This is a genomic window from Pseudomonas sp. KH_040, from assembly GCF_057839305.1.
In genome coordinates this window covers 6,397,148-6,452,482 of record NZ_CM174487.1, presented here as the reverse complement: position 1 = coordinate 6,452,482, position 55,335 = coordinate 6,397,148, and the positions used below count along the sequence as shown (strand labels likewise).

The 55,335-nt window shown below is 60.2% G+C and carries 57 protein-coding genes and 1 pseudogene (2 of these 58 only partly in view); 30 read left to right on the top strand and 28 right to left on the bottom strand.

The genetic code is table 11. The features are described 5' to 3' along the window. From AC3IUF_RS28910 to AC3IUF_RS28895, 4 genes are all read right to left on the bottom strand, one after another. On the bottom strand, positions 1-384 hold the 5' portion of the coding sequence (locus AC3IUF_RS28910) for a YifB family Mg chelatase-like AAA ATPase (RefSeq protein WP_477782282.1). The gene continues 1,110 nt to the left of window position 1, outside the view; 384 of the gene's 1,494 nt are visible here — the first part of the coding sequence; its start codon is at positions 382-384; its stop codon lies off the left edge, out of view. Positions 385-979: 595 nt separating this feature from the next. Then, a complete protein-coding gene (locus AC3IUF_RS28905; RefSeq protein ID WP_311196972.1) occupies positions 980-1,525 on the bottom strand; it encodes an N-acetyltransferase in 546 nt (181 codons plus the stop codon). A gap of 194 nt (positions 1,526-1,719) precedes the next feature. Further along, positions 1,720-2,238, bottom strand: a complete 519-nt coding sequence (locus AC3IUF_RS28900; protein WP_489279926.1) for a BRO-N domain-containing protein — start codon at positions 2,236-2,238, stop codon at positions 1,720-1,722. Between the two features lie 359 nt (positions 2,239-2,597). Next, positions 2,598-2,858 carry an accessory factor UbiK family protein gene (locus AC3IUF_RS28895; protein WP_008086041.1) on the bottom strand — a complete coding sequence of 87 codons (261 nt, stop codon included), beginning with the start codon at positions 2,856-2,858 and terminating at the stop codon, positions 2,598-2,600. Positions 2,859-3,271: 413 nt separating this feature from the next. Here AC3IUF_RS28895 and glnK point away from each other — a divergent pair, with 413 nt between their 5' ends. The 4 genes from glnK (at position 3,272) to sutA (ending at position 6,056) form a co-directional block, all read left to right on the top strand. Beyond that, the gene (gene glnK / locus AC3IUF_RS28890) at positions 3,272-3,610 is read left to right on the top strand and encodes a P-II family nitrogen regulator (RefSeq protein ID WP_002555808.1); all 339 of its coding nucleotides are present in this window, start codon (positions 3,272-3,274) and stop codon (positions 3,608-3,610) included. Between the two features lie 38 nt (positions 3,611-3,648). Continuing rightward, on the top strand, positions 3,649-4,986 hold the full coding sequence (locus tag AC3IUF_RS28885) for an ammonium transporter (RefSeq protein WP_007920417.1): 1,338 nt from the start codon (positions 3,649-3,651) through the stop codon (positions 4,984-4,986). Positions 4,987-5,201: 215 nt separating this feature from the next. Next, entirely contained in the window at positions 5,202-5,627 is a 426-nt protein-coding gene (locus tag AC3IUF_RS28880; RefSeq protein ID WP_007920418.1) for a secondary thiamine-phosphate synthase enzyme YjbQ, read from the top strand. 102 nt (positions 5,628-5,729) lie between these two features. Next, positions 5,730-6,056, top strand: coding sequence for a transcriptional regulator SutA (gene sutA / locus AC3IUF_RS28875; RefSeq protein WP_007920420.1), 327 nt, complete (start codon positions 5,730-5,732; stop codon positions 6,054-6,056). 183 nt (positions 6,057-6,239) lie between these two features. Here sutA and AC3IUF_RS28870 read toward each other — a convergent pair whose 3' ends face one another. Genes AC3IUF_RS28870 through lptM form a run of 6 tightly spaced genes read right to left on the bottom strand, consistent with a single transcriptional unit; the run spans position 6,240 to position 10,849 of the window. Continuing rightward, entirely contained in the window at positions 6,240-6,947 is a 708-nt protein-coding gene (locus tag AC3IUF_RS28870; RefSeq protein WP_489279924.1) for an HAD family hydrolase, read from the bottom strand. Then, positions 6,944-7,843, bottom strand: coding sequence for a tyrosine recombinase XerC (gene xerC / locus AC3IUF_RS28865; RefSeq protein WP_007950060.1), 900 nt, complete (start codon positions 7,841-7,843; stop codon positions 6,944-6,946). The genes AC3IUF_RS28870 and xerC overlap by 4 nt, the downstream gene beginning before the upstream one ends. Before the next feature lie 2 nt (positions 7,844-7,845). Continuing rightward, on the bottom strand, positions 7,846-8,571 hold the full coding sequence (locus AC3IUF_RS28860) for a DUF484 family protein (protein ID WP_007911092.1): 726 nt from the start codon (positions 8,569-8,571) through the stop codon (positions 7,846-7,848). Positions 8,572-8,584: 13 nt separating this feature from the next. Beyond that, positions 8,585-9,415, bottom strand: a complete 831-nt coding sequence (dapF, locus tag AC3IUF_RS28855) for a diaminopimelate epimerase (RefSeq protein WP_007911094.1) — start codon at positions 9,413-9,415, stop codon at positions 8,585-8,587. Between the two features lie 3 nt (positions 9,416-9,418). After that, complete coding sequence (gene lysA, locus AC3IUF_RS28850) at positions 9,419-10,666, bottom strand: diaminopimelate decarboxylase (protein ID WP_489279922.1); 1,248 nt, start codon at positions 10,664-10,666, stop codon at positions 9,419-9,421. A 9-nt stretch (positions 10,667-10,675) separates the two neighbouring features. Then, on the bottom strand, positions 10,676-10,849 hold the full coding sequence (lptM, locus tag AC3IUF_RS28845; RefSeq protein WP_007911098.1) for an LPS translocon maturation chaperone LptM: 174 nt from the start codon (positions 10,847-10,849) through the stop codon (positions 10,676-10,678). Between the two features lie 326 nt (positions 10,850-11,175). Here lptM and cyaY point away from each other — a divergent pair, with 326 nt between their 5' ends. From cyaY to rnk, 3 genes are all read left to right on the top strand, one after another. Beyond that, on the top strand, positions 11,176-11,508 hold the full coding sequence (gene cyaY / locus AC3IUF_RS28840) for an iron donor protein CyaY (RefSeq protein WP_007911100.1): 333 nt from the start codon (positions 11,176-11,178) through the stop codon (positions 11,506-11,508). 4 nt (positions 11,509-11,512) lie between these two features. After that, on the top strand, positions 11,513-11,737 hold the full coding sequence (locus AC3IUF_RS28835; RefSeq protein WP_081498736.1) for a DUF1289 domain-containing protein: 225 nt from the start codon (positions 11,513-11,515) through the stop codon (positions 11,735-11,737). 128 nt (positions 11,738-11,865) lie between these two features. Further along, positions 11,866-12,276, top strand: a complete 411-nt coding sequence (gene rnk, locus AC3IUF_RS28830) for a nucleoside diphosphate kinase regulator (RefSeq protein WP_007911103.1) — start codon at positions 11,866-11,868, stop codon at positions 12,274-12,276. Between the two features lie 6 nt (positions 12,277-12,282). On the opposite strand, the gene AC3IUF_RS28825 is transcribed toward rnk, so the two are convergent. From AC3IUF_RS28825 to AC3IUF_RS28815, 3 genes are all read right to left on the bottom strand, one after another. Further along, on the bottom strand, positions 12,283-15,126 hold the full coding sequence (locus AC3IUF_RS28825; RefSeq protein ID WP_007950059.1) for a class I adenylate cyclase: 2,844 nt from the start codon (positions 15,124-15,126) through the stop codon (positions 12,283-12,285). 183 nt (positions 15,127-15,309) lie between these two features. Further along, positions 15,310-15,555 carry a TIGR02647 family protein gene (locus AC3IUF_RS28820; protein ID WP_003229392.1) on the bottom strand — a complete coding sequence of 82 codons (246 nt, stop codon included), beginning with the start codon at positions 15,553-15,555 and terminating at the stop codon, positions 15,310-15,312. A 275-nt stretch (positions 15,556-15,830) separates the two neighbouring features. Beyond that, positions 15,831-16,115 (bottom strand): hypothetical protein, encoded by a 285-nt coding sequence (locus AC3IUF_RS28815; RefSeq protein WP_007911108.1) that lies wholly within the window; start codon positions 16,113-16,115, stop codon positions 15,831-15,833. A 123-nt stretch (positions 16,116-16,238) separates the two neighbouring features. Here AC3IUF_RS28815 and AC3IUF_RS28810 point away from each other — a divergent pair, with 123 nt between their 5' ends. Continuing rightward, the gene (locus AC3IUF_RS28810) at positions 16,239-16,898 is read left to right on the top strand and encodes a glutathione S-transferase family protein (RefSeq protein WP_123376124.1); all 660 of its coding nucleotides are present in this window, start codon (positions 16,239-16,241) and stop codon (positions 16,896-16,898) included. A gap of 120 nt (positions 16,899-17,018) precedes the next feature. On the opposite strand, the gene argH is transcribed toward AC3IUF_RS28810, so the two are convergent. Then, positions 17,019-18,413 (bottom strand): argininosuccinate lyase, encoded by a 1,395-nt coding sequence (gene argH, locus AC3IUF_RS28805; RefSeq protein ID WP_007911110.1) that lies wholly within the window; start codon positions 18,411-18,413, stop codon positions 17,019-17,021. Between the two features lie 336 nt (positions 18,414-18,749). On the opposite strand from argH, the pseudogene AC3IUF_RS28800 reads away from it, so the two are divergent. The 8 genes and pseudogenes from AC3IUF_RS28800 to AC3IUF_RS28765 all read left to right on the top strand — a co-directional run. Continuing rightward, positions 18,750-18,890 (top strand): annotated as a pseudogene (locus tag AC3IUF_RS28800) (sensor histidine kinase); the annotation flags it as partial. Then, entirely contained in the window at positions 18,887-19,633 is a 747-nt protein-coding gene (locus AC3IUF_RS28795; RefSeq protein ID WP_007911111.1) for a LytR/AlgR family response regulator transcription factor, read from the top strand. The pseudogene AC3IUF_RS28800 and the gene AC3IUF_RS28795, both read left to right, overlap by 4 nt. A 138-nt stretch (positions 19,634-19,771) precedes the next feature. Beyond that, a complete protein-coding gene (gene hemC, locus AC3IUF_RS28790) occupies positions 19,772-20,713 on the top strand; it encodes a hydroxymethylbilane synthase (protein ID WP_489279919.1) in 942 nt (313 codons plus the stop codon). Next, on the top strand, positions 20,710-21,471 hold the full coding sequence (locus AC3IUF_RS28785) for a uroporphyrinogen-III synthase (protein ID WP_489279917.1): 762 nt from the start codon (positions 20,710-20,712) through the stop codon (positions 21,469-21,471). The genes hemC and AC3IUF_RS28785 overlap by 4 nt, the downstream gene beginning before the upstream one ends. A 16-nt stretch (positions 21,472-21,487) precedes the next feature. Continuing rightward, positions 21,488-22,630 (top strand): uroporphyrinogen-III C-methyltransferase, encoded by a 1,143-nt coding sequence (locus tag AC3IUF_RS28780; RefSeq protein ID WP_007911114.1) that lies wholly within the window; start codon positions 21,488-21,490, stop codon positions 22,628-22,630. Continuing rightward, on the top strand, positions 22,627-23,865 hold the full coding sequence (locus tag AC3IUF_RS28775) for a heme biosynthesis protein HemY (protein WP_007950058.1): 1,239 nt from the start codon (positions 22,627-22,629) through the stop codon (positions 23,863-23,865). The genes AC3IUF_RS28780 and AC3IUF_RS28775 overlap by 4 nt, the downstream gene beginning before the upstream one ends. Positions 23,866-24,083: 218 nt before the next feature. Further along, on the top strand, positions 24,084-24,635 hold the full coding sequence (locus AC3IUF_RS28770; RefSeq protein ID WP_007911116.1) for a disulfide bond formation protein B: 552 nt from the start codon (positions 24,084-24,086) through the stop codon (positions 24,633-24,635). A 183-nt stretch (positions 24,636-24,818) separates the two neighbouring features. Then, on the top strand, positions 24,819-25,277 hold the full coding sequence (locus AC3IUF_RS28765; RefSeq protein WP_064116385.1) for an Rsd/AlgQ family anti-sigma factor: 459 nt from the start codon (positions 24,819-24,821) through the stop codon (positions 25,275-25,277). Between the two features lie 59 nt (positions 25,278-25,336). Here the strand turns inward: AC3IUF_RS28765 and AC3IUF_RS28760 are convergent, their stop codons facing one another. After that, entirely contained in the window at positions 25,337-26,002 is a 666-nt protein-coding gene (locus AC3IUF_RS28760; protein ID WP_007911119.1) for an FKBP-type peptidyl-prolyl cis-trans isomerase, read from the bottom strand. A 192-nt stretch (positions 26,003-26,194) separates the two neighbouring features. Between AC3IUF_RS28760 and AC3IUF_RS28755 the strand changes: the two genes are divergently transcribed. Continuing rightward, the gene (locus AC3IUF_RS28755; RefSeq protein ID WP_007911120.1) at positions 26,195-27,364 is read left to right on the top strand and encodes an AlgP family protein; all 1,170 of its coding nucleotides are present in this window, start codon (positions 26,195-26,197) and stop codon (positions 27,362-27,364) included. On the opposite strand, the gene AC3IUF_RS28750 is transcribed toward AC3IUF_RS28755, so the two are convergent. After that, positions 27,361-27,822 (bottom strand): TIGR02444 family protein, encoded by a 462-nt coding sequence (locus AC3IUF_RS28750; RefSeq protein WP_095112851.1) that lies wholly within the window; start codon positions 27,820-27,822, stop codon positions 27,361-27,363. The genes AC3IUF_RS28755 and AC3IUF_RS28750 overlap by 4 nt on opposite strands. 50 nt (positions 27,823-27,872) lie before the next feature. Between AC3IUF_RS28750 and AC3IUF_RS28745 the strand changes: the two genes are divergently transcribed. The 3 genes from AC3IUF_RS28745 (at position 27,873) to rhtB (ending at position 31,149) form a co-directional block, all read left to right on the top strand. Next, the gene (locus AC3IUF_RS28745; RefSeq protein WP_007911122.1) at positions 27,873-29,783 is read left to right on the top strand and encodes an ATP-binding cassette domain-containing protein; all 1,911 of its coding nucleotides are present in this window, start codon (positions 27,873-27,875) and stop codon (positions 29,781-29,783) included. Then, complete coding sequence (locus AC3IUF_RS28740; RefSeq protein ID WP_007911123.1) at positions 29,783-30,364, top strand: mechanosensitive ion channel family protein; 582 nt, start codon at positions 29,783-29,785, stop codon at positions 30,362-30,364. The genes AC3IUF_RS28745 and AC3IUF_RS28740 overlap by 1 nt, the downstream gene beginning before the upstream one ends. A 152-nt stretch (positions 30,365-30,516) precedes the next feature. Then, positions 30,517-31,149 carry a homoserine/homoserine lactone efflux protein gene (rhtB, locus tag AC3IUF_RS28735; protein ID WP_007911125.1) on the top strand — a complete coding sequence of 211 codons (633 nt, stop codon included), beginning with the start codon at positions 30,517-30,519 and terminating at the stop codon, positions 31,147-31,149. Between the two features lie 114 nt (positions 31,150-31,263). Here the strand turns inward: rhtB and AC3IUF_RS28730 are convergent, their stop codons facing one another. The 5 genes from AC3IUF_RS28730 to AC3IUF_RS28710 form a co-directional block, all read right to left on the bottom strand. Next, positions 31,264-32,007 (bottom strand): hypothetical protein, encoded by a 744-nt coding sequence (locus AC3IUF_RS28730; protein ID WP_007911127.1) that lies wholly within the window; start codon positions 32,005-32,007, stop codon positions 31,264-31,266. 3 nt (positions 32,008-32,010) lie between these two features. Then, on the bottom strand, positions 32,011-32,598 hold the full coding sequence (lpoB, locus tag AC3IUF_RS28725) for a penicillin-binding protein activator LpoB (protein WP_007911129.1): 588 nt from the start codon (positions 32,596-32,598) through the stop codon (positions 32,011-32,013). Between the two features lie 36 nt (positions 32,599-32,634). After that, on the bottom strand, positions 32,635-33,009 hold the full coding sequence (locus AC3IUF_RS28720; protein ID WP_007911131.1) for a YcfL family putative periplasmic lipoprotein: 375 nt from the start codon (positions 33,007-33,009) through the stop codon (positions 32,635-32,637). Positions 33,010-33,024: 15 nt separating this feature from the next. Further along, entirely contained in the window at positions 33,025-34,419 is a 1,395-nt protein-coding gene (locus AC3IUF_RS28715; protein WP_007911132.1) for a COG3014 family protein, read from the bottom strand. A gap of 207 nt (positions 34,420-34,626) precedes the next feature. Next, positions 34,627-36,027, bottom strand: a complete 1,401-nt coding sequence (locus tag AC3IUF_RS28710) for a COG3014 family protein (RefSeq protein WP_489279913.1) — start codon at positions 36,025-36,027, stop codon at positions 34,627-34,629. A gap of 128 nt (positions 36,028-36,155) precedes the next feature. Here AC3IUF_RS28710 and AC3IUF_RS28705 point away from each other — a divergent pair, with 128 nt between their 5' ends. The 3 genes from AC3IUF_RS28705 (at position 36,156) to AC3IUF_RS28695 (ending at position 39,621) form a co-directional block, all read left to right on the top strand. Then, a complete protein-coding gene (locus tag AC3IUF_RS28705; RefSeq protein ID WP_007911136.1) occupies positions 36,156-37,055 on the top strand; it encodes a LysR family transcriptional regulator in 900 nt (299 codons plus the stop codon). Positions 37,056-37,132: 77 nt separating this feature from the next. Next, a complete protein-coding gene (locus tag AC3IUF_RS28700; protein WP_414894581.1) occupies positions 37,133-39,031 on the top strand; it encodes an FTR1 family protein in 1,899 nt (632 codons plus the stop codon). 134 nt (positions 39,032-39,165) lie between these two features. Continuing rightward, positions 39,166-39,621 (top strand): YaiI/YqxD family protein, encoded by a 456-nt coding sequence (locus AC3IUF_RS28695; RefSeq protein WP_007911138.1) that lies wholly within the window; start codon positions 39,166-39,168, stop codon positions 39,619-39,621. 153 nt (positions 39,622-39,774) lie between these two features. Here AC3IUF_RS28695 and elbB read toward each other — a convergent pair whose 3' ends face one another. Both elbB and AC3IUF_RS28685 read right to left on the bottom strand, forming a co-directional pair. Continuing rightward, on the bottom strand, positions 39,775-40,443 hold the full coding sequence (gene elbB, locus AC3IUF_RS28690; protein WP_007911139.1) for an isoprenoid biosynthesis glyoxalase ElbB: 669 nt from the start codon (positions 40,441-40,443) through the stop codon (positions 39,775-39,777). Positions 40,444-40,723: 280 nt separating this feature from the next. Beyond that, positions 40,724-41,374, bottom strand: a complete 651-nt coding sequence (locus tag AC3IUF_RS28685; protein WP_095112847.1) for a DedA family protein — start codon at positions 41,372-41,374, stop codon at positions 40,724-40,726. A 207-nt stretch (positions 41,375-41,581) separates the two neighbouring features. Between AC3IUF_RS28685 and hemB the strand changes: the two genes are divergently transcribed. Together hemB and ppk1 are read left to right on the top strand one after the other, a co-directional pair. Further along, a complete protein-coding gene (gene hemB / locus AC3IUF_RS28680) occupies positions 41,582-42,595 on the top strand; it encodes a porphobilinogen synthase (RefSeq protein ID WP_007950076.1) in 1,014 nt (337 codons plus the stop codon). A gap of 18 nt (positions 42,596-42,613) precedes the next feature. Further along, complete coding sequence (gene ppk1 / locus AC3IUF_RS28675; protein ID WP_038359078.1) at positions 42,614-44,839, top strand: polyphosphate kinase 1; 2,226 nt, start codon at positions 42,614-42,616, stop codon at positions 44,837-44,839. Between the two features lie 257 nt (positions 44,840-45,096). Here ppk1 and ppx read toward each other — a convergent pair whose 3' ends face one another. The 5 genes from ppx to AC3IUF_RS28650 form a co-directional block, all read right to left on the bottom strand. Continuing rightward, positions 45,097-46,599 carry an exopolyphosphatase gene (gene ppx, locus AC3IUF_RS28670; protein ID WP_007911145.1) on the bottom strand — a complete coding sequence of 501 codons (1,503 nt, stop codon included), beginning with the start codon at positions 46,597-46,599 and terminating at the stop codon, positions 45,097-45,099. A gap of 220 nt (positions 46,600-46,819) precedes the next feature. After that, positions 46,820-47,557: an amino acid ABC transporter ATP-binding protein gene (locus AC3IUF_RS28665; RefSeq protein WP_007911148.1), complete on the bottom strand. Its 738-nt coding sequence runs from the start codon at positions 47,555-47,557 to the stop codon at positions 46,820-46,822. Further along, positions 47,544-48,194, bottom strand: a complete 651-nt coding sequence (locus tag AC3IUF_RS28660) for an amino acid ABC transporter permease (RefSeq protein WP_007911158.1) — start codon at positions 48,192-48,194, stop codon at positions 47,544-47,546. Before AC3IUF_RS28660 ends, AC3IUF_RS28665 begins: the two co-directional genes overlap by 14 nt. Next, positions 48,191-48,859, bottom strand: coding sequence for an amino acid ABC transporter permease (locus AC3IUF_RS28655; RefSeq protein WP_007911165.1), 669 nt, complete (start codon positions 48,857-48,859; stop codon positions 48,191-48,193). Before AC3IUF_RS28655 ends, AC3IUF_RS28660 begins: the two co-directional genes overlap by 4 nt. A gap of 21 nt (positions 48,860-48,880) precedes the next feature. Continuing rightward, a complete protein-coding gene (locus AC3IUF_RS28650) occupies positions 48,881-49,666 on the bottom strand; it encodes a transporter substrate-binding domain-containing protein (protein WP_007911166.1) in 786 nt (261 codons plus the stop codon). A 256-nt stretch (positions 49,667-49,922) separates the two neighbouring features. On the opposite strand from AC3IUF_RS28650, the gene AC3IUF_RS28645 reads away from it, so the two are divergent. The 5 genes from AC3IUF_RS28645 to ubiD form a co-directional block, all read left to right on the top strand. Next, complete coding sequence (locus AC3IUF_RS28645; RefSeq protein WP_489279910.1) at positions 49,923-50,630, top strand: FadR/GntR family transcriptional regulator; 708 nt, start codon at positions 49,923-49,925, stop codon at positions 50,628-50,630. A gap of 120 nt (positions 50,631-50,750) precedes the next feature. After that, positions 50,751-51,080: a thioredoxin TrxA gene (trxA, locus tag AC3IUF_RS28640; RefSeq protein ID WP_003206727.1), complete on the top strand. Its 330-nt coding sequence runs from the start codon at positions 50,751-50,753 to the stop codon at positions 51,078-51,080. A gap of 250 nt (positions 51,081-51,330) precedes the next feature. After that, complete coding sequence (gene rho / locus AC3IUF_RS28635; RefSeq protein ID WP_003229334.1) at positions 51,331-52,590, top strand: transcription termination factor Rho; 1,260 nt, start codon at positions 51,331-51,333, stop codon at positions 52,588-52,590. A gap of 138 nt (positions 52,591-52,728) precedes the next feature. Further along, the gene (locus AC3IUF_RS28630; RefSeq protein ID WP_447787431.1) at positions 52,729-54,690 is read left to right on the top strand and encodes an acyltransferase family protein; all 1,962 of its coding nucleotides are present in this window, start codon (positions 52,729-52,731) and stop codon (positions 54,688-54,690) included. A gap of 80 nt (positions 54,691-54,770) precedes the next feature. After that, positions 54,771-55,335 carry the 5' end (the start) of a 4-hydroxy-3-polyprenylbenzoate decarboxylase gene (gene ubiD, locus AC3IUF_RS28625; RefSeq protein WP_489279908.1) on the top strand. It continues 902 nt past the right edge of the window, so 565 of the gene's 1,467 nt are visible here — the first part of the coding sequence; its start codon is at positions 54,771-54,773; its stop codon lies beyond the right edge, outside the window.

Sequence of the window (55,335 nt, the reverse complement as noted above, 5' to 3'; positions counted from 1 at the left end):
CGCCAGTGCGGCCGGCAACACCCCACGCACCGCTCGTACCGCGCCGGACAACGCCAACTCACCCAGACATTCCACATCATCCAGCGTCAGACACGGCACCTGCACACTCGCCGACAGAATCCCCAAGGCAATCGCCAGGTCAAACCGCCCGCCATCCTTGGGCAGATCCGCCGGCGCCAGATTCAAGGTGATCCGCCGCGCCGGAAACTGCAGCCCGGAATTGATGATCGCGCTGCGCACCCGATCCTTGCTCTCCTTCACCGCCGCCTCGGGCAGCCCGACCATGGTCAGCGACGGCAGACCGTTGGCCAGATGGACTTCGACGGTGACAGCGGGGGCTTCCACGCCTATCTGGGCGCGACTGTGGACGATGGAGAGGGACATGGTCGTTCCTTGAGCTGAATCGGGGGGCCGCTTCCTGCGGGTTTTTGAAGGGTAGTTGAGCCGGGTTTCAGTGCTGAAATAGAGGTTTACAAGACCTATCAAGACCCGATGGGCTGTCAGTGCTTGCCTGAATTGGAGCGTTGACTCTCGCTCGGCATTGACGGATCCTCCCGCTCGAGGACTGCAACTGCGCATTCGTCGGGACTGGGCACCAGTAAAAGCTCCCCCGCATTTTTGGCAGCAGAGAAAGCTGGTTTCTCTGAAGTAGTGACGACGGGCCAGCTCGTCGGATTCTGAACCCAAGGCTGCAAAGCCAGGAGCTAAAGAATCGCTGCGACTACTCCTCCAAACACAAAAAGGCGTCCTATGGACGCCTTTTTATTTTTGACTCAGGATCTTCTACCGGCCAGCGGGCCGCTTGGCTCAAGCTCTGGCCCACATGTAACAGCAACTTCAATAAATCGCCGTTGGTTGGCTGACATATCCCCAGCCAACCGGAGTGCTTCGAGATGTAATTCAACAATCTGAAGAAGCTTCGCCTTTCGCTTTTTTGGGCTCATACGCACCTCGTGCGATTGGGTTGTTGATTTCGATGTTATTGACCGTCCACAGAAATGACAAGCCGGTTGGTCTGGTCGAATTCGAACCCCAGTTTCCGGTAGTAAAAAACAACATTCGGATCAGGATCCTGAATCTCGATTTCTTTGCATCCTAGCGCTCGCGCATAGTGATCTGCGACAAGCAGAGCAATCGGCGCGATCCTGCCGCGAAGCGGGTGCGCCCTATCCGGATGCCCTTCCAACAGAACAATCTTTAAGCAGATAGAGCTTGCGCGCGGGGTCGCATAGCACATGCCGCAAAGAATCTGTTTGTACCATATCGCCAAATCCAGACCTTTCGCATCTTTACTTTTCCAGTCTGCAACGTCATCCCAAGGGAAAATTGTTGGCCCCTCCCAGAGTAAGTATTGCTTTATCGCTGCTGGGGTAATTGGCTCAAACTTGACCGCTGCTGCATCAATATTTGGGATTCTCGGGGCAATGTCCTTGAGAAAGAATTTGTAGGCGATCTTTCGCGAGTTTGATCTGAATGTCTGGTCACGAAGATCCGTTGCTTTGCCTTTTCTTCTCATTGTTTTCATCTGTTTGGATCTGGTCGCAGAAGATAGCCAGCAGAGAGGGGGCAGCGAAATCAGACGTGGGGGACGCGTTTTGTAGGACGTTACTTCTGTGAGTGGAGGATTTCGGAGTAGGGGGGGGAGATAACGAAGACACAAAAAAGGTCATTTCAGTGGTATCGCTGAAATGACCTTTGGTGAGGTTGCAGCGCAAAAATTCAGATCAATTGCAGAGCCTTTTTCCACCATGAGTTCACAACCGTGCGGTTTACCAGCTCTCGCTCCGTCACCATGTGTGGCACATCTTGTAACCGAATCCACGGCTGGTTATTCCAGTGCAACAAACTCAACGTCATGTCCGGCCAACTGAGCAAGCTGAGGTGTGGACGTTCGCTTGTGGTGGGATGTTGGGCGTCGCGCAGGGTGGGGATGACCTGGTGGGTGAGCCATTCGCGCAGCGAGCGGTATTCGGGGCAGTAGTGGTAGACGAGGAGGGCGTAGATGCCGGATTCGCTGATCAGCAGAGCGTTTTCGATTTGGTTGTGGATGAGGGTTTTGCGGGTCTGGTATTGGTCGGGGTCGAGTTTTCGCAGCATGCGTTCGTTGAGGTAGATGTGCAGCAGGCGGCTCAGGTCTCGGGCGCAGAACCAGGGTTGGTTCTGGATGAGGAGGGCGTGGAGGGGGAGTTTGTGGCGGGTAAAGATGTGCGGGGTCAGATAAGTCTCTTCTTGATTCATTGAGCAGTTCCTCTTGCTTAAGGGGCTGCCCTCAATCGTCGCCAAACGATTGGGTGGCAGTTGTACGCGGGTTGGCGAACCGGAGCAAAAGGAACCCGGCAGACCCGAAGGTCTCCCACGCACAACCGCCATGAAACGATGTGGCGGTAAATGTAGCCGCCATCATGGTTGTCGTGCGCCTTAAGCTGTTCGGGTCGCCAAACCCGCTGCTGAACATTCAGCATCGGGTGAGCTTAGAAACCTGGGCTTTTCGGCGCAATCGGACGGCGGTCATTCAGGTTGTAGGACGTTGCCGGGATGGTTGAAGGGCTGGAGATCAAAAGATCGCAGCCTTCGGCAGCTCCTACAGGGGGCGCGGATTATTCCGCGGGCGGCGTCAGCTTCGCTTCCATCTCGGCAACCTTGGCTTCGAGGCTTTCGAGGCGTGCGCGAGTACGCGCCAACACAACCATCTGACTATCAAATTCTTCACGGCTGACCAGATCGAGTTTGCTGAAGGCACTCTGCAGCAGCATCTTGAACTGGCTTTCGATTTCGGCTTTCGGCAGCGGGGTGTCGCCGTTGAACAGGCGGGAGGCGGTGCCGCTCAGGGCGTCGAGGAAGTCTTTGGGCGCGAGCATGGTGGATGTCCTGGAAACAATGGCCGGCAGTGTATCACGCAGTGTCTATAGTCAATCTCGTGGTCAGGGATGCACGCTTTTCGCGCAGGCGGACGGATGGCGACGCACCGTTGTTGTGCGTATCCGGATGGCGTTTTGCACGGGATGCCTTGCGGCAGCGGCCAAGGGATTGAAATCAGGGGATTTTGGCGAGATGGCAAGGTTTCTGCTTAGTCACCTTCGACCCATGCACTGATGCAGTCGCTGTGACGAATGCAGTGCGGCAGACGGAGCGGGGAGTTTCGTCAGCAGCGGTTAGCTGGCGTCAGTCGGGCAGGTAAGGCCGACGATGCGTTACAAAGCCAGGCACTGCGCTTAGACTTGAGTCGGGTTTGTTTTCCTGGGGCAAGTCCACCAATTCGGGAGAGAGTTTCATGAAGCTAGTCACTGCCATCATCAAGCCGTTCAAGTTGGACGACGTGCGCGAGTCGCTGTCCGAAATCGGCGTGCAGGGCATTACCGTTACTGAAGTCAAAGGCTTCGGCCGGCAGAAGGGTCACACCGAGCTGTATCGCGGCGCGGAATATGTGGTCGATTTTCTGCCCAAGGTGAAAATCGACGTGGCCATCGACGACAAGGATCTGGATCGGGTGATCGAGGCGATCACCAAGGCGGCCAACACCGGCAAGATCGGTGACGGCAAGATCTTCGTGGTCAATCTGGAACAGGCGATTCGCATCCGTACCGGCGAAACCGATACCGACGCGATTTAAACGCCGCCACAAACCCCAACGCCCCAGGAGAAAACAATATGACTCTGCGTAAATTCGCAGGGCTAGGAGCCCTGTTGTCCATCGTAATGCCAAGCCTTGCAATGGCGGCAGACGAAGTGGCGGCCCCAGTCCTCAATTCCGGCGACACTGCCTGGATGCTCACCTCGACGGCACTCGTGCTGTTCATGACCATCCCCGGCCTGGCGCTGTTCTACGGCGGCATGGTTCGCTCGAAAAACATTCTTTCCGTGATGATGCAGTGCTTCGCCATTACCGGTCTGATCAGCATCCTGTGGGTCATTTATGGCTACAGCATTGCGTTCGACACCACCGGCATGGAGCAGGGCGTCGTCAACTTCAACTCGTTCTTCGGCGGCATGGGCAAGGCGTTCCTCGCCGGTGTCACGCCTTCGAGCCTGACCGGCCCAGCGGCTTTGTTCCCTGAGGCGGTGTTCATCACCTTCCAGATGACCTTCGCGATCATCACCCCGGCGCTGATCGTCGGTGCGTTCGCTGAGCGGATGAAGTTCTCCGCGATGCTGATCTTCATGGGCATCTGGTTCACCCTGGTTTACGCGCCGATCGCGCACATGGTCTGGTCCGGCAACGGCGGCCTGATGTGGGACTGGGGCGTGCTCGACTTCGCGGGCGGCACCGTGGTGCACATCAACGCCGGTGTCGCCGGTCTGATTGCCTGCCTGGTGCTGGGCAAGCGTAAAGGCTTCCCGACCACCCCGATGGCTCCGCACAACCTCGGTTACACCCTGATGGGCGCGGCGATGCTGTGGGTCGGCTGGTTCGGCTTCAACGCCGGTTCCGCTGCGGCGGCTAACGGCACCGCCGGCATGGCGATGCTGGTTACCCAGATCGCTACCGCTGCTGCGGCACTGGGCTGGATGTTTGCCGAGTGGGTCACCCACGGCAAGCCAAGCGCACTGGGTATCGCATCGGGTGTGGTGGCCGGTCTGGTCGCGATTACTCCGGCTGCCGGCACCGTGGGCCCGATGGGTGCACTGGTGATCGGTCTGGCCGCAGGCGTGGTGTGCTTCTTCTGCGCCACCACCCTGAAACGCAAACTCGGTTATGACGATTCCCTGGATGCGTTCGGCGTGCACGGTATCGGCGGTATCCTCGGCGCGATCCTCACCGGTGTGTTCGCAGCTCCGGCTCTGGGTGGCTTCGGCACCGTTACCGATATCGGTGCGCAAGTCTGGATTCAGGTCAAAGGCGTGGGCTTCACGGTGATCTACACCGCGATCGTCACCTTCATCATCCTCAAGGTACTCGACGCTGTGATGGGTCTGCGTGTGACCGAGGAAGAAGAGTCGGTTGGCCTCGATCTGGCACAACACAACGAACGCGGCTACAACCTGTAAGTACGCGCATTAAAAAATTTGCCCGGTTCGCCGGGCATTTTTTTGTCTGGAATTTGTCGCAGAGAGAGCAGCTGAAAGGATTTTTCGTACGGCTTTGGTCGTGTTTACGACGAGCGTTTTTCTGCGGCCAATGGCTTACATCATTGCAGGATTATTAGGGCCTTTGTTTTTTCCCAGAGCGCGCTAGAATGCGCCCCGAACGTGCGGAGAACTGTATGTGGCAACAGACTCTGATAACCCTGCGGGCACGGCCCCGGGGCTTTCATCTGGTAACGGACGAGTTACTCGCGGGGCTGCCTGAACTCAGGGAGTGTCGGGTCGGTCTGTTGCATTTGTGGCTGCAGCATACCTCGGCGTCGTTGACCATCAACGAGAACGCCGATCCGGCGGTACGTCGCGACTTCGAACGATTTTTCAATCGTCTGATCCCACAAGGAACAGACGGCTATGAGCATAACGACGAAGGCCTGGACGACCTCCCGGCGCACTTCAAGGCCAGCGTGCTTGGCTGCCAGATCAGTCTGCCGGTTTCGGCAGGCCGCCTGGCACTGGGGACCTGGCAAGGCGTTTATCTGGGCGAGCACCGTGATCATGGCGGTGCTCGAAAAGTCCTCGCCACCTTGCACGGTGAAGGGGCATAAACCGTTGGTCACCAATGGTTACTGATTTTTTAACGGCGACTTTCGACAGTTGCCAAAGCTGGTCTATAACTAATCTGCTTTTCGCAAGTCATGAGGTAGAACATGAGCGACGATGATCTGGAAAACGACGACCTCGAAGTAGGCGACGAAGACGAGGCCGAGGAAGGTCTGGAAGCAGCAGCGGAAGACGTTGCTGACGACGATGGTGGCGACGATACGCCGGCCCCTGCTGCCAAAGGCAAAGCCAAGGCTGCGGTGTCGGTAGACGAGTTGCCGAGCATTGAAGCCAAGAACAAGGAGCGCGACGCCCTGGCCAAGGCCATGGAAGAGTTCCTGTCGCGCGGCGGAAAAGTGCAGGAAGTGGAGGCCAATGTGGTCGCCGATCCGCCGAAGAAGCCAGACAACAAGTACGGTAGCCGCCCTATCTGAGGCGTGCCGCTGGCTTGCTGAAAAGGCCCGCCGTCGCTGCGGGCTTTTTCATGGGTGAAATTCCGGACGCGCCACGATCCCCCTGTAGGAGTGAGCCTGCTCGCGATAGCGGTGTGTCAGTCCACCTTGATGTATCTGACACACCGCTATCGCGAGCAGGCTCACTCCTACAAGGGAACTGTGTCAGTTCGAGAGGGCATTCCAGCGTGCGAGCACGGCTGGCAAATCGCTCAGGCTACGAATCTCGGCATCCGGCAAGCGATCCGCTTCCCAGACCTTGCCCGCCGGGTTGAACCATATCGCCCGCAACCCCGCCTGCTGTGCCCCGGCAATGTCATCGCCCGGATGATCACCGATGTGCACAGCGGTTTCGGCGGTGGCGCCACCGCGTTGCAGAGCCTCATGAAAAAGCCGCGCATCCGGTTTGGCGATGCCGATATCTTCCGCGCAAAGCGCAAACTTGAAGTAGTCCGCCAGACCCAATCGACGCACATCAGCATTGCCATTGGTGACCACGCCAAGCGCATAGTGATTGGCGAGAATCTCCAGCACCGGCTCGACTTCAGGAAAAACTTCGATCTGATGCCGTGCATGCAGAAACACTTCAAAGCCCTTGTCTGCCAGGTCGGTTGCTTCACCATGGGCGTAACCAGCGTCTTCCATCGCATGAAACAACACCCGCCGACGCAGAGCGCTGATCCGATGCTTGAGTCCCGGCTCGCCGGCCAACACCCGCTCACGAATCGCCCACAAATGCTCCACCGGCACCGCGCCCAGATTCGGCGCATGTTCGCTCAGCCATTCGCGCAATATCGCTTCGGCACTGACGATCACCGGGGCGGTGTCCCACAAGGTGTCGTCGAGGTCGAAGGTGATCAACTGGATGCTCATGAATCGTCGCCTTTCATGCGTTTGGCCCGTGGGTGGGCGCTGTCGTAGACCGCCGCCAGGTGCTGGAAGTCCAGGTGGGTGTAGATCTGCGTGGTCTTGATATCTGAGTGGCCGAGCAGTTCCTGCACGGCGCGCAGGTCCTGCGAGGATTCCAGCAAGTGGCTGGCGAAGGAGTGGCGCAGCATGTGCGGGTGCAGGTTCTGTCCCAGTTCTCGTTCGCCGGCCAGTTTGACCCGCACCTGAATCGCTCGTGGACCGAGGCGTCGGCCTTGCTGGCTGACGAATACGGCGTCGTCTGCGGGGTTGGTCATGGCCCGTAACGGTAACCATTGTTCCAGTGCTTCGCGGGCCTTTTTACCCACCGGCAGCAGTCGGGTCTTGCTGCCCTTGCCGAGCACTTGAACCATACCGTCAGCAAGATCCAGCTGATCAAGATTGAGCCCGGTCAGTTCGGAAAGGCGCAGGCCGGAGGAATAGAACAACTCCAGAATCGCCTGATCGCGCCGCGCAAGAAAATCATCCTCGACCGCACCTTCAAGCAGTTGCAGCGCACGGTCAGTGTCGAGGGTTTTCGGCAGGCGACGCTCACCTTTCGGCGGCGCCAGACCGGTCGCCGGATCGTGGTCGCAAAGGCCTTCGCGGTTGAGGTAGTGATAGAGCCCACGCACCGCCGACAGCAGCCGCGCGAGGCTGCGCGAGGATTGGCCTTGCGCATGCAGACGAGCGATCAGGCTGCGCAGGCGCTGAATATCCAGCGCCGCCCAACTGCCGATGTTTTGCTTCACGCACCAGCCAAGGACTTTATCGAGGTCGCGGCGGTAGGCCGACAGGGTGTGCGGCGACACCTGTCGCTCACTGCGCAGGTGTTCGCAGTAAGCGTCCAGTTGCCGTTCCATGTTCAGCGTACCGAGCGCAGGGAGCTGTTGACCCGTGGCAGCACGCGGCCCATGACTTCGGCGATGTAGCTGAGGAACAGCGTGCCCACCGAACTCTTGTAGTGCTGCGGATCACGGCTGGCGATCGCCAGAATGCCGTGAATGCCTTGATGGCTGACCGCGACGACAGCGGTGGAACCGATCTGCTTGCGCTGCTCTTCGCCGAAGAGGAAGTCCAGTTCATGCTCACGCAGGCTGCCGCTGACGCTTTTGCCTTCGGTGAGCAGGCCGCCGATGGCGACTTGCGCGTCAGCGTGAGTGACCCAGCGGCCAACCGGTGCCGGGTTATCGCCAAGCAAAATAAGGCTGACAAAAGGCACCTGGAAATCCTGGCGCAGACTGTCTTCGACGCTGATCACCACGTCTTCCAGGCTGCTGGCGTCCATCAGGGACAGGATCAAGCGACGAGTCTTGTCGAACAGGCGATCGTTGTCGCGGGCGACGTCCATCAAATGCGAGAGGCGGTGACGCATCTCGATGTTGCGGTCGCGCAGGATAGTCATCTGCCGCTCGACCAAGGACACGGTGTCACCGCGCTGGTGAGGAATGCGCAAGGCGGGCAGCAATTCCTGGTGCTCGACGAAGAAGTCCGGATGAGCCTCCAGGTATGCGGCAACCGCTGCCGCCTCCAGGCTCTCGGACGCTGATTCGTCGGACTGTCGGGCGGGTACCTGAGGCTTATCGGTCATGGTTTCTGCTCACTCAAAGACGTACTTGTCCTTCGTATACACGCACTGCCGGACCGGTCATCAGCACCGGTTGACCAGGGCCAGCCCATTCAATGGACAGACGCCCGCCAGGCAGGTCGATCAATAGCGGCGAATCCATCCACCCCTGGCTGATCGCAGCGACAGCCGCTGCACACGCACCGGTACCGCAGGCCTGGGTTTCCCCGGCGCCACGTTCCCACACGCGCAGTTGCGCGCGGTTGCGGTCGATGACCTGGAGAAAACCGACATTGACCCGCGCCGGGAAGCGCGGGTGGTGTTCGATTTTCGGCCCCAGTTCATGCACCGGTGCACTGTTGATGTCTTGCACGCGCAATACGGCGTGCGGGTTGCCCATCGACACGGCGGCCAGCTCGACCGTGGTGCCGTCGACTTCCAGCTGATAGCTGGTCGCCTGGGCGGGTGCTTCGAACGGAATGTCCGCCGGCACCAGACGCGGGGCGCCCATGTTCACACCGATCTGGCCGTCGTTACGCACGTCCAGTTCGATGATGCCGCCCTTGGTCTCGACGCGGATCTGCCGTTTGGCGGTCAGACGCTTGTCGAGCACGAAACGGGCGAAGCAGCGCGCACCGTTGCCGCACTGCTCAACTTCGGATCCGTCGGAGTTGAAGATCCGATAACGGAAATCCACGTCCGGGTTGCTCGGCGCCTCGACGATCAGCAATTGGTCGAAGCCAATGCCAGTGTGGCGGTCGCCCCATTGCTTGGCGTGCTTTGGCTGAATATGCGCGTGCTGGCTGACCAGGTCGAGAACCATGAAGTCATTGCCCAAGCCGTGCATTTTAGTAAAACGCAGCAGCATGGGTTACTCCGGCAGCAGGCTTTCGCCGGCAAACAGCTCAGCCACGGTTTCGCGGCGGCGCACTTCAAAAACCTGGTCACCGTCTACCAGCACCTCAGCGGCACGGCCGCGGGTGTTGTAGTTGGAACTCATCACGAAACCGTAGGCACCCGCCGAATGCACGGCCAGCAGATCGCCTTCGGCCAAGGCCAATTCGCGATCCTTGGCGAGGAAGTCGCCGGTTTCGCAGATCGGGCCGACGATGTCGTATTTGCGCGCAGCGGAGCCACGCGGTTTGACCGCGGTAACGTCCATCCACGCCTGATACAGCGCCGGGCGGATCAGGTCGTTCATCGCCGCGTCGACGATGGCAAAATCTTTGTGCTCGGTGTGCTTGAGGTACTCGACCTGAGTCAGCAGCACGCCAGCATTGGCAACGATGAAACGGCCTGGCTCGAACACCAGCGCCAGATCACGACCGTTCAGACGCTCGCGCATAGCTTTGATGTAGTCGGCAGCCAGCGGCGGCTCTTCATCGCGATAACGCACGCCCAAACCGCCGCCGAGATCGATGTGGCGCAGGTGAATGCCGCAATCGCCGAGGCGATCGACCAGATCCAGCAGGCGATCGAGGGCATCGAGGAACGGTGGCAGCGTGGTCAGTTGCGAACCGATGTGGCAGTCGACGCCGACCACTTCGAGGTTCGGCAGATGCGCGGCGCGCACGTACACGTCTTCGGCGTCGGCGATGGCGATGCCGAACTTGTTCTCTTTGAGACCGGTGGAAATGTACGGGTGGGTGCCGGCATCGACGTCCGGGTTCACCCGCAGCGACACCGGTGCGCGAACGCCCAGTTCGGCGGCAACCACTTGCAGGCGCTCGAGCTCATCGGTGGATTCGACGTTGAAGCAGTGCACGCCGACTTCCAGCGCGCGACGCATGTCGTCACGGGTCTTGCCGACACCGGAGAAGACGATCTTGTCAGCGCTGCCGCCAGCGGCGAGTACGCGTTCCAGCTCGCCACGGGAAACGATGTCGAAACCGGCGCCGAGACGGGCCAGGACATTCAGTACGCCGAGGTTGGAGTTGGCTTTGACCGCAAAGCAGACCAGATGCGGCATGCCGGCCAACGCATCGGCATAAGCCAGATACTGAGCCTCGATGTGCGCGCGCGAGTAGACGTAAGTGGGCGTGCCGAAGCGGTCGGCGATGGCGGACAGCGCCACACCTTCCGCGAACAGCTCCCCGCCACGGTAGTTAAAAGCGTCCATGGCGATCCCTTATTGGTAAACGTCGTGCTTGTGTGCTTTGGACGGCTGCTTCTGCGAAGACTGGGCTTGCTCGGCCGGGTCCTGATCGTCATCCGGCAGGTACAGCGGGCCTTTTTGACCACAGGCCGAAACGAGGCAGGCAACCGCGACGAGCGCAGCAAGGGAAGAGATCAGGCGCTTCATGGCGAAATCCTTGAAAATGCGTTAATTGCGCCGGAGTATACCGGCCACCCGGCAGCTTGCCTATGCGAGGGGGTTCCCGTCCGGCGGGGCTTGCCCAAAGCTGCCCGAACCGCCGCAATACCTTGTAGGAGTGAGCCTGCTCGCGATCGCGGTGTGTCAGCCAGCGATAATGTTGGATGTGCCGGCCATTCGCGAGCAGGCTCGCACCCACAGGGTTCGGTGTTGATGGGCCGGCAGGTGCTTGGTCGTTAATCTTTGCAATCGGCCGGAAGCGTCCGTATCTTTCGGCGCTTGAGCCTGATCAGACATTTTTTGAGGTTGCCGCAATGAGTTTGTCCGAAGCCCGTTTCCACGATCTGGTCGATGAAACCCAGGAAAAACTGGAAGACATCTTTGATGAAAGCGACCTGGATATCGACATGGAGAACTCGGCCGGTGTGCTTACCGTCAAGTTCGAAAACGGCTCGCAGCTGATCTTCAGCCGCCAGGAACCGCTGCGTCAGCTGTGGCTGGCGGCGGTGTCCGGTGGTTTCCACTTCGACTACGACGAAGAAAGCGAGCGCTGGATGTGCGACAAGAGCGAAGAGCAATTGGGCGAAATGCTCGAGCGCATCGTCAAGCAGCAGGCTGGCGCCGAATTCGACTTCGAAGGTCTGTGATTCCGTGACTGACACCGCTCCCGTTCGTCCACCGAAGCCGCTTTACAGCAACATCAGCCCGGCCGTGCCCTCGCCGTGCAGCGGTGTGTGCCGGCTGGATGAGCACAAGGTCTGCCTCGGCTGCTTCCGCCATGTCGAAGACATTCGCGAATGGCGCTCGGCGGACGACCAGCGGCGACGGGTAATTTGCGCGCAGGCGTCGCAGCGCAAACAGTGCGGCGGGGCGTGACTTGTATATTTTTTGAGCTGTGATAGTGTCCGAACACGCCTCAACCCATCGAGGCCTGGTGAAAACCCCGTCTTTTTTGGCGGGGTTTTGCTTTTTTTGTGTGCAGAAGAAAGGAGTCTGCCCGGATCATGACCGCACCTTCCATCACCCTTACCCGTCTGGACGTGCAACGTCTGGAGCGCCTGATCGACAGCCTGGATGACACGCTGCCGGGCGTGATTGCGCTGCAAACCGAGCTGGATCGCGCCGACACCGTGGTTGGCCACGATGAAGTGCCCGCCGATGTCGTGACGATGAATTCCCGCGTGCATTGCCGTGAAGAAGGCAGTGGCAAGGACTACCACCTGACGCTGGTCTATCCCAAGGATGCCAACGCCGATGAAGGCAAGATTTCCATTCTGGCACCCGTCGGCAGCGCACTGCTGGGCCTGAAAGTCGGTCAACACATCGACTGGCCGGCCCCGGGTGGCAAGACCCTCAAACTGACCTTGCTGGAAGTTGAATCGCAACCGGCCAACGGTGGCGCGTTCCCCGAGTAATCCGCCTCAGACCTGTTCGAGTGCCTCGTTCAGGGCGCGCTCCAGGTCAGCCTTGTAGCGCAAATACAGATTGCTTGAACTCTGCCCGTCACCGAGCAGGCCTGAAAGGTCGAGGTCGGTGATGTAGCAGCGATAGCGTTCGCTTTCGCGGCGCTGCTCGACGATCTCCCGGGCGACCACGCTGAACAGCTGGTCGCCATGTTCCAGCTCACTGAACTCCCGTTGATTGCAATACAGGGTGACCTGCACCTCGCCCGGTGCGGCTTTGCCGACGATCGCCTGCACGTCGTAAAACGGCTTGTTCACCGGCGTCTGCGGTGCCGGCCGCGATTCGACCCGTCGTGCGCGCCCCGGACCCGAAGGCAATAACTGGTAATACAAAGTTTCGAGGCGGCCGTCGGGACCGGCGTCCATCGGTAGCACGGCTTCGCGGCGGAACAGGATCGATTGCAGAAAGCGCTGCAATGGCACCAACAGACTTTGCTCATCGTGATAGGGCAAATGTTGCTGCCACAGCGCGTTGAACTCATCCAGCACGTACAACTCGGCCTGCTGCTCGGTGATCCGGTAGAACACTTGAATGCATTCCGGCTGACCCATCGGCAGGATCAATGCGAGGTCGTGATCTTCCAGTGCCATCGGATCCAGATGCAGCGGACTGTAGCGCGGCTGTTCTTCACCGAGGTAATCGAGCAGGGCGGGCAACGTGGCGAGGGCGACATGGTTGACCTGGCCCGGCACCAACTCCAGCACGTGATAGTGCTGCTGCACCTGAATCAGGTAGCGGTGGTTCAACTCGCTGAGCAGCAGGTTCTGCGCGGTGTCGACGATTTCTTCGACGCGACGGGCAATGAATTGCGCGCGGTTGTGGCAGAAACAACGCACCTTCAGCGACGGCTGTAGCGGCCCGCGCGGCAGATTGTTGAGGTAATCGCGCAGGCAATCGAGCAGGGCGTGCGGGCCGTCGAAGCGATTGACCAGCACTTCGTTCCAGCTGTTGAGCGTGACCTGATCCAGCGTCAGCACGAGGTTTTCGCGCACGCCGGCGTAACTCAGCGAGTCGGTGCGCTCGGTGGTCATCAGGATGTTGAGGTCGCGGTGATGCTTGAGTGGATCAATCCCGACGTTGACCAGCATAAGCACTTCGCTCGGCACCGCTGCACGCAGCAACGGCTCTTCCGCGACGGTGGGCAAGGGCAGGGCAATGCACTGTTGCAGGCTGCCGAGCAGGTTGAACAGTTCGAACTCGCTCAGGTCGCTGGTGCCGGGATGCAGGGCCAGGCGGGTGCTGCTATCGATCACACCGTTGCGGTGGCACCAGGTCAACAGCTCGAGTAACTCGCGGCTGCGCTTGATCGGCGCGAAGTGTTCCCACTCCAGTGCCGTAAGGCTGCCGTTATACAGGCCCCACTGGGTTTGCCCCGGTTCCTTTTTGTTGCGCGACTGCACCAGGGTCAGGGTGTCTTCGGCCAGATCCGGGGCGATGCCGGGATTGATGAATTCGACCTTGTCAGCCTTGCGTTCGAAGGCAGCATAGAGCCGGCGCCCGAGTACGTTGAGGTCACGCTTGTTGATCAGGCTGACGGTCTGCTCGGTGCGGGCGAACTGGGTGAGGAAGCGATAGCTGTAGTTCAGCTCGTTGACCAGCGCCCGGCGTTCGGCGCTGACCTGGCGGACTTTCCATTGGCTGCGGCTGTCGAGCAGGGTCAATTGCCGCTGATCCCAATGCCATTCACTGGCCAGTCTTTCCAGCAATGAACGCTGCCAGCTCTGGGTGCGGCTGTTGCCGGTGAGCTTGCGGTTGACCTTCAGGTACAGCGCGCGGCGCACCAGTTCCAGGCGTTCCGGTTCGTTGCGTGCGGTGAGGTATTCCTCGATGCGCCGGTACACGACCATGTACGGATCCAGTTCATCCAGATCCAGTTGGTTGGCGAACACGGCTTTTTTGAAGCGCAGGCTCAGGCACTGCACCTGCGGGTGTTCGCTGGCGTAGACCTCGGTCAGCAGCAGTTTGAGCACCGACTTGTAGGGCGACTCGATTCCCTTGAACAGCTGCCACAATCCGGCGCCGATGAACTCGCCCGGTGGAATGGTCGCCAGATGGCCGAGGTCCACGGTTTCGTCGGCACGGATGAAGCGTTTCGACAGCAGGGTGTGGGTATAAAGGTCGTAGGCGGTTTCTTCGTAAACCGGCACCAGCCACCAGATCGGCGTGCGCCCGGCCAGCCAGATTGCAGTGCGATAAAACTCGTCGAGCAGCAGATAGTGCTGGGTGGTGCCGCAGTTTTCCGAACTGAGCTGGGTGTCGCGTTCGCCTTTGACGAAGCGCACCGGGTCGATCAGAAAGAAATGCGCCTCAGCACCCTGGCTCGCGGCCCAAGCTTCCAGTAACTGACATTTCTTGCTCAGTTCGGCGAGTTCACCTTCGCTCAAGTCAGGCGCGTGGCAGACCCATACGTCCATGTCACTCTGATCGGCCTGCGCCAGCGTGCCGAGGCTGCCCATCAAGAACAGGCCATGAATCGGTCGCGGCGGATTGCTGCCGTGGCGCGGCTTGTAGGAGAACGAACGCGTCAGACGCTGTGCCTCGGTCAGCACGTTGGCGTCCGGCTCGTAGTTCGACAGGCCGGCTGGCGTACTGCCCGAGACATAACCCGGCAACAGCGGATGATTGACATGGAAGAACAGCGGCAACAGCGTCAGCACGCTCTGCTGGCGTGTCGACAAGCCTTCGAGGGCGCGGCCGAGGCGGCCTTCATTGAGTTTGAGAAAGCGCGCGCGTAGCTGGCTGAGGACCTTGCGGTCGATGCCTTCGTCCAGGTCGGGGCGGATTTCGTGGGTGCGCGTCATGTCAGCTCAAACCGGCTCGCAAGCTCGGACGAAGAGGGTCTCGGAATGGGAGGCAGTTTAGCCTTTGCGCAGCGGGACTTTTAAGCTGAATTTGTTTTTTGACGTCAGATTTCTATCGCGGATGACCGGGCAGGCCCGCGGAAATCCCGTGGCAGGAGTTCCCGTGGGCAAAGTCAGGGGGAATCAGGCGGTTTCTTGCTCTCTCAGAATGGTCAGCACGGTTTGCACATTCTGTGCGGCGTCGCGACCGAGGCTGGTCAGATACCCGCCATCGGGCTGATCGGTGAGTTCTTTTTCGAAGAGGCGTTTGGCGGCAGCAATGTGTTTCGGGGCAGCGGTCTGATGAATTTTCAGACCTTCCTGGGAACTGTCCAGGTTGAAGAGTGCGAGGACTTCCAGTTCGGCAACCAACTCAGGGGTAAGCGACATAAGGACTCCAGACTTTCTAGGAATTGGACGACAGCGTCCCTAAGGTGAACCCGCTTTTGCGGCATGTCCAGTGCTCAGATCAGGGATTTTGTCTTGAGGCGGATTCCAGTGTAGTCGGGGCCGGGGAGTTGGCTGGATGGATGGGTGACAAATTGTGTGGGAGCGAGCCTGCTCGCGAAAGCGGTGTGTCATTCAGCGCTGTTTTTGCTGATGTACCGCTTTCGCGAGCAAGTCGAATCGTCGCACCGTCGCTCCCACAGGGGAATGTGCTTGGCTTACTGCTTTTCGGGTGGCAGCTCAGGCAGTGCCCGCAGCGCTGCTTCGTACCATTCGGTATTGAACGCGCGGTCTTCATCAAGCATCGCGTCAATCTCATAGGCCAGCACATGCGCCATCAGATTGAGGATCTCTTCGCGCTCAACGCCCACCAGGGTCAGCTTGTTGAAGGTTGCTTTGGCCGCTGGCGGGTTGTCGCTTTCGATCTGGTTCTCGATGGCTTCGATCAAGGTAGCCTCGGTGAACTCTTCTTCGTCGTTGTCGATGTCTGTCGGCTCGCTCATGGCAGGCTCCTTATAGAAAGGCGCCAGTTTACCCGCATTCAGCGGGGTGATGCTGCTGGCGCGATTCGCCTGCACGATCTATAAACATGCCCTGCCCACCCCGCACGGCCTGGAGGCTATGTGATGCTCAAGCTCTACGGATTCTCAGTCAGCAACTACTACAACATGGTCAAACTGGCGCTGCTGGAAAAAGGCCTGCCGTTCGAAGAGGTCACGTTCTACCCGGCGCAAACCGCGGAATCTCTGGCCATCAGCCCACGCGGCAAAGTCCCGGTGCTCGGTGTGGACGCCGGCGTCATCAACGAAACCGCGATCATCCTCGAATACCTCGAACAGACCCAGAAGGGCACACCGCTGCTGCCAAGCGATCCGTTCGAACGCGCGCAGGTATTGGCGATTGCCAAGGAAATCGAGCTGTACATCGAGTTGCCGGGACGCGCTTGTTACGGTGAGGCGTTCTTCGGCATGACCCTGCCGGACGCGATCAAGGAAAAGACCAAGACTGAATTGCAGCTGGGTTTTGCGGCGCTGGATCGGCACGGCAAGTTCGCCCCGTATGTGGCGGGCGACAGTCTGAGCATTGCCGACTTGTACTTCCTCTACAGCGTGCCACTGGCCTGTGCAGTCGGGCAGAAACTGTTCGGGATCGATTTTCTGGCGCAGATGCCAAAGGCGAAAGCGCTGCTGGAGCGGCTTGAGCAGAATCCGCATGTGCAGAAGATTGCAGCGGATAAAGAAGCGGCGATGCCGGCGTTTTTGGCGATGATTGCTGCCAAAAAGTGAGTTTTGTGGCGTTTGTAAGTAGGTAATCGCTGGCAAGCCAGCTGACACAGGTCTTTGGGTCGAACGCAAAATTGTGTTCCAACAAAGAACCCTGTGGGAGCTGGCTTGCCAGCGATGCTTTTAGCGACTGGCGATCAGGGCCTGACCGCGCACCACAGCTGCCTTGACCTGCGCCGGCGCAGTGCCGCCGATATGGTCGCGGGCATTCACTGAGCCTTCCAGGGTCAGCACGGCAAACACGTCCTGCTCGATCTGGTCGCTGAACTGACGCAACTCTTCCAGGCTCATTTCGGCCAGATCCTTGCCAGTGTCAACGCCGTACTTCACGGCGTGGCCGACGATTTCGTGGCAATCACGGAACGGCAGGCCACGGCGTACCAGGTAGTCGGCGAGGTCGGTCGCGGTGGAGAAACCGCGCAGCGCCGCTTCACGCATGATCGCGTGCTTTGGTTTGATCGCCGGGATCATGTCGGCAAAGGCACGCAACGAGTCGCGCAGGGTATCGGCGGCGTCGAACAGCGGCTCTTTGTCTTCCTGATTGTCCTTGTTGTAGGCCAGCGGCTGGCCTTTCATCAAAGTCAGGAGGCCCATCAGTGCGCCGAAAACACGGCCGGTCTTGCCACGCACCAGCTCTGGCACGTCAGGGTTTTTCTTTTGCGGCATGATCGAGCTGCCGGTGCAGAAGCGATCCGGCAGATCGATGAACTGGAACTGCGCGCTGGTCCACAGCACCAGCTCTTCGGAGAAGCGCGACAAGTGCATCATCGCGATGCTCGCGGCCGAGCAGAATTCGATGGCGAAGTCGCGATCGGAAACGTTGTCCAGTGAGTTGCCGCCCACGGCGTCGAAACCGAGCAGTTGCGCGGTGTATTCGCGGTCGATCGGGTAGGTGGTGCCGGCCAGCGCGGCGCTGCCCAGTGGCATGCGGTTGGTGCGCTTGCGGCAGTCGACCAGACGCTCGTAATCGCGGCTGAGCATCTCGAACCAGGCCAGCATGTGGTGCCCGAACGTCACTGGCTGCGCGGTTTGCAGGTGGGTGAAGCCGGGCATGATGCTCGCCGCTTCACGCTCGGCTTGCTCCAGCAGGCCTTTTTGCAAACGGGTGATCTCGGCGAGGATCAGGTCGATTTCGTCACGCAGCCACAGGCGGATGTCGGTGGCGACCTGGTCGTTGCGGCTACGCCCGGTATGGAGCTTTTTACCGGTGACGCCGATGCGGTCGGTCAGGCGTGCTTCGATGTTCATGTGCACGTCTTCGAGGTCGATGCGCCAGTCGAACTGGCCGGCCTCGATTTCGCCCTGAATGGTCTTCAGGCCGTCGATGATGCTGTCGCGCTCGGCATCGGTCAGCACGCCGACTTTGGCCAGCATGGTGGCGTGGGCGATCGAGCCCATGATGTCGTGGCGATACAGGCGCTGGTCGAAAGTGACGGAGGCGGTGAAGCGGGCGACGAAGGCGTCGACGGGTTCACTGAAGCGGCCGCCCCAGGACTGATTGGTCTTGTCAGTGCTCATGAATTCGCTCGTATCGGCTTGAAGAAAAAAGGCGTGAAACGCTGGCGCGGATAATAACAGGGTTGCCCGGACTGTCGCTGACACCGGTCGATACGTTTTTTTCTCATTGTGTGCGCCATAGTCGGCGCTGCACCCGGGGGATTTGCGCAAGGATATTTTTCGATTGAGCAATATCGGCCCGACGAGCGTCTACAGTAGGACATAAGGGTCGGCGCGACTGCAGATCGCGCAAAGGTCTGGTCGCCGACTATAAGAAGAGGGGGGTGGGTGTAATTGTCCTTCGGCAATCCCCGTGAGAAACGCAGGAAACAGCGGGCTTTGAGCAGTACGACCCGGACACTGGCAAATATTGCTGGCCGACGTACGGCACTTTTTGGCGCTCGGGCTAGTCTTAGCGTGGATCGCGGTGACGGACGTCACTTCACCTGTCTACGCTATCCTTGTGCGAGACTCACGCAGGAATCCAGCGCAATATGAATGTCCTGATCGTTGATGACGAACCACTGGCTCGCGAGCGCCTCAGCCGAATGGTGAGCGAGCTCGAGGGTTATACAGTTCTGGAGCCCAGCGCCACGAATGGCGAGGAGGCGTTGGCACTGATCGACAGCCACAAACCGGATATCGTGTTACTTGATATCCGCATGCCGGGCCTCGATGGCCTGCAAGTCGCTGCCCGTCTGTGCGAACGAGAAACGCCGCCCGCCGTGGTGTTTTGCACCAGCCCCGATGAATTTGCCGTGGAAGCCCTGCAGGCCAGCGCCGTGGGCTATGTGGTGAAACCCGTGCGAACCGAACATCTGCATGACGCCCTGAAACGGGCGGAACGTCCCAACCGGGCGCAACTCTCGGCCCTGACCCGTCCCGCTGCCGAAAGCGGCACCGGTCCGCGCAGCCACATCAGCGCCCGCACTCGCAAAGGCATCGAACTGATCCCGCTGGATCAGGTGGTCTATTTCATTGCTGACCATAAATACGTGACCTTGCGCCATGAGGCTGGTGAGGTGCTGCTGGACGAGCCGCTCAAAGCCCTTGAAGACGAATTCGGCGAGCGCTTTGTGCGTATCCACCGCAACGCGCTGGTCGCCCGCGACCGCATCGAGCGTCTGCAACGCACACCGCTGGGGCATTTCCAGCTGTTCCTCAAAGGTCTCAATGGTGATGCGCTGATCGTCAGTCGTCGGCATGTGGCCGGTGTGCGCAAAATGATGCAGGGCTTGTAACCCGCTCATTCCGGGTGGCTCCAGCTCCTTGTTACCGGGCACTGCGGGCCAGGGAGGCCGCGCCGACTCTGATTCAAGTCAAAGTGGATTTGGCTGAGCTGTTATTATCCGCCGTATCTATTCAGTACGGATTGATCCATGTCCTCTCGCGAAATCCGCATCGCCACCCGTAAAAGTGCGCTGGCCCTCTGGCAGGCCGAATACGTCAAAGCCCGTCTGGAAGCGGCCCATCCGGGCCTGCTGGTGACGCTGGTGCCCATGGTCAGTCGCGGCGACAAGCTGCTCGATTCGCCGCTGTCGAAAATCGGCGGCAAGGGCCTGTTCGTCAAGGAACTGGAAACCGCGCTGCTGGAAAACCAAGCCGACATCGCCGTGCACTCGATGAAAGACGTGCCGATGGACTTCCCTGAAGGCCTCGGTCTGTTTTGCATTTGCGAGCGCGAAGATCCGCGCGATGCCTTCGTTTCCAATACCTACGCCAGTCTCGATGCGTTGCCTGCCGGCGCGATCGTCGGCACATCGAGTCTGCGTCGTCAGGCGCAATTGCTGACCCGTCGTCCGGACCTGCAGATCCGCTTCCTGCGCGGCAACGTCAACACGCGCCTGGCCAAGCTTGATGCCGGCGAGTACGACGCAATCATCCTCGCGGCCGCCGGCCTGATCCGCCTCGGCTTCGAAGACCGCATCACTTCGGCAATCAGCGTCGATGACAGCCTGCCAGCTGGTGGCCAAGGCGCAGTCGGCATCGAATGCCGCAGTGCCGACACTGAAATCCACGCCTTGCTCGCTCCGCTGCATCACGCCGATACCTCTTCGCGTGTGACCGCTGAACGTGCCCTCAACAAACATTTGAATGGCGGCTGCCAGGTGCCGATCGCCTGCTACGCCGTGCTCGAAGGTGAGCAGTTATGGCTGCGCGGTCTGGTCGGTGAACCGAGCGGTGGCAAGCTGCTCAGCGCCGAAGCTCGTGCGCCACGTGGCGATGCCGAAGCATTGGGCGTGAAGGTGGCCGAAGATCTGCTCAGCCAGGGCGCCGACGATATTCTCAAAGCGGTCTATGGCGAGGCAGGTCACGAGTGACGGACTGGCGCCTGCTGCTGACGCGTCCTGCAGAAGACTGTGCGGCGCTGGCCGAGACGTTGGCCGCGCAGGGGATTTTCAGCAGTTGCCTGCCGCTTTTGGAAATTGCCCCGCTGCCGGTCTCTGACAAAATACGTCGGGCGATTACACAGTTGCCAAGTTGCAGCGCAGTGATTGTCGTCAGCAAGCCGGCGGCGCGTATTGCGCTCGATCTGCTCGACGGCGCTTCTGCACTGACGATGCCCTGGTTCAGCGTCGGTGCGGCGACTGCGCAGATTCTGCTGGATCACGGTCTGGACGCGAACTTCCCGGCCACCGGCGATGACAGCGAAGCCTTGCTGCAATTGCCGCGTCTGCGTGAGGCGGTCAGCCAGCCCGGAGCGCAGGTGTTGATCTTGCGCGGCGAGGGCGGGCGCGAGTTGCTCGCCGAGCGCTTGCGTGAGCGAGGTGCTAGTGTCGAGTATCTGGAATTGTATCGGCGCGACCTGCCGGCCTATGCCCCGGATGAGCTGCCACGGCGGATCGCAGCGGAACGCTTGAACGGGCTGGTGGTCAGCAGTGGACAGGGTTTCGAGCACCTGCGCCAAATGGCCGGCGATGCCTGGCCGACCATCGCGCCGTTGCCGTTGTTTGTACCAAGCCCAAGGGTCGCCGAGCTGGCACGTGCCGCCGGGGCTCAAACAGTTGTGGATTGCCGCGGCGCGAGTGCCGCGGCTTTGCTGACGGCGTTACGGGAGCATCCCGAACCCGTTTTCTAATGCAAAGGATGGATACGTGAGCGAAACAGCCTTGCCAAAAGATGACGTCCAGCCTGTGATTGAACCCCAGGTTGAAACTCCACCGCCGGCCACAGAGCCGCGTCGAGGCAATGGACTGGCCATCGTCGCCTTGTTGCTCGGCGCTGCCGGTGTCGCGATCGGTGGCTGGGGTGTCTGGCAGGTCCGTCACCTGCAGACCAATACTCAGCAGCAATCCGGTGAAGTGCAGGCATTGAACGATCAGGCGCAGAGTCTGAAGCTCAATGAACAGCGTCTGACCGAGCGCCTCGCGCAGTTGCCGGGTGCCGACGAACTCGCCGAACGCCAACGTCTGGTGACGCAGCTTCAGGGCGATCAACAGCGCCTTAATCAACGTCTGGAAACAGTGCTGGGTGCCAGCCGCAAGGACTGGCGTCTGGCTGAGGCCGAGCACCTGCTGCGTCTGGCCAGCCTGCGTCTGTCGGCGTTGCAGGACATCAGCAGCGCTCAGGCGCTGGTGCAGGGCGCTGACGAAATCCTCCGTGAGCAAAACGATCCCGGTTCCTTCGCCGCCCGCGAGCAAGTGGCGAAAACCCTGGTGGCGCTGCGCAGCACCGCGCAGCCGGATCGCACCGGTTTGTTCCTGCGTCTCGGCGCGTTGCGCGATCAGGTCATTGACCTCACCGAGCTGGCGCCGGAGTACAAGGATCGCGGCGAATCACTGCTGGGCCTGACCGCCGACGGTGACGGCGCCAGTCGCTGGGCGCAGTGGTGGGATCAGGTCTCGCGCTACATCCGTATCGATTTCAACGCCGACAAAAATGTGCGCCCGCTGCTGGCCGGGCAGAGCCTGAGTCAGGTGCGTCTGGCCCTGAGCCTTGCACTTGAGCAGGCGCAGTGGGCAGCGCTCAACGGGCAGGCGCCGGTCTACACCCAGGCGCTGGCCGAAGCGCGTGATGTGCTCAAGGGCAATTTCAACCCGGACAATCCGCAAAGCAAAGTGATGCTCGAACAGGTCGGCGAGCTGAGCAAGGAACCGGTCACGGTCACGACGCCGGATCTGGCCGGCACGCTGAGTGCGGTGCAAGCCTATCTTGAGCGGCGCAACGTCAACGCCGAAGAGTCGGTAAAACCCTTTGCCAAACCTGCCGCCAACACTGCGCAGGAGACCACGCCATGAAACGCCTCTATGTGATCGTGTTTCTGGTGATCGCGGCGACGGCGGCGCTGGGCTTTGCAGTGGCACAGCATTCTGGCTACGTGCTGATTGCCTATAAGAGCTTCCGTTACGAAGCGAGTCTATGGGCGACACTGGCGGTGATCGCGGTTTTGTGGCTGCTGATCTGGGGCATCAAGGCCTTGGTCGAGTTGGTCATGACCTCAACTGGCGTGGTCAATCCCTGGTCACGGCGCAACCGCAGTCGTCGCGTGCAGGTAGCGATCGAGCACGGCCAACTGGATCTGGCTGAAGGTCGCTGGGCCAGCGCGCAGCGTCATCTCTATCGAGCGGCTGAAGCCGAGCGCCAGCCGCTGCTGTACTACCTCGGCGCAGCCCGCGCGGCCAATGAGCAAGGCAATTACGAAGAGTGCGATCGTTTGCTGGAGCGCGCGCTGGAGCGTCAGCCTCAAGCGGAATTGGCAATCGCTCTGAGCCATGCGCAGTTGCAGACCGACCGTGGCGATACCGACGGTGCCTTGGTGACCCTGCAAGCGATGCATGATCGCCATCCGCACAATGCGCAGACGCTGCGCCAGTTGCAGCGCTTGTACCAACAGCGCGGCGAATGGTCGGCGGTGATTCGTTTGCTGCCGGAGTTGCGCAAGGACAAAGTCCTGCCACCCGCCGAACTGGCTGAACTGGAGCGCCGCGCCTGGGGTGAAAACCTTTCGCTGGCAGCGCAGCGCGAAGAGGACGGGAGCGTTGGCTTGCAGTCGCTCACGCGGGCCTGGGAGCAACTCACCTCGGCTCAGCGTCAGGAGCCGCCCCTGGTGCTGGCGTACGCCGAACAGCTGCGTCAGTTGGGCGCTCAGGTCGAAGCGGAAGAAGTGCTGCGTACCGCCCTCAAGCGCAAGTACGACAGCCATCTGGCGCGTCTCTACGGTCTGGTGCGCGGCAGCGATCCGGCCCGTCAGTTACAAACCGCCGAAGGCTGGCTGAAAGATCATCCGAACGATCCGAGCTTGTTGTTGACCCTCGGCCGACTGTGTCTGCAAACCAGTCTGTGGGGCAAGGCGCGGGATTATCTGGAAAGCAGCCTGCGTGTGCAGCGCAATCCGGAGGCCTGTGCGGAACTGGCGCGCTTGCTCGCACAGTTGGGCGATACCGAGCGCAGCAATCAGTTGTTTCAGGAAGGCCTTGGCCTGCTGGATGAACGCCTGCTGGCTGCACCTCTGCCGGTTCTGGCTCACGTCTGAAGTGGTGAGGGAGGATGCTCCCTCGCTTACCTTTTGTGGCTGAAATTTCAACTTCAGTGAGTGCTCGAGGCGAATTCCTACAGCGGGCTACACCGATTCCTATCGAACCTGTCGGGTTTTCCCTACACCTCTGGTGAACTGTCGGCAGGGCCTTGCCTTGAAAGGCTGACACGCTTTCCTCTACCGTAACCGTCTGTCTCTACTGTTACGGAAAAGCCATGTCGTTGGCCTGCTCACGCTCCTTGTTCTTCATGGCTTTCACTGCGGGGGCCTTTGCTCTGGGAGCTTCCTATTATCTTGAATACGCTGTCGGTCTGACGCCGTGCAGCCTGTGCCTGGTGCAGCGCCTGTTCCTTACGCTACTGTGCGTGTCCAGTGGTGTGGCAGCGGTGCACGGCCCCAAGCGTGTGGGGTTGTGGTTTTACTGGCTGTTGACCCTGGGCGCGAGCCTGGGAGGCACCACGGCGGCCTGGCGGCAGGTATTGATACAGAGCGATCCGATGCTGCAACTCCTCAATTGCACGCCTGCCCCCGATACATTGTTCAGTGGCCTGCCCTGGATCTGCGCCTTGCAAAGAATGTTCAGCGGCGGCGCCGATTGTGCGGAAATTTCCTGGACGCTGTTTGACCTGAGCATCCCGGAGTGGAGCCTGCTGTTCTTTGTCGCGGTGTCGATTCTGGCGGTGTATCAATTGTTGCGGCTGGTCTGGAGTGCTCTGCAACGCCCGCTCAGCGGCGAAGCGTCGCACTCGGTGCTGCTGCGGGATTAAACACTTGTATGAACTTTATCTCCTGCGTACCTTGAAGCCATAGGCGTGCGGGCATAATCTGGCCCGCACGTGTCATTGGATTTATGTTGCTCGATGACGCTCTGCCCGGCCGTCCCCCAAGCCAAAATCAAAAGAGGGGCGCGGGTGTAGAGCAGCATGACCCACAAGGGAAGAGAGATCGCCATGCTCGAAAGTTGTCAGAATGCTCAGGAACGTTGGGGTGGAGTTCATCTGCTGATCGACCGCTGGTTGCAGGAGCGTGAAGATCTGATCGGTGCCTACGACAAACTCGGTGCGCAGCCTGAGTCGCTGTCCGAGAGCCGCAAGCCCTTGCAGGAATTTTGCGGTGTGCTGGTTGATTATGTCTCGGCAGGGCACTTCGAAATCTACGAACAGCTGACTGGCGAAGCCAAGGCGTTCAATGACAAGCGCGGTCTGGAGTTGGCCGAGACGATCTATCCGCGCATCGACGTCATCACCGAGAAGCTGCTCGCGTTCAACGATCTGTGCGATGAAGGCAAGTGCGTAGCCGAGAAGTTCAAGGAACTCGGTGGCTTGCTGCACGAGCGCTTCGAACTCGAAGACTGCCTGATTGAAGTGCTGCACACAGCACACAAGGAAGAAGATCCGGTCCAGGCCTGATACTTTTCTTTGATCCAAAAAAACGGTGCGCCCCAAGCGCACCGTTTTTTATTGCCTGCTCAACTCGTCGCGCCACGCAATTCCACTTCGAACACCAGCGGCGTGAACGGTGCGATCAGGTCGCCGGCACCGTCGGCGCCATAGGCCTGATCCGATGGAATCACCAGTCGCCATTTCGCACCCACCGGCATGTTCTGCAACGCGGTTCGCCAACCGGCAATCACGCTGTCGAGATTGAACCATTGCGGCTGCGTGTTCTGATCGAACACGGTGCCGTCGGGGAGTCGCCCGACATACAGCACCTGCACTTTTCCATCAGGACCGGCCTTGGTTCCCGTGCCAGGTGTCAGCTCGGTGAGCAGGATGCCATCGGCCAGTTCCTTCACGCCCGGTTTGGCTTTTTCAGCGGTGAGAAAACGCTGCTCGTTTTCCATCGCCGCATCGCTCGAAGGCTGTACAGAGTGTTCGGCATTTTGCGCTTCATGATCGGCCAGAATCTGCTCGATACGTGCTTCGCTCAGCGCCAGCGGCTTGCCTTGATAGGCTTGCTGCAAACCATCGACCAGTGCCTGAATCTGCAGTTGCGGGACTTCCTGGCGCAGCCGTTCACCGAGGCTGGCACCGAGGCTGTAGGCCAGATCGTGAGCATCGTTCGCGGTGGCTTTTTCGTCCGCGTGAGCGGCCGAAAAAATCATCCAGAGGGATAAAAAAAAGTAGCGCGACATGGGCACTCTCCGTCCTGAGATGCGGTGGATTATGCCAGCGCGAACGTCTGCAACGGTGAACTGCTTTTGACTTCGCGCAGAACATTTTCGATTCGGTGCAACGCAACGCAATCGATACTGTCAAGATGCCCTAGCGGCGGTAACTGCAGAGGTCTAGTATGAGCCGCACTCACGTCAGCCAGGAGGTAAACCATGTCGGCCACCAAGAAGCCTGTAAACACTCCGTTGCACTTACTCCAACAACTCTCGGGCAGCCTGCTCGAGCATCTGGAAAACGCTTGCTCCCAAGCCTTGGCTGATGCTGAAAAACTGCTCGCCAAACTGGAAAAGCAACGCGGCAAGGCGCAAGAAAAACTGCACAAATCCCGCACCAAATTGCAGGACGCAGCCACTGCCGGTAAAGCCAAGGCGCAGAACAAAGCCAAGGCCGCAGTGAAAGAACTGGAAGACCTGCTCGATGCCTTGAAGGATCGTCAGTCCGACACTCGCAGCTACATTCTGCAACTCAAGCGCGACGCCCAGGAAAGCCTGAAACTGGCCCAGGGTGTTGGTCGCGTTCAAGAAGCCGTGGGCAAAGTGTTGTCCTCGCGCGCAGCCAAACCGGCAGCGGCACCGGCGAAGAAAGCAGCTGCCAAACCTGCTGCAGCAAAAGCTCCAGCGAAAACCGCAGCGGCCAAGCCTGCTGCTAAAACCGCTGCCAAGCCAGCTGCAAAAACACCGGTGAAAGCTGCTGCCAAGCCAGCTGCCAAAGCGGCCGCAAAACCTGCAGTGAAGAAACCAGCTGCGGCGAGCGCTGCAAAACCAGCGGCTAAAACCACGGCGGCAAAACCTGCTGCACGTGCTGCCGCTGCCAAGCCGGCTACCCGTGCCGCTGCTGCTAAACCAGCCGCCAAACCAGCTGCTGCAAAAGCTGCTCCAGCGAAAACCGCCGCCGCCAAACCAGCCGCTAAACCTGCTGCTGCAAAGCCAGCTGCCAAGACTGCCGCTAAACCAGCTGCCGCCAAACCTGCTGCAAAAGCACCAGCAAAAGCTGCTGCCAAACCAGCCGTGAAAGCCGCCGCCAAACCGGCAGCCAAGCCAGCCGCTAAACCGGCCGCTGCTGCCAAACCAGCGACTGCTGCCAAGCCTGTTGCTGCAAAACCAGCCGCCAAGCCAGCTGCAAAACCTGCCGTTAAAAAGCCAGCCGCTGCCAAACCAGCTGCCGCTAAACCGGCTACCGCGCCTGCCGCTAAGCCTGCCGCACCGGCAGCGTCGGCTGCGCCATCGGCACCTGCTCCAGCCGCTACTGCCTCGACTCCTTCGACTGCGCCATCGCCAGCCGCTGCGTCGAGCGTCAGCAACAACCCGACCAGCGCTTCCTAAGTGCCGGTTGCCGCGACGCGCAGCACTTGCAGCGCGTCGCGGTTCGGGCTGGCCGCACTGCCGGCCAATCCCTCCAGCCAGGTCGTCGAACCTGCATCGTTTCGCGTCCATGTCTGAGCTACACCCTCAAGCCGTGACAGCAACGCTCGCTCAGCTTCCAGCTCAAGTGATTTGATCTGCTCGCGCATGCCTTTCAGCACCGCATCATCCACGGCCCGCGTTTTCCATTGCATGCGCAGTGCTCGCAGCGGCTGCACCACTTCGATATCCCACGGTTCGGTCAGCGACTGAAGCTGGCGAACGCGTTGTTCATCGCAAATCACCCCGCGTTGCTCCAGCCATAAACCGCACAACAGCAGGCACACATTCGCGCCCGCCGTTTGCAGTTGCAGGCAGGCGTCTTCCACGCCCGGTCGGGCGTAGGTGGCAAGGGAAAAGCTCCACAGGTCAGAGGACATCGTGCTACTCGCGCCAGTTGTGAGCGAAGCTGGTAGACTCCGCCGCCATTATGATCCGACTTCAGAACCTGACTTTACAGCGTGGCCCGCAACGTCTGCTAGAAGACGCCGAGCTGACCCTGCACGCCGGCCACAAAGCCGGCCTCATCGGTGCCAACGGCGCCGGCAAATCGAGCCTGTTCGCCTTGATCCGGGGTGAGCTGCACCCGGACTCGGGTGATTGCTTCCTGCCGGCTGACTGGCGCATCGCCCATATGCGCCAGGAAATCGAGACGCTCGAGCGCCTTGCCGTCGACTATGTGCTCGATGGCGACCTGCGTTTACGCGAGGTGCAACGTGACCTCGCCGCCGCCGAAGCGGCGCACGACGGTGCCGCTCAGGCTCGTCTGCATGCCGAGCTCGACAGCGCCGACGGTTACACCGCCGATGCGCGGGCGCGAAAGCTGCTTGCCGGTCTGGGTTTCACCAACGAGCAGATGGATCGTCAGGTCGGGGATTTCTCCGGTGGCTGGCGGATGCGCCTTAACCTGGCGCAAGCGCTGATGTGCCCGTCGGACCTGTTGTTGCTCGACGAACCGACCAACCACTTGGATCTCGACGCGATCATCTGGCTCGAAGAGTGGCTGAAAAGCTACCCGGGCACCTTGCTGCTGATTTCCCACGACCGCGATTTCCTCGATGAAGTCGTCGATCACGTGGCCCATGTCGACCAGCGCAAAATCACCCTGTATCGCGGCGGCTACAGCGCATTCGAACGCGCCCGTGCCGAGCGTCTGGCCCAGCAACAACAGGCCTACGAGAAGCAGCAGGCGCAACGTGCGCACATGGAAAGCTACATCGCCCGCTTCAAGGCCCAGGCCACCAAGGCCCGTCAGGCACAGAGCCGGATCAAGGCACTGGAGCGGATGGAAGAACTGTCGGCGGCCCACGTCGATTCGCCGTTCGATTTCGTCTTCCGCGAGTCGAGCAAGATCTCCAGCCCGCTGATCGACCTGTCCGATGCGCGCTTGGGTTATGGCGACAAAACCATCCTCGAGAAGGTCAAGCTGCAACTGACCCCGGGGGCGCGGATTGGCCTGCTCGGGCCGAATGGCGCGGGTAAATCGACCCTGATCAAAAACCTCGCCGGCGAGCTGTCACCGATTGCCGGGCGCCTGACCCGTGGCGAGAACACCGTGGTCGGCTATTTCGCTCAGCATCAACTCGACTCGCTGGATTCCAAGGCCAGCCCGTTGCTGCACATGCAGCGTCTGGCGCCTACCGAGCGTGAGCAGACCCTGCGTGACTTCCTCGGCGGCTTCGACTTCCGTGGCGCGCGCATCGATGAGCCGGTGCTGAATTTCTCCGGTGGTGAAAAGGCGCGTCTGGCCCTGGCGCTAATCGCCTGGGAACGGCCGAACCTGCTGCTGCTCGACGAACCGACCAACCACCTCGACCTGGAAATGCGCCTGGCGCTGACCATGGCGCTGCAGGAATTCAGCGGCGCGGTGCTGGTGGTGTCTCACGATCGGCACTTGCTCAAGAGCACCACTGATAACTTCTACCTGGTCGCTGACGGCAAGGTCGAAGAGTTCGATGGCGACCTCGAAGACTACGCGCGCTGGCTGGTGGAATACCGCCAGCGCAACGCGCCGGTCAGTAACACTCCGGTCAATCCGGACAAGACCGACAAGAAGGCTCAGCGTCAGGCTGCAGCTGCCTTGCGTCAGCAACTGGCGCCGCACAAACGTGAAGCCGACAAGCTCGAAGCCGAACTGGGCAAGCTCCACGAGAAACTCGCCAAGGTCGATGCCAGCCTTGGCGACAGCGACATCTACGAGCCGGCGCGCAAGAACGAATTGCGTGATCTGCTGGCCGAGCAGGCCAAGCTGAAAGTTCGCGAAGCCGAACTGGAAGAGGCGTGGATGGAAGCCCTTGAAACGCTGGAGAGCATGCAAGCGGAGCTGGAGGCGCTGTCCTGATGGAAGCGTTCAAGCTGCCGCTACCGGCGGAATGGGTCGAGCCGATCTGGTTTGTGGTGCAGATTCTGCTGATCCTGCTGGCCGGTTATCTCACGCAACGTTTCGTCGCCAAGGGGCTGACTCGGTTGGGCGAGCGCTATCCGTTCCCGCCGCAGTTGCTGATGCCGCTGCGTGGCGTATTGCGCTGGTTGATCATGGGCAGCGCGCTGATCTTCGTGTTGGAGCGCCTCGGTGTCTCGGCCACGGTGTTGTGGACCGCGCTGTCGGGTTTCGTTGCGGTGGCAGCGGTGGCGTTCTTTGCGATGTGGAGCGTGCTGTCGAATTTGCTCTGCGCGATTCTGATCTTCACGGTCGGGCCGTTTCGGCTGGGGGATATCGTCGAGCTGGTGGACACCACCGACAAGCCAGGCGTGAAGGGGCGGGTGGTGGCGATCAATCTGCTCTACACCACGTTGATCGAGGCTGAAGAGTTGGGGACTGGCAGCGCCATGGTGCAGGTGCCGAACAGTTTGTTCTTCCAGCGTTCGGTGCGGCGTTGGCGCGGGACGGATGTGTTTCCGTCGAGCGGGTTCGAGAAGTAAGGTTTCGAGCAAGATCAAAAGATCGCAGCCTTCGGCAGCTCCTACAGGGATCGCATTCTCATGTAGGAGCTGCCGCAGGCTGCGATCTTTTGCTTTTAGCCCCAAACCGCATTAGCTTTGACAACTTGTTACGGCATGAGTCGAGGTGTGCGATGGAGCTTCAAACATGGCTGGCGTTTTTTGCCGCCTGCTGGGTGATCAGTCTGTCCCCGGGTGCTGGCGCCATTGCGTCGATGTCCAGCGGTCTGCAATACGGTTTCTGGCGCGGTTACTGGAACGCCCTTGGCCTGCAAATCGGTCTGGCGGTGCAGATTGCGATTGTCGGCGCCGGTGTGGGCGCGATCCTGACTGCTTCGGCCACGGCCTTTCACGCGATCAAATGGTTCGGTGTCGCTTATCTGGTGTATCTGGCCATCAAGCAATGGCGTGCGCTGCCCATGGACATGAGCGATGACGCGGCGGTGCGGCCGATCGGCAAGCCGCTGGCGCTGGTGTTCCGTGGCTTTCTGGTGAACATCAGCAACCCCAAGGCTTTGGTGTTCATGCTCGCGGTGCTGCCGCAGTTCATCAACCCGCATGCGCCGTTGCTGATTCAGTATCTGGTGATTGGCGTGACCATGATCTGCGTCGACCTGATCGTGATGGCCGGCTACACCGGTCTGGCGTCGAAGGTGCTGCGTCTGTTGCGCACACCGCAGCAGCAGAAACGCATGAACCGCACGTTTGCCGGGCTGTTCATTGGCGCGGCGGCGTTTATGGCGACGTTGCGCAAAGCGGCGGCGTAAACATCGTGGGCACAAAAAAGGCGACCTTTGCAGGTCGCCTTTTTTGTGGCCGGGACGCAGAGCGTCCCGGGATGCATTCCCACGCGGAGCATGGGAATGATCAGCGGCCAGTCATCAGCGCAAGATCACTGGTGCAGTATCACGCGGCAGGTTGTTGCGCTGCGGCGCTTCACGCGGCTGCTCGTAACCGCCGCCACCGAGCTGCATGCTCAGTTGCCCGGCTACGTCCTCACCCAGCGCCTTCGACACGTCACGCACCACCCGTGGGCGGTTCAGCGAGATCTTGATGTCGCGATGGTTCACCAGTTTGGTGTCCTGCGCTTCACCCATCGCCGTGAAGGCCGAGGTGATCTCGAAGGTCTTGGTATTGATCAGGCTGAAGTCCGCCACCAGCGTCAGGCCCAGCACCGCCGAATAGCTGTCGGTGTTCGCCAGCTCGTTGATGTCCTGAGTGAAGTCGATATCGGACACGGTGCCGAACAGCACGTAGTCGGCGCCCTTGAAGTTACCGGCCTTGATGCGCTTGATCACATCAAAGACATCACCCTTGGACGACGCGGTGTACGGCGTGCCTTGCACCAGCTGGAACATACCGGTGCGCAGGATTTCACCCTTGATGTCGCCGGTGAATTTACGCAGCTCGGTCTGTTCGATGTAGCTGGTCGTTGCTTCAATCTCGTTGTAGCTCGAAGAGCCACTGGAGCTGTAGTAACCCTCGCGGTGATTGCTCTGGGCCGAAACGATGTGGATGTATTGCTCCACACGTTCCTGATACGCCAGATCCGTCACCGCGACTTTCGGGGCCGCTTGCACGCTGAACGCGCAAGCCAGGGCCATCATGCCAATCCATGCGCGCATCAATTAACGCTCCGTGGTTTTGCGGATCTCTTTTTCGTCCATCCACTCGGCCAGACCGCTTTCAACGTCGATCAGTTGCAGGCTGAATTTGTAGAAGACGTCCTTGTAGTCGCTGCTGCGCTTGACGATCGAGCTGATCGAACCTTCGATGCGGTACTTGGCGGCAACCATGTTGCCAGTCTTGGCCACGGTGCTCTTCTTGTACAGGCCGCTCTGGTTTTGCAGCTTGAGCTGGTCAACCTGGCTCTGCATCGCGTTGTTGTCACTGGCAAAGCGCGCTACGCCGGTTTTCATCAGTTGAGTCTTGATGCTGGTGGTGATTTCGCGAGTGTCGATGTACTCGCTGGTCTTGTTCTTCACGTCGTAGACCTGAACCACCGGACGGCCCTGCAGAATGCCGGACTGAGCCAGCGAGCGGGTCATCGACTCGGCGATCATTTGCAGGTCGGTCGAACCGAATTCGTTGGTCACGGTTTCAACCGCTTTGGTGTCGCCGTAGCTGATGTTCTTGCTGCCCAGGGTCGGCGAAGTGTTGGCGCAACCGGAGGCCAGCAGGGCGATAACGGCGATGCAGGAAAAGCGTACAAACATGGGAATGCTCTCTAAATCAGAAATAGGGTGTCAGGCTTACGGCGTCTTGATTTCCAGACGGAAGTCCACGGCTTTCGGGGTCGGGGCAATCCCCTGAATGAAGCTGGTCTGGGCGCCGTACATCATTTGGCTTTTCCACACTTCTTCTTCGGCGATCGGGAAACCTTCCGCGCCGAGCCAGGCAAAGCGGTAGTAGAAAATCTTGTTGCTGTTGAGGGTGTTGCTCAACTGCACATTGACCGTCATGAAGCCGTTTTCGCGAGCGACGCGCATGGCGCCGACGACGATGTGTTTCTGCGGACCCATGGCCACGACTTTGCTCGCGGCGCTGCCCGGCTCTGGCGGTGGCGGGGTGGCGCAACCGCTCGCCAGCAAGGCGAGGGCGGCGACGGCGATGAGTTTGAAGCGCATGCAAAGACTCCGTTCTTAAGGTTGTTTGAGGCTGGCGACGTTGGTTGCGCCGGCGCTCGGGATCACGTGAGCGGCGAGACCGCCGGCGAACACCTGGTTGCCCACAGCGCGCAGGCTGATCACCTGATAACGCTGATCGACAGTCACCTTGACCACCGAACCGCCGACGGCGCTCGGCAGGGTAACCTGATGCTCACCCTTTTTCAGTCGCAGACGCACCACTTGGGTGTTGTCCGGCAGGGTACGCCACGTACGGGTATCGGCACCTTCGAGCACAGCTGAAGAGATACCGACGGCCAGACCGGCCAGGGGGTTGGTTTCGTTGATCTTCTTCTGCGCCACACCTTTGGTGATCGCCCGCACGGTGGTGCGCAGAATGATCCCCGGCATGTCGTCACGCAGAGCGCGGCGGGACATGGCGGTGGTGCTGTTGAGCGCGGTCAGATCGACCTGCTGACCGTCGACGCCGATTTGCGCGAAAGTCGCCGTGGAGGTGTCCGGTTTGATGATCGGGAACGACAGCGGCGTGATCACCACATTGTTGGAGATCGGCAATGGCAGCGGAACGCGGATCGAGTCGCGGGCTGGGGCCAGACCGCTTTGCACAACGATCAGAATGTCGCTGTCGTCGGACTTGCTCGGCTTGTCGAGATTGACCAGCGCCTGCTCCAGCAGCGGCGTGTTCGGGCGCAGTTCGGCAGCCTTGCGGTAGCCCGGTGCAGCCAGGCCTTTCTCGCCCAGGGCTTCATAGACGAAACCGGACAGGTAATGGCTGAACGCACTCTGGTAGCTGTTTTTCAGGCCAACCACTTCCGGCGCGTCGAGACTGGCGACCGGGTAGCCTTGCAGGTCCTTGTACTGCGTCTTGATGCCTTCTTTTTCGGCTTCTTCCTCGCTCTTGAGGTATTCCTTGTCACGCAGCTCGGCGATCACTGCTTCACGTTCGTGAGTTTTCTTGATCGCAGTACGTGCGCCGTCGAAATCGTTGACTGCCAGCAGGTTCAGGGCCATCTGCGTGGTCAACATGACTTTTTCGTAGTCATAGCCTTCGTAGCGACGCACTTTGTCGTTGACCAGGAAACTGCCGAACTGGGCCAGGTACTTGTCGGTATCGAGCTTGACCGAGTCTTCCCACTTGCCAACCACCTGGTCGGCGCTGGTCCAGGCATTCTGGCTGCCGGAGAGGTCGCCCTTGGCGCGCAGCAACTCACCTTTCTCGAAGTAATAGAGCAGGTCTTTATCAGGGCCGGTGTTGTTCTTTTCCAGCAGAGTCAGCGCGGCGTCGACGTTGCCGGTGGCCAGTTGCTGATTGGTCTGTGCCAATTCAGAGTCGTAATTGCGAAACGCCGAACAGCCGGACAGCAGAGTGACGGCGCTGAGCGCGATCAGAGTGGGGGCGCGGAATGCCATGGGGGTACTTCTTCCCTGGAGTAATACAGCCGCGGATGCTGGTCGGGCTGGTGTGACCCATCGACAGTGGCACTGGCCTCCTGCCAATTCCTCATAACCTGAGGAGCTTTAATGCCGTTTCGCAACAGCGAGGGCGCGGCATTATAAGCGGGTGGTAGTGGCTATGTAATAGCTTTTTAATTGCACTGGTTAGTTAGATGCCATTACTTATTTCAGGTTGGATACCACGCTGCTTGCCGGTGCCCCGCTGGACTGGAAGGCGCTGCCATTGGCAAACACGTGCTCACCCAAGGCGCGCAGGCCGATAACCTGGCGATTCTGGTCGATGCGGATTTTCATTGGAGCAGCGCCGGGCGAGTTAGGCAGGCTGATCAGGTGATCACCCTTTTTCAGGCGCAGACGCACGACTTGGGTGAGGTTGGGCAAGGTGCGCCAGGTGCGGGTGTCGGCCTGCTCGAAACCGTCCCAGTGAGTGACATAGGAGGCTTTGCTCGGGTCGCGTCGGTTGTCCGTGGCTTGAACGTCAGCCGCCAGAAAGGCCCGATAGGTCGTACGCTGGATAATGCCCGGCATGTCGTCACGCAGGGTGCGCAAGGACATGTCGGTAATGCTGTTGACGGCGATCAGCTTTTTCTGACGACCGTCGATGCTCACTTGATTGAATGAAGGTGTGGATGTGTCTGGCACCATCACGGGAAACGATACATTGGCGACGATGACTTGCCCGTCCGCCAACTTCACCGGATAGGGCACGCGCACGGAACTGCGGGCCGGTGCCAGGCCGCTCTGCACGATGATCAGTACGTCGCTTTCGTCTGCCTTCAGTCCAGGGTTGTCGAGGTCGCGCAATGCCTGCTGGAAAAACGCCATGTCCGGGCGCAGTTCGATCGCCTGACGATAGCCGGGCGCTGCCAGATCTTTCTCGCCGAGCGCTTCGTAGGTAAAACCGGCGAGATAGTGACTGAACGCGCTCTGATAGCCGTTCTTCAAGGCGATGACGGCGGATGATTCCAGCATGACCACTGGGTAGCCTTGCAGGTCCTTGTAATGGACGCGGGCGCCGCTGGCCTTGGCCGCCTCCTCGACACGCTCGTATTCCAGTTCTCGCTGCCGGGCGATCAATGCTTCACGCTCGTGGGTTTTCTTGATGTCGGCGCGGGCACCGTCAAAGTCATTCAGGGCCAGTTGGTTGAGGGCCATTTGCGTGGTCAGCATGACTTTTTCGTAGTCGTAGCCATCGTAGCGGCGCAGCTTGTCATTGATGATGCTGCCCCACTGATTGCCCATGGCGGCGAGCAATTTGTCGCCAGTGGTTTCAATGGTGTCCTGGCGCTGTATGACCATTTGCTCGGCGCTACGCCAGGCAATCTGGCTCTGCGGGAATTCACCGCCAGCGCTTAGCACCGCACCCTTCTCGAAGTAATAGAGCAAATCCTTTTCTTCGCCCGGGTTGTGTGCCTCGATCAAGGCCAGTGAACCGCCGATATTGCCGGCCTTGAGCTGTTGCGTGGTCTGTTGCAGTTCCAGGTCGTAATCACGGTAAGCGGCGCAACCACTGAGTTGCACAAGGGTGGCGATCAGCAGGGACGGCAACAAACAGTGGCGCATGAGCGGGTTCTTCCTTGAACGGAGAGGGCGAAATGATGGCGCATTATAGGGGCGCTTTGCAGCTGCCGGGGTGGTATGGATTGCGCTAGGCTTGCCCGCTCACCGATCAATTGAGTTGCGGTACTTCAATGAATCAACTGCTGGCCATGCGTGCGTTCCGTTGCATCGTCGAGTGTCGCGGTTTCAGTGCAGCGGCGGAACGGCTCGAGACTACGCACTCGACCATCTCCCGGCAGTTGCAGCAACTGGAAGCCGAGCTGGGCACGCGTCTGATCAATCGCAACACCCGGCGTTTCAGCCTGACCACGGCGGGGCAGCAGTATTACCTCGCCTGCGTGGATATTCTCGATCGCCTTGATCAGGCCGCTGTGGCGGTCGGTCAGGCCCAGGAGAAACCCAGTGGTGTCTTGCGCATCAGTGCGCCCGTGGTCATCGGTACGCTGGAACTGGCGAAGTGGCTGCCAGGGTTTCAACAGCGTTATCCCGAGATTGAAGTTGATCTGTCCTGCGATGACCGTTTTGTCGATCTGATCGCCGAAGGCCTCGATGTCGCGTTGCGCATCTGCGGGCCGCTTGAAGATTCGTCTCTGGTGGCGCGGTTGCTCACGGTTTCGCCGATGCTGCTGGTCGCGTCACCGGCCTATATCGCACGGCACGGATTGGTACGGCAGGTTCGGGAACTGGCCGGGCATCAGTTGCTGGCGTTTGCCGGTGGCAGTGACTGGACGCTGACCGATGCGCGCGGAGTTGCCACGCAGATCCGTGCGCATGGGCGCTTCAAGGCCGATTCGATCAGCTCGCTGCACGCCGCTGCGTTGGCCGGTGTGGGCATTGCCGCGTTCACCCGTGCGACGGTGCAGGATGACTTGTTGAGCGGACGATTGGTGCAGATGCTACCCAACTGCAGCCTGGGTCAACGGCACTATTACGCGCTGTATCCCCATGCCCGGCATGTGGCGCTCAAGGTCAAAGTGTTCGTTGAGTTCATGGCCGAACACTACCGTAGCGGCAGTCCGGCGTTAGGCTAAAATTGCCGACAAAGCTTGAGGGAAACGCGTTCGAAGTGAACAATATGTAACTTCGCATTTCCATTTGAGAATTCTTCATGACTGCCGCGTCCCGTTTCCTGGCCTGGCTGGTGTTCCCGTTGTTTGCCCTGAGCAGCTTCAATCTGCTGGCTGATACCGTGGAAGGCGCACCGCAAGCGCTGCATTTGCTCGATTACATCAGCGCCGACTACCCGCCGACGGTAGCGGCGGGCAAGGTTGTCGATGATTCCGAATACCGCGAGCAACTGGAGTTCACGCGGGCGCTGCAAGGCTTGATCGCCGGCATGCCGGCCAAGCCTGAAAAGGCTGCGCTGGAGCAGGGCGTTGAAGCCTTGCACGCGGCGATCACCGCGAAACAGGACGGCGCCGAAGTGGCCCGACAGGCGCGGCAACTGGGCGCGCAACTGGCGGTGGCGTATGAAGTCAGCCAGGCACCGATCATCACCCCCGATCCCACCCGTGGTGCGCCGCTCTATGCGCAGAATTGCTCGGTGTGCCACGGCGACAGTGGCGCCGGTGACGGCCCGGCGGGGCTCGGCATGACCCCGGCACCGGCCAATCTGCGTGATGCGGCGCGGTTGGATCACCTGAGCTTGTACGCGATCTACAACACCCTTGGCCAAGGCGTCGAAGGCACCGACATGCCGGCGTTTGCCGATCAGCTTGATGATCGCCAGCGTTGGGATCTGGCGACTTACATCGCCGGCTTCAGCGCCGATCCGGCGGCGGCCAAAGCCGAGAAGACTTACAACATCGCCGATCTGGCGCGCCAGACCCCGGCTGAGGTACAGGCCGCCGACGGCGCGCAAGCCGCAGCGACGTTCCGTGCACAACGTGCACAGCCGCCGCAGGTCAAGCGCGGCCCGGCGCAGTTGCTCGACTACACCGCCGCAACGCTGGACAAGAGCCTTGCCGCGTATCGCGCCGGCGAACACGATCAGGCATACGACCTGTCGGTCGCGGCCTATCTGGAAGGCTTCGAACTGGTCGAGAGCTCGCTGGATAACGTCGACGCCAATGTGCGCAAGGACACAGAAAAATCGCTGATGGCTTACCGGCAATCGTTGCAGGACGGTTTGCCGGTCGAGCAGGCCGAGCAGCGTCTGGAGGCCGCAAAGGCCAAGCTCAAGGAATCCGCCGGGTTGCTCGGCAGCGACGGCCTGAGCTGGTCGCTGAGCTACATTTCCGGCCTGCTGATTCTGCTGCGCGAAGGTCTGGAAGCGATTCTGGTGCTGGCGGCGATTCTTGCGTTCCTGCGCAACACCGGCCAGCAGTCAGCGGTGCGCAGTGTCAACGTCGGTTGGGGCCTGGCGCTGCTGGCCGGCCTCGGCACCTGGGCGTTGGCGGCGTATGTGATCGACGTCAGCGGCTCGCAGCGTGAACTGCTCGAAGGCGCCACGGCGCTGTTTGCCAGTGTCATGGTCTTGTGGCTCGGTGTGTGGATGCATGACCGCCGGCATGCAGCGGCCTGGCAGGATTACATCAAGAGCAGTCTGGTCGGTGGTGGCGGGCGTTTCGGTTTCGCGATTCTGGCGTTCTTCTCGGTGTATCGCGAGCTGTTCGAAGTGATCCTGTTCTACGAAACCCTGTGGCTGCAGGCCGGCCCGGCCGGGCATGACGCGGTCCTCGCCGGTGGCGCGACGGCATTGGTGCTGCTGGTGGGGCTGGCGTGGGTAATCCTGCGCGGTTCGGCGAAACTGCCGTTGACGCTGTTCTTCAGCATCAACGCCGCGTTGCTCTGCGCGTTGTCGGTGGTGTTTGCCGGGCATGGCGTGAAGGCGTTGCAGGAAGCCGGAATCTTTGGCACGCGGCCGGTGGCGTTCTTTGAATTCGACTGGCTGGGGATTCATGCCGATGCCTATTCGCTGACGGCGCAAGCGGTGGCGATTCTGGCGATTGTGGTGTTGTATGGGCGTAGTTGGGTGGCGGAGAAGCGGCGGGTTTCGGCTGCTTGATTGAGTGCTCCCTTAAAAGATCGCAGCCTTCGGCAGCTCCTACATGGGCGTAGCATGTCGCAATATTGCGGCGCGACGCGCACTCTGTAGGAGTTGCCGAAGGCTGCGATCTTTTGCTTTTAGAGGTAAAGAAAATGCGTGTATGGATCGATGCCGACGCATGCCCACGGGCGGCGAAGGATCTGGTGGTGAAGTTCGCCCTCAAGCGCCAGTTCGAAGTGGTGCTGGTGGCCGGGCAGCCGCAGATCAAGCCGGGGCTGGCCATCGTCAAACTGATCGTGGTGCCGAGCGGCCCGGATGCGGCAGACGATTATCTGGTCGAGCACGCGGTACCGGGGGAGCTGGTGATTTGCAGCGATATTCCATTGGCCGATCGTTTGGTGAAGAAGGGCGTGGCGGCGCTGGATCCACGCGGCAAGGAGTTCGATGCGCAGAACATGGGCGAGCGCTTGGCCGTGCGCAATCTGTTCACTGATCTGCGCGAACAAGGCCAGATGAGCGGCGGACCGGCGCCGTTTGGCGATCGCGAGAAACAGGCGTTTGCCAATGCGCTGGACCGGATCCTGACCCGACTGACGCGCAAACCCTGAGCCTTATGACGATCATTCCCACGCTCCGCGTGGGAATGCATCTTGGGACGCTCTGCGTTCCGGTCTTACCGCAAATGTAACGCCAAAGTGAGCAGGCGCGGAGCGCCAATGGCGGCATTCCCACGCAGAGCGTGGGAACGATCATACGGGGAATCAGGCGTCGTTTTCGTGGGTCAGTTCGAGGACGCGATCTACCAGCTTGTTGATTCCGGATGCCGCCTCACTGATGTTCTGCGCCAGCATGTAAGCCGGGGTCGTCACCAGTTTGCGCGCCTTGTCTTCGATGATTTCCGTCACCGCGCAGTCTTCATGAGTGGCACCCATCTTGTTCATCGCCGTGGCGGTGTCGGCGTCGTTGCCGATGGTGCAGGTCACGCCCGGGCCATAGATCTTCGCCGCCAATGCCGGGGAAATGCACATCAGGCCCACCGGTTTGCCTGCTTCGGCGAATGCTTCGGCCAAGGCCAGCACTTGCGGCTGCACGGTGCAGCCCGCGCCTTCAACGGCAAAGTTCGAAAGGTTCTTCGCCGCACCAAACCCTCCCGGCACGATCAGCGCATCGAAGTCGTCGACATCGGCGTCGCGGATGTCCTTGATGTTGCCGCGGGCAATGCGCGCCGATTCCACCAGGACGTTGCGCGACTCGGGCATTTCTTCGCCGGTCAGGTGATTTATCACATGCAATTGCGCGATGTTCGGGGCGAAGCACTGTACCTGCGCGCCACGTTGGTCGAGGCGCAGCAGGGTGATGACGCTTTCATGGATTTCGGCGCCGTCGTACACGCCACTGCCGGACAGGATCACTGCAACTTTTTTGCTCATGGGTTTCTCTCCAGATTCATGGCGCTAAATGTCCACTAAATTATCGCGCGTTGCCATAGGCTCAAGAGCTGGCGGCACCTGCATGGAGCGCTTTCTACATGGATCGCAACAACGGCGGGGTGTTCATTATTTGCGGTTGCCTGCTGCGAAAACGAGCGGGAGATTTTTCGCGTGAGAACGCCGCTGGCGAACGGCAGTCCGCTAGCGCAGAGGGGGCAAATGATTGAAAGAGGCGGCCAGCCCGCGCTGTGCGCATGGCTGTACGCCAGTCGCCAGCGAGTTACTCGGCTGGCGTCTTCGGTTCGGCAGGTTTGGCCACTTCGGCTTGACTCAGCAGTGCCGCTTTCGCGGCTTGCTCGTCGGCGTAGATCTGTTTGGCCAGCCGCGCATTCTTGAAGCGGCGGCGCAGCCACAGACCGACACCCAGCACCAGCAACGCACCCAGCACCCACAGCTCGTACTTCTTGATGCTGCCGAGCATGCCTTCCAGCACTGCACCGAAGTGGTAAGCGGCGGCGGCCAGCGCGGTCGCCCAGATCGCCGCACCGATGCCGTTGAGCAGCAGATAACGTCCCGGCGGATAACCCGACAGGCCGATCGCCACCGGCATCACCGTGCGCAGACCGTAAACGAAACGGAAGCTCAACACCCAAATGTCAGGATGCTTGCGAATGTGCTCCAGCGCGCGGTCGCCCATCAGCTGCCAGCGCGGTTTGCGCGCGAGCAATTTGCGCCCGTGTTTGCGGCCGAGGAAGTACCACAGCTGATCGCCGGCATAGCTGCCGCAGAACGCCACGACCACCACCAGGTTGATGTCCATGTATCCACGGAACGCGAGGAAGCCCGCGAGCACCAGGATGGTTTCGCCTTCGAAGAACGTGCCGAGGAACAAGGCAAAATAGCCAAAGTCATGCAGAAATTGTTGGAGCATTGTCTGGGTGCTGGCGAAATGAACGCGCAGCCTAACCCTTCGGACACATTCATGAAAGTGTCCAAATGTGTCTCGACGTGAACAATTCCTACACTGAGAATGGAATGCGGCTACACGTCACAGGTCTCACACAACTGTCATCTGTTCGTCATAATGGCCGTCTATAACTGTCACGCTCGCCCGTTTGCGCGGGCTCAGGAGTCTGCCGTGAGCTTTACCCCCGCCAATCGTCTGTTCCCTGCCACTCGCCTGCGTCGCAACCGTCGTGATGATTTTTCGCGTCGGCTGGTGCGGGAAAATGTGCTGACGGTCGATGACCTGATCCTGCCGGTGTTCGTGCTCGACGGTGAAAACCGCCGCGAAGCCGTGGCTTCGATGCCTGGGGTAGAGCGGCTGACTATCGACTTGCTGCTGGAAGAGGCGGCGAAGTGGGTCGAGCTGGGGATTCCGGCGCTGGCGCTGTTTCCGGTCACCCCACCTGAATTGAAGTCCCTCGACGCTGCTGAAGCCTGGAACCCCGAAGGCATCGCCCAGCGCGCCACCCGCGCGCTGCGTGAGCGTTTCCCGGAACTGGGGGTGATCACCGACGTTGCGCTTGATCCGTTCACCACCCACGGTCAGGACGGCATTCTCGACGAAGAAGGCTACGTACAGAACGACATCACCGTCGACGCACTGGTCCGCCAGGCCTTGTCCCATGCCGAAGCCGGCGCTCAGGTGGTCGCGCCGTCGGACATGATGGACGGTCGCATTCAGGCGATCCGCGAAGCGCTGGAAATCGCCGGCCACGTCAATGTGCGGATCATGGCCTACTCGGCCAAGTACGCCAGCGCCTATTACGGCCCGTTCCGCGATGCTGTCGGTTCGGCGTCGAACCTTGGCAAGGCCAACAAGGCCTCCTATCAGATGGACCCGGCCAACAGCGACGAAGCGCTGCACGAAGTCGGAGCGGACTTGTCTGAAGGCGCGGACATGGTCATGGTCAAACCGGGCATGCCCTACCTGGACATTCTTTTCCGGGTAAAAGATGCCTTCAAAGTGCCGACCTTCGTCTATCAGGTTAGCGGCGAATACGCCATGCACATGGCGGCGATCCAGAATGGCTGGTTGAGCGAGGCGGTGATTGTCGAATCACTGACCGCCTTTAAACGTGCCGGCGCTGATGGCATCCTGACTTACTTTGCTGTCCGCGCCGCTCAATTGTTACGAGAGCAGAAATAGCCCTCCCAGGAACATTCAATGAATACCGAAGGACTCACGGAAGTTGCAGTAAAAGAAGCTCAACCGGTGGTCGAGCAAATCACCGAAACCCCGCCGGAACTGGAGCCTGCGCCACCCGCGCCAGTCGCCGAACCTGTCGCGGCGGCGCCAGTGATTGCCATACCGGGCCTGGATGACAGCAGCCTGTACATCCACCGTGAGCTTTCGCAACTGCAATTCAATATCCGCGTGCTGGAACAGGCGCTGGACGAGTCCTATCCGTTGCTGGAACGCTTGAAGTTCCTGCTGATCTTCTCCAGCAACCTCGATGAATTCTTTGAAATCCGCGTCGCCGGTCTGAAGAAGCAGATCACCTTCGCCCGTGAGCAGGCCGGAGCTGATGGCTTGCAACCGCATCAGGCGCTGGCGCGGATCAGCGAGCTGGTCCACGGTCATGTTGATCGTCAGTACGCGATCCTCAACGACATTCTGTTGCCGGAGCTGGAAAAGCATCAGGTGCGCTTCATCCGTCGCCGCCACTGGACGGTCAAGATCAAAACCTGGGTGCGCCGCTATTTCCGCGACGAGATCGCACCGATCATCACCCCGATCGGGCTCGACCCGACGCACCCGTTCCCGTTGCTGGTGAACAAGAGCCTGAACTTCATCGTCGAGCTGGAAGGCATCGACGCCTTCGGTCGCGACTCCGGTCTGGCAATCATCCCGGCACCGCGCTTGCTGCCACGGATCATCAAGGTGCCGGAAGAAGTCGGCGGCCCGGGCGACAACTATGTGTTCCTGTCGTCGATGATCCACGCTCACGCCGATGACCTGTTCCAAGGCATGAAGGTAAAAGGCTGCTACCAGTTCCGTCTGACCCGAAACGCCGACCTGGCGCTCGACTCCGAAGATGTCGAAGACCTGGCCCGCGCCCTGCGTGGCGAGTTGTTCTCGCGTCGTTACGGTGATGCGGTGCGTCTGGAAGTCGCCGACACTTGCCCGAAACATCTTTCGGACTACCTGCTCAAGCAGTTCAACCTGAGCGAGAGCGAGCTGTATCAGGTCAACGGCCCGGTCAACCTGACGCGGCTGTTCAGCATCACCGGCCTGGACAGCCATCCGGAGCTGCAATACACGCCGTTCACCCCGCAGATCCCGAAGCTGCTGCAGAACAGCGAAAACATCTTCAGCGTGGTCAGCAAGCAGGACATCCTCTTGCTGCACCCATTCGAGTCGTTCACCCCGGTGGTCGACCTGCTGCGTCAAGCCGCCAAAGACCCGCACGTTCTCGCTGTGCGTCAGACCCTGTACCGTTCCGGCGCCAACTCCGAAATCGTCGATGCGCTGGTGGATGCCGCGCGTAACGGCAAGGAAGTGACGGCGGTCATCGAGCTGCGTGCGCGGTTCGACGAAGAGTCCAACCTGCAACTGGCCAGCCGTCTGCAAGCGGCCGGTGCGGTGGTGATTTACGGTGTGGTCGGCTTCAAGACCCACGCCAAGATGATGCTGATCCTGCGTCGCGAAGCCGGCGAAATCGTCCGCTACGCGCACCTCGGCACCGGTAACTACCACGCCGGCAACGCCAAGCTGTACACCGACTACAGCCTGCTGACCTCCGACGACGCTTTGTGCGAAGACGTCGGCAAACTGTTCAGCCAGCTGATCGGCATGGGTAAAACCCTGCGCATGAAGAAGCTGCTGCATGCGCCGTTTACCCTGAAGAAGGGCATGCTCGACATGATTGCCCGTGAGACCCAGTTCGCTGTTGAAGGCAAGCCGGCGCACATCATTGCCAAGTTCAACTCGCTGACCGATCCGAAGATCATTCGCGCGCTGTACAAGGCCAGCCAGTCCGGTGTGCGTATCGACCTGGTGGTGCGCGGCATGTGCTGTCTGCGTCCGGGGATTGCCGGGGTTTCGCACAACATTCACGTGCGCTCGATCATCGGCCGCTTCCTCGAGCACACGCGGGTGTTCTACTTCCTCAATGGCGGCGACGAGCAGATGTTCCTCTCCAGCGCCGACTGGATGGAGCGCAACCTCGACAAGCGTGTCGAGACTTGCTTCCCGGTGGAAGGCAAGAAGCTGCTGACCCGGGTGAAGAAAGAGCTGGAGTTGTATTTGACTGACAACACTCATAGCTGGAGCTTGCAGTCGGATGGCCGTTACATCCGGAACACGCCGACCGGCAACCAGAACCCGAGGAGTGCGCAGGCGACGTTGCTGGAGCGGTTGGGTAGCCCGATCTTGCCGGTGAGCAGCTAAAGTCAGAAGCAAAAGAGCCCCTCACCCTAACCCTCTCCCAGAGGGAGAGGGGACTGACCGAGGTGAATGTCAGGGTTGCGCCGACTTGCAATACCGAGTCGAACTCAGGCTTCGAAGCCAACGGAGATCGGCTCCCTCTCCCTCGGGAGAGGGCTGGGGTGAGGGGCATCGATCTCACGCACACCACTAAATCCCAGCCGAACACCCAATAAAAAAGGCGATCCAGAAGGATCGCCTTTTTTATGCCCAATCGAGGCTCAGTGGACCGTGAGCACAATCCCCACCCGCGTCAGCCAATCCGCCTCAAGGCCGAAATCCGCCTGAGTCAGCTGATTCTCATCCAGCCAGTTCTCCGGGAATTCCACATCCAGGGTGTTGCCCTTGGCGTGCAATACCACCTGCGGCATGGTCTGGGTGCCACGAATGTGGTGGAACAGGATCGCAAAGCGCAGCAGCACGCACAGACGGATCAGCTTGTCGCCGTCGTCGCCGAAGTCAGCAAACTTGTCCTTGGGAATGTTGCGGCGATGGCCGCGCACCAATAGCGCGAGCATCTGTTGGTCTTCGCGGGAGAACCCGGCGAGGTCCGAGTGCTCGATCAGGTAGGCGCCGTGCTTGTGGTAGTGATAGTGCGCGATGTCGAGGCCGACTTCGTGAACTTTCGCCGCCCAGCCAAGGAGTTCGCGCCAGATGCCGTCATCCAGCTCCCAGTCCGCCGCCACCTGATCAAACGCGTGCAAGGCTTTGCGTTCAACTCGTGCGGCCTGTTCCAGATCGACGTGATAGCGCTCCATCAGCGAGGTCAGGGTGCGTTCGCGCACGTCTTCGTGATGATGGCGACCGAGCAGGTCATAGAGCACGCCTTCACGCAGGGCGCCGTCGCAGTGATCCATGCGTTGCAGTTCGAGGGCGTCGAAAATCGCTTCGAGAATCGCCAGACCCGCGGGGAAAATGGTCCGGCGATCCGGCTTGATGCCTTCAAAATCGATCTTGTCGACGTCACCGAGCTTGAACAGGCGCCGCTTGAGCCAGGCCAGACCTTCGGCATTCACCTCGCCGGTGCCATGACCGCCAGCCTTCAGGGCCAGACCGATGGCGCGGATGGTGCCCGAGGAACCGATGGCTTCATCCCAGGTCAGGCGATGCAGGGCATGTTCGATGCTCATGATCTCCAGCCGCGCCGCCGTGTATGCCTGGGCGTAGCGGGCCGGGGTGATCTTGCCGTCCTTGAAGTAGCGCTGAGTGAAGCTGACGCAGCCCATTTGCAGGCTTTCGCGCAGCAGCGGTTCGAAGCGCTGGCCAATGATGAACTCGGTGCTGCCGCCGCCGATGTCGGCGACCAGACGTTTGCCCGGGGTGTCAGCGAGGGTGTGCGAGACGCCGAGGTAGATCAGACGTGCTTCTTCACGACCGGAAATCACTTCCACCGGGTGACCGAGGATTTCTTCGGCGCGATGAATGAATTCGAGGCGGTTGCGCGCTTCGCGCAGAGCGTTGGTGCCGACGATGCGCACGGCGCCGAGCGGCATACCGTTGATCAGTTGGGCAAAGCGTTTGAGGCAATCGAGGCCGCGCTGCATCGATTCTTCGTTGAGCTTGCGCTCGTCGTCGATGCCGGCAGCCAGCTGAACCTTCTCGCCAAGGCGCTCGAGAATGCGGATTTCGCCGTTCTGGGCCTTGGCCACGACCATGTGAAAGCTGTTCGAGCCCAGGTCGATTGCGGCGATCAGGGACAGATTCTTGGCTTGGGATTGCGGCATGGTCAGGGGGTCTCGGTCGATAACCCCGACATCGTGCCACGATCAAACGCTGGCGCCAACGCGCACGGTTCAAACCGCCGGAGCGCGCACCCCGAACCTGATCGTTCCCACGCTCTGCGTGGGAATGCCTCACTGGACGCTCTGCGTCCGCTTTTGGGACGCTCTGCGTCCTTGGCTACATTCCCACGCAGAGCGTGGGAACGATCAGGATGAGGCGGATTCAGGCTGTTGCTTCAACTGTGCCAATAAAGTTCGCCAGCTCCGCCGTCTGCGGATTGGCAAACAGCACCTTCGGATCCCCCACCTCATGCACCTTGCCGTGGTGCATGAATACCAGTTTGTCGCCGACCTCGCGGGCAAAGCGCATTTCGTGGGTGACCATGATCAGCGTCATGCCTTCCTTGGCCAACTGGCGCACCACGCTGAGCACTTCATTGACCAGTTCCGGATCGAGCGCCGAAGTGATCTCATCACAGAGCAACACTTTCGGCGACATCGCCAACGCCCGGGCAATCGCCACGCGCTGTTGCTGGCCGCCGGACAAGCGATCCGGGAAGGCATCGAATTTTTCCCCGAGACCAACCCGTTCGAGCATCTCGCGCGCCAGTTCCGCAGCCTTGGCCTTCGGCACTTTCTGCACCACTTGCGGCGCGAGCATGACGTTTTCGCCCACGGTCAGGTGCGGGAACAGGTTGAATTGCTGAAACACCATGCCGACCTTCTGCCGCAAGCTGCGCAAATCGGCGCGGGCAGCGTCGAGGTATTCGCCGTCGACTTCGATCACGCCGTCGTTGATCGACTCCAGGCCATTGAGGGTGCGCAGCAGGGTGGATTTGCCCGAGCCGCTGCGGCCGATGATCGCCACCACCTGGCCTTCCTCGACGCTGAGGTCGATGCCTTTGAGTACGTGGTGATCGCCGTAGTATTTATGCAGGGCGGAAATTCTAAGCAGAGGCATGCAGTCTCCTTTCCAGGTAGCGCGCACTGAGGGACAAGGGGTAGCAGAGCAGGAAGTAACCGAGGGCGACGAGGCCGTAGACCATGAACGGTTCGAATGTGGCGTTGGCGAGCATGCCGCCGGTCTTGGTCAATTCGGTGAAGCCGATAATCGAGGTCACGGCAGTGCCTTTGACCACTTGCACCGAGAAACCCACGGTCGGCGCCACGGCAATGCGTAGCGCTTGCGGCAGGATCACGTAGCGCAGTTGCTCCAGCGGATTGAGCGCCAGACTCGCCGAGGCTTCCCACTGGCCATTGGAGATCGACTCGACGCAGCCGCGCCAGATCTCTGCCAGATAGGCGCTGGTGAACAAGGTCAGGGCAATCGCCGCGGCCATCCACGGCGAGATTTCGATCCCCGCCAAGGCGACACCGAAGAACACCAGAAACAGCTGCATCAACAGCGGTGTGCCCTGGAACAGCTCGATCCAGGTGCGGGCAATGCTGCTCGACACAGAGTTTTTCGAGATGCGCATGATCAGGATCAGCAACCCGACGATCCCGCCGCCAATAAACGCCACCAGCGACAACGCCAGCGTCCATTGCAGGCCGACGAGCAGGTTGCGCAGGATGTCCCAGAAAGTGAAATCGCTCATGCGCGGCTCCTGCTGATGTAGCGCCGGCCGATCCAGTTCAGCAGTTGGCGAATCAGCAGCGCCATGCACAGGTAGATCAGCGTGGTCAGCGCATAGGTTTCAAAGGCGCGGAAGTTGCGCGACTGAATGAAGTTAGCGGCAAAGCTCAGCTCTTCGGTGGCGATCTGCGAACACACCGCCGAGCCAAGCATGACGATGATGATCTGGCTGCTCAGCGCCGGCCAGACCTTGCCCAGCGCCGGCAGCAGGACCACGTGGCGGAATGCCTCGAAGCGCGTCATCGCCAGCGCCGCAGCGGCTTCCAGTTGCCCGCGCGGAATCGCCTGAATGCCGGCGCGGATAATTTCCGTCGAATAGGCTCCGAGGTTGATCACCATCGCCAGCACCGCCGCTTGCCACTCGGAAATCTGCACGCCCAGCGACGGCAGGCCGAAGAAGATAAAGAACAACTGCACCAGAAACGGCGTGTTGCGGATCAACTCGACGTAGACGCCGAAGATCGCCGAGAACGGGCGGATGTTCCACGCCCGCACCAGCGCCCCGACAATCCCGACGCCGACCCCGAGCAACGCACCGATGGCCGTCAGCTCAAGGGTGAACAGCGCCCCGCGCAGCAACAGGTCGGTGTTTTCCACCACCGGCATGAAATCGAACTGATAAGCCATGAAGGTCTCCCGCGCAGTCGATCAGAGATCGGCCGGCAGCGGCTCTTTCAGCCAGGTCTGCGAGTTCTTTTCCAGGGCGCCGTCAGCCTTGGCGGTGGTCAGGATGTCGTTGACCTTGGCCAGCAGCGCCGCTTCGTTCTTGTTCACGCCGACGTAGACCGGCGAATCCTTGAGCTTCACTTTCAGCGCCGGCACGCGTTTCGGGTTCTTTTCACTGATCGCGACCATCACCACGTTGCCGCTGGCGATCAGGTCGACTTGCCCGGCGAGGTAGGCGGCGATGGTCGAGTTGTTGTCTTCGAAGCGCTTGATGGTCACGCCTTCCGGAGCGACTTTGGTCAACTCGATGTCTTCGATGGCGCCACGGGTAACGCTGATGGTTTTGCCCTTGAGGTCGTCGAGGCTGGCGATCGCCGCGTCTGGCGGGCCGAACACGGCGAGGTAGAAGGGGGCGTAGGCGCGGGAGAAGTCGATGACTTTCTCACGCTCCGGGTTCTTGCCCAGGCTGGAGATCACCAGGTCGACCTTGCCGGTGGTCAGGAACGGGATGCGGTTGGTGCTGTTGACCGGGGTCAGTTCGAGTTTGACCTTGAGCTGGTCGGCCAGCAGTTTTGCGGTGTCGATGTCCAGGCCGCGCGGCTTCATGTCCGGGCCGACCGAGCCGAACGGCGGGAAGTCCTGCGGTACGGCGACTTTCAGCGTGCCGCGTTTGACCACGTCGTCGAGACCGTCGGCGTGGGCGGGAGCCTGGCTGAGCAACAGAGAGGAAAACAGGGCGGCGAGGAGGGCGCTGTAACGCTTGGTCATGGACAATCTCCGGATCGGCGAGAAGTGATTTCTGCGTTCGGACAGAGCACGGGCCGTGCCAATACGCGGTTTTCGCCCCGGCAGGCCATGGTTTTAGCGGGTTTGTTCGGTCTTACTGGTCTGAACAGTCAGGTTGTTTTTCGCACTGCCATGGCGCACCGGCGTGGTTCACCGAACCCCGCTGGGGCACGACTTGCCGGACTCGCCGAATAGCTTTACAACTAGCCGCACATTGGCCTGGCGCGTCCGAAAAACCATGAATTCGATTTCCCGTGCGGTACCCGAAGTGGCGCTGCAAGCGATCCGCAAACTGATCACCGAACAGGGTTTCGGTGCGGGTGATGCTTTGCCTTCGCAGCGGGACCTGGCGCTGCAACTGGGCGTCAGCCGGGCGTCTTTGCGTGAGGCGTTGTCCTCGCTGAGTGCGTTGGGTGTAGTCAGTATTCAGCCGGGCAAAGGCGTGTTCGTGCAGTCGCCAGTGGAATTGTCGCGCGGCGATAGCGCGCCGGGGTGGTCATTTGCGGCGCAAGCGTCGCCGCTGGATATCTTTCAATTGCGCTATGCGCTCGAAGGGTTTGCCGCCGGGCTGGCAGCGGTGACGTTGAGTACTTTCGATCTGGATGCGCTGGAAGACAATGTCGCGGCCATGCGCGAGCAATTGAAGGCTGGCGACTTTGAGGCTGCGGCGAAACTCGACTTCGAATTCCACCGCCGCATCCTGCTGGCCAGCGGCAATCAGGCGATGTTGAGCATCCTCACCGCCAGCGCCGAGATGTTCCTGGAGAGCCAGAAACTACCGTTCATCCGCGCCGAACGTGCGCTGGAAACCTGGCAGGAGCACCGCAAGATCCTGCGCGCCCTCGCACGTCGGGCGTCCGGCGCTGCGCAAAAAGCCATGCAGGAACATGTGCGCAACGCGGCCCTGCGCACCGGAATTTCCTTCATTGCCCCCGCCACGGCGTGACTTGAGCTATACCCAAACTCATCGAGTGCCATAGCAAGACTCAATCAACTGCGGCTTCCTGAACAGGGGAAGGGCGGCTATGATGGGCCACGTTTTTTTGCTTACAACCTGGAGAATTCCATGAGCAGCGATCTTATCAAACACGTTAGCGACGCTAGCTTCGAAGCCGACGTACTCAAGGCCGAAGGCGCTGTCCTGGTCGATTACTGGGCTGAATGGTGCGGTCCTTGCAAAATGATCGCTCCGGTTCTGGACGAGATTGCCGAGACTTACAAAGGCAAGCTGACCGTTGCCAAACTGAACATCGACGAAAACCAGGAAACCCCGGCCAAGCACGGCGTGCGTGGTATCCCGACGCTGATGCTGTTCAAGAACGGCAACGTTGAAGCGACCAAAGTCGGCGCCCTGTCGAAGTCGCAACTGGCGGCTTTCCTCGACGCCAACATCTAAGCGTCGCTGTAAAGTGCCTGAAAAAAAGCCCCGCAAAATAGCGGGGCTTTTTGCGTATTCAGGGCTAGACGCTCCGAAACTCAGGTGGTACATTCGGCCCCGCACTGGTTTCTCCATTGCCCCCTGCTAGCCGTCGCCGACGCACTCCTTTTCGAATTAGTTCGCGATCCTGTCGCCTTCTCCGCGGCGCGGCCTCATTAAGCCAAAAGCTTAATTTCCCCCCCTCCATAAATGATTACGTCATTCCTATATGAATCTGACTGAACTCAAGCAAAAGCCGATTACCGAACTGCTCGAATTGGCCGAACAGATGGGCATAGAAAATATGGCCCGTTCGCGCAAGCAGGACGTGATTTTCTCCCTGCTGAAAAAGCACGCGAAAAGCGGCGAGGAAATCTCCGGTGATGGCGTGCTGGAGATTCTCCAGGACGGCTTCGGCTTCCTGCGCTCCGCTGACGCTTCCTACCTGGCCGGCCCGGACGATATCTACGTCTCGCCAAGCCAGATCCGCCGTTTCAACTTGCGCACCGGTGACACCATCGTTGGCAAGATCCGCCCTCCGAAGGAAGGCGAGCGGTATTTCGCCCTGCTCAAGGTCGACACGATCAACTTCGATCGTCCCGAGAACGCGAAAAACAAGATTCTCTTCGAGAACCTGACCCCGCTGTTCCCGACCGTGCGCATGAAGATGGAAGCCGGTAACGGTTCCACCGAAGACTTGACCGGTCGTGTAATCGACCTGTGCGCCCCGATCGGCAAAGGCCAGCGTGGTCTGATCGTTGCACCGCCGAAAGCCGGTAAAACGATCATGCTGCAAAACATCGCAGCGAACATCGCCCGTAACAACCCTGAAGTTCACCTGATCGTGCTGCTGATCGACGAGCGTCCGGAAGAAGTAACCGAAATGCAGCGCACCGTGCGCGGCGAAGTGGTTGCCTCGACCTTCGATGAGCCGCCGACCCGTCACGTGCAGGTCGCTGAAATGGTGATCGAGAAGGCCAAGCGCCTGGTCGAGCACAAGAAAGACGTGGTGATCCTGCTCGACTCCATCACCCGTCTGGCCCGTGCCTACAACACCGTGATCCCGAGCTCCGGCAAGGTCTTGACCGGTGGTGTCGATGCCCACGCCCTCGAGAAGCCGAAACGCTTCTTCGGTGCTGCGCGTAACATCGAAGAAGGCGGCTCGCTGACCATTATCGCCACCGCGCTGGTTGAAACCGGCTCGAAGATGGACGAAGTGATCTACGAAGAGTTCAAGGGTACCGGCAACATGGAACTGCCTCTGGATCGCAAGATCGCCGAGAAGCGTGTGTTCCCGGCCATCAACATCAACCGCTCCGGCACCCGCCGCGAAGAGTTGCTGACTGCCGACGACGAACTGCAGCGTATGTGGATCCTGCGCAAGCTGCTGCACCCGATGGACGAAGTGGCTGCCATCGAGTTCCTGGTCGACAAGCTGAAGACGACCAAGACCAACGACGAGTTCTTCTTGTCGATGAAGCGCAAGTAATACGCAAGCCGTTTGAAAAAAGCGTCCGAAAGGGCGCTTTTTTTTGCCTTGAATTATTTGTATCTGGATTGAAGTTTGCGCGGCTGATAACTTCGCGCCTTCAAGGGATTTTGTATCCAGAACAGGTAAGGTTTTTTCATGCACACGTTTGGCAATCGCCGTGATATCGACGGATTACGGGCACTGGCGGTTATTCCCGTCGTACTGTTTCATTTCGGATTCACTACATTCAGCGGCGGTTTTGTCGGCGTTGATGTGTTCTTCGTCATTTCCGGCTTCCTGATCACCTCGATCCTGTTCCGCGAAATCAGCGCCCAGCGTTTCAGTTTTCTCGACTTCTGGGGCCGTCGTGCCCGGCGCATTCTGCCGGCGTTGACTGTGGTTGTGGTGGTGACGCTGGCTTTAGGCTGGCTGTTGCTGACAGCCAAAGACCTGGCTGAACTCGGGCGGACGATTCGTTACCAGTCGCTGTTCATTTCCAACATTCTGTTCATGCGTGAAGACGGCTACTTTGCGCCGGCGTCGGAACTCAAGCCGTTGCTGCATACCTGGTCGCTGGCGGTGGAAGAGCAGTACTACATCTTCTTCCCGTTGATGATGGTCTTGCTGATGCGCTACGTCCGTCATTGGCGCTGGATGCTGTTTGCCGTGCTGCTGGTGTCGTTCGGTTTGAACATCATCTATATCGAACGCCGGCCGGAGTTTGCCTTTTTCGCCCTGCCGACCCGCGCCTGGGAATTGCTCTGCGGTGCGATGTTGGCGGTAATGCCCGTGCCCAAGCATGTTGCGCGGCCATGGCTGCGGCAGTCCGTTGGCCTGGCCGGGCTGGCGGCGGTGCTGGTGGCGGTGTTTACCTTCGACAAAACCACAGTGTTCCCGGGTTGGGCGGCGCTGTTGCCGGTATTGGGCACGACGGCGTTGATCTGGTCGGGCGCCCAGGGGGAGACATGGGCTGGCCGGTTATTGAGTGTCCGGGCTCTGGTCTGGATCGGCTTGCTGTCCTACTCGTTTTACCTGTGGCATTGGCCGGTCTATGTGTATGCCAACGCGATTTCCATCGATGGTATCCAGCCGCTCGAAGCCATCGGCTGGATCGCCCTGGCGTTGGTGCTGGCGTGGCTGAGCCTGCGCTATATCGAACTGCCCTTCCGTGAAAAGCGCGTGTTTGCCAGCCGTAACTCGGTGTTGGTCGGTGGCTTGGTGTCGATTACCGTGCTGGCGATTACCGGCTCGGTAATCCGCTCGGCAGATGGTATTCCGCAGCGCCTGAGCGGCAAGGCGCTGGAATATGCGCAATCACGCGAATGGAACGCAGGGCAGTCGAAGTGCATGCACTTGAGCACCGACAAGGCGCTGACCAAGTCCTGTCTGGTGGGCGGTGAGGAAAATATTGCGGCGACAAAAATGTTCTGGGGCGACAGTCACGCCGCAGCGTTGTTGCCCGCCATCGAAGGCAATGCCAGTCGCATGGTGCAGCCAGTGTGGTTGTACAGCCTGACGGGTTGCCCGCCGATCATCGATGACAGCCTGCGCCCGCAGTGCAAGGACTTCAACCAGCGCAATATGGACCGCGTCACGAGTCTGGGGATCAAGGACGTGGTGCTGGCGGCGAATTGGAGCCTGTACGTATATGGTCGCGAAGACGGCGATGGGGATCGGCAATTCCTGCTTGATCGCAAGGACAACCCGCGTCAGTCAGAGCAGCGTATGGCCAACGCCATCAAGGCGCGTGTGGCCGAGTTGCGCGAAGCCGGCGTGCAAGTCTGGCTGTTCAAGGAAGTGCCGCTGCAGCACAAGAGCTATATCGACCGCCTGACCAGCCTGGCCCGGATCGGCCGTTCAGCAGAAGGCCTTGGTCGTCCGCTCAGTGAGCATCTGGCCCGCCAGCAGTTTTTCACTGACCTGTTCGGCTCGATGAGCGCCGCCGATTCCGGTGTGCACGTCATCGATCCGACGCCGCTGATGTGCAAGGAAGGGCTCTGCGCCATCGATGTTGACGGCCACTCGCAGTACAAGGATGCGGACCACCTTTCCGACGTCGGCAGTGCCCGATTGAGCCCGTTGTTTGCACCGATCCTGCTGGGTGCCAGTCAGAATTGAGCGATCCCGGGCACTGACGGGCTGCTGTTTGCCCGTCAGAGCAGGTAGGATGTACGCCTATTTTGAGGGTGCCATCGTCAATGAAATTCAAGGATCTTCGGGATTTCGTGCAGCAGCTTGAGCAGCGCGGAGAGTTGAAACGCATCCAGATTCCCGTCTCGCCGGTGCTGGAGATGACCGAGGTGTGCGACCGCACGCTACGAGCCAAGGGCCCGGCGCTGCTGTTCGAGAAACCCACTGGCTACGCCATCCCGGTGCTCGGCAACCTGTTCGGCACCCCTGAGCGGGTGGCGATGGGCATGGGCGCCGAGTCGGTCAGCGAGCTGCGCGAAATCGGCAAGCTGCTGGCCTTCCTCAAGGAGCCGGAGCCGCCGAAGGGCTTGAAGGACGCGTGGTCGAAACTGCCGATCTTCCGCAAGATCATCTCGATGGCACCGAAAGTCGTCAAAGACGCGGTGTGCCAGGAAGTGGTCATTGAAGGCGACGATGTCGATCTGGCGATGCTGCCGGTGCAGACCTGCTGGCCCGGCGACGTCGGCCCGCTGATCACCTGGGGCCTGACCGTCACCAAAGGCCCGAACAAGGACCGCCAGAACCTCGGTATCTACCGTCAGCAAGTGATCGGCCGCAACAAGGTGATCATGC

Coding starts and splice junctions, on each gene's coding strand:
- AC3IUF_RS28710 (WP_489279913.1), bottom strand. CDS start 36,027: ATGCGCCACTGTTTGTTGCCGTCCCTGCTGATCGCCACCCTTGTGCAA.
- lysA (WP_489279922.1), bottom strand. CDS start 10,666: ATGGACGCTTTTAACTACCGTGGCGGGGAGCTGTTCGCGGAAGGTGTG.
- AC3IUF_RS28655 (WP_007911165.1), bottom strand. CDS start 48,859: ATGGCTTATCAGTTCGATTTCATGCCGGTGGTGGAAAACACCGACCTG.
- xerC (WP_007950060.1), bottom strand. CDS start 7,843: ATGGAACGGCAACTGGACGCTTACTGCGAACACCTGCGCAGTGAGCGA.
- rhtB (WP_007911125.1), top strand. CDS start 30,517: ATGGAGCTTCAAACATGGCTGGCGTTTTTTGCCGCCTGCTGGGTGATC.
- argH (WP_007911110.1), bottom strand. CDS start 18,413: ATGAGCACTGACAAGACCAATCAGTCCTGGGGCGGCCGCTTCAGTGAA.
- hemC (WP_489279919.1), top strand. CDS start 19,772: ATGTCCTCTCGCGAAATCCGCATCGCCACCCGTAAAAGTGCGCTGGCC.
- rho (WP_003229334.1), top strand. CDS start 51,331: ATGAATCTGACTGAACTCAAGCAAAAGCCGATTACCGAACTGCTCGAA.
- trxA (WP_003206727.1), top strand. CDS start 50,751: ATGAGCAGCGATCTTATCAAACACGTTAGCGACGCTAGCTTCGAAGCC.
- AC3IUF_RS28795 (WP_007911111.1), top strand. CDS start 18,887: ATGAATGTCCTGATCGTTGATGACGAACCACTGGCTCGCGAGCGCCTC.
- AC3IUF_RS28745 (WP_007911122.1), top strand. CDS start 27,873: ATGATCCGACTTCAGAACCTGACTTTACAGCGTGGCCCGCAACGTCTG.
- AC3IUF_RS28815 (WP_007911108.1), bottom strand. CDS start 16,115: ATGAGCGAGCCGACAGACATCGACAACGACGAAGAAGAGTTCACCGAG.
- AC3IUF_RS28905 (WP_311196972.1), bottom strand. CDS start 1,525: ATGAAAACAATGAGAAGAAAAGGCAAAGCAACGGATCTTCGTGACCAG.
- AC3IUF_RS28645 (WP_489279910.1), top strand. CDS start 49,923: ATGAATTCGATTTCCCGTGCGGTACCCGAAGTGGCGCTGCAAGCGATC.
- AC3IUF_RS28665 (WP_007911148.1), bottom strand. CDS start 47,557: ATGCCTCTGCTTAGAATTTCCGCCCTGCATAAATACTACGGCGATCAC.
- rnk (WP_007911103.1), top strand. CDS start 11,866: ATGACCGCACCTTCCATCACCCTTACCCGTCTGGACGTGCAACGTCTG.
- sutA (WP_007920420.1), top strand. CDS start 5,730: ATGAGCGACGATGATCTGGAAAACGACGACCTCGAAGTAGGCGACGAA.
- AC3IUF_RS28650 (WP_007911166.1), bottom strand. CDS start 49,666: ATGACCAAGCGTTACAGCGCCCTCCTCGCCGCCCTGTTTTCCTCTCTG.
- glnK (WP_002555808.1), top strand. CDS start 3,272: ATGAAGCTAGTCACTGCCATCATCAAGCCGTTCAAGTTGGACGACGTG.
- AC3IUF_RS28895 (WP_008086041.1), bottom strand. CDS start 2,858: ATGCTCGCGCCCAAAGACTTCCTCGACGCCCTGAGCGGCACCGCCTCC.
- AC3IUF_RS28755 (WP_007911120.1), top strand. CDS start 26,195: ATGTCGGCCACCAAGAAGCCTGTAAACACTCCGTTGCACTTACTCCAA.
- AC3IUF_RS28660 (WP_007911158.1), bottom strand. CDS start 48,194: ATGAGCGATTTCACTTTCTGGGACATCCTGCGCAACCTGCTCGTCGGC.
- AC3IUF_RS28770 (WP_007911116.1), top strand. CDS start 24,084: ATGTCGTTGGCCTGCTCACGCTCCTTGTTCTTCATGGCTTTCACTGCG.
- lpoB (WP_007911129.1), bottom strand. CDS start 32,598: ATGTTTGTACGCTTTTCCTGCATCGCCGTTATCGCCCTGCTGGCCTCC.
- AC3IUF_RS28630 (WP_447787431.1), top strand. CDS start 52,729: ATGCACACGTTTGGCAATCGCCGTGATATCGACGGATTACGGGCACTG.
- AC3IUF_RS28720 (WP_007911131.1), bottom strand. CDS start 33,009: ATGCGCTTCAAACTCATCGCCGTCGCCGCCCTCGCCTTGCTGGCGAGC.
- AC3IUF_RS28715 (WP_007911132.1), bottom strand. CDS start 34,419: ATGGCATTCCGCGCCCCCACTCTGATCGCGCTCAGCGCCGTCACTCTG.
- AC3IUF_RS28700 (WP_414894581.1), top strand. CDS start 37,133: ATGACTGCCGCGTCCCGTTTCCTGGCCTGGCTGGTGTTCCCGTTGTTT.
- AC3IUF_RS28885 (WP_007920417.1), top strand. CDS start 3,649: ATGACTCTGCGTAAATTCGCAGGGCTAGGAGCCCTGTTGTCCATCGTA.
- AC3IUF_RS28870 (WP_489279924.1), bottom strand. CDS start 6,947: ATGAGCATCCAGTTGATCACCTTCGACCTCGACGACACCTTGTGGGAC.
- elbB (WP_007911139.1), bottom strand. CDS start 40,443: ATGAGCAAAAAAGTTGCAGTGATCCTGTCCGGCAGTGGCGTGTACGAC.
- cyaY (WP_007911100.1), top strand. CDS start 11,176: ATGAGTTTGTCCGAAGCCCGTTTCCACGATCTGGTCGATGAAACCCAG.
- AC3IUF_RS28765 (WP_064116385.1), top strand. CDS start 24,819: ATGCTCGAAAGTTGTCAGAATGCTCAGGAACGTTGGGGTGGAGTTCAT.
- AC3IUF_RS28695 (WP_007911138.1), top strand. CDS start 39,166: ATGCGTGTATGGATCGATGCCGACGCATGCCCACGGGCGGCGAAGGAT.
- AC3IUF_RS28740 (WP_007911123.1), top strand. CDS start 29,783: ATGGAAGCGTTCAAGCTGCCGCTACCGGCGGAATGGGTCGAGCCGATC.
- AC3IUF_RS28820 (WP_003229392.1), bottom strand. CDS start 15,555: ATGTCGCTTACCCCTGAGTTGGTTGCCGAACTGGAAGTCCTCGCACTC.
- AC3IUF_RS28860 (WP_007911092.1), bottom strand. CDS start 8,571: ATGACCGATAAGCCTCAGGTACCCGCCCGACAGTCCGACGAATCAGCG.
- AC3IUF_RS28810 (WP_123376124.1), top strand. CDS start 16,239: ATGCTCAAGCTCTACGGATTCTCAGTCAGCAACTACTACAACATGGTC.
- AC3IUF_RS28900 (WP_489279926.1), bottom strand. CDS start 2,238: ATGAATCAAGAAGAGACTTATCTGACCCCGCACATCTTTACCCGCCAC.
- AC3IUF_RS28775 (WP_007950058.1), top strand. CDS start 22,627: ATGAAACGCCTCTATGTGATCGTGTTTCTGGTGATCGCGGCGACGGCG.
- lptM (WP_007911098.1), bottom strand. CDS start 10,849: ATGAAGCGCCTGATCTCTTCCCTTGCTGCGCTCGTCGCGGTTGCCTGC.
- AC3IUF_RS28685 (WP_095112847.1), bottom strand. CDS start 41,374: ATGCTCCAACAATTTCTGCATGACTTTGGCTATTTTGCCTTGTTCCTC.
- AC3IUF_RS28750 (WP_095112851.1), bottom strand. CDS start 27,822: ATGTCCTCTGACCTGTGGAGCTTTTCCCTTGCCACCTACGCCCGACCG.
- AC3IUF_RS28880 (WP_007920418.1), top strand. CDS start 5,202: ATGTGGCAACAGACTCTGATAACCCTGCGGGCACGGCCCCGGGGCTTT.
- ppk1 (WP_038359078.1), top strand. CDS start 42,614: ATGAATACCGAAGGACTCACGGAAGTTGCAGTAAAAGAAGCTCAACCG.
- ppx (WP_007911145.1), bottom strand. CDS start 46,599: ATGCCGCAATCCCAAGCCAAGAATCTGTCCCTGATCGCCGCAATCGAC.
- AC3IUF_RS28825 (WP_007950059.1), bottom strand. CDS start 15,126: ATGACGCGCACCCACGAAATCCGCCCCGACCTGGACGAAGGCATCGAC.
- AC3IUF_RS28760 (WP_007911119.1), bottom strand. CDS start 26,002: ATGTCGCGCTACTTTTTTTTATCCCTCTGGATGATTTTTTCGGCCGCT.
- AC3IUF_RS28705 (WP_007911136.1), top strand. CDS start 36,156: ATGAATCAACTGCTGGCCATGCGTGCGTTCCGTTGCATCGTCGAGTGT.
- AC3IUF_RS28730 (WP_007911127.1), bottom strand. CDS start 32,007: ATGCGCGCATGGATTGGCATGATGGCCCTGGCTTGCGCGTTCAGCGTG.
- dapF (WP_007911094.1), bottom strand. CDS start 9,415: ATGCTGCTGCGTTTTACTAAAATGCACGGCTTGGGCAATGACTTCATG.